We start from the raw sequence: 57671 nt of genomic DNA, 5'->3' as shown, positions 1-57671 counted from the left end.
AGCTACCACATGGCCCGCCCAACCCAAAGCGCATCCCTACAAGCAGCCGAGTACGCCGCAGCCCTCGCCACCATGCCGCAGCCCTCCCTGCCCCCAGTACTCGACATTGAGTACGCCGACGGTGTAGGCCCCGTCGCGATGCAAAACTGGGTCCGAGAATTCCTCAGCGAACTCACCCGCCTCACCGGCCGTACACCCATGATCTACACCTACCGCTACTTCTGGGAAAACGAAGTCGGCAACACCACCGAATTCAACAACTACCCACTCTGGATGGCCGCGTACCAGTCGCAGCCCCCGACCGTCCTACCCGGCGGCTGGGACTACATGACCTTCTGGCAGCGCACCAACGACCTCCAGGTCTCCGGAATGCCAACCGTCACGGACGCCAACCTATTCAACGGCACTAAGTCCGACCTCGACGGCTTCGCAGCAGGAATGAATGTCAACCTCGGCCAATTGCTGACCCCCGGAATTGACCTGGGCCGCACCACTGCACAGCTCGAAGCCCTCGGAAACAAAAACCCCGAACTAGTTGGCGCGATCCTCGCACTGGGCGCTGGCATTGTGGCAGTCTCCACCGTCATGACCGTCGCCCAAAACAACGGCATCGACGTCGGCATGGCTAAGCAGATCGCAGAACAGGCAGAAACACTGGCTAAAGCTGGTCAGCTGCCCACAGGCGACCTGCAGACGATGCTGGCGGTCGGCGACTACACAATCGGCGACCTGCTGATCCTGCTGAAGAACGCTTTGAAGGTTGCCCGCGAAGCTGGACTGATCTAAGAAGCTCATCTGATCTGACGTAGCCGCAGCGAACTGGAGAGCCCGTCACTCCTTGGGAATATGTCCCGGGGGTGGCGGGCTTTGTCAGTGATTCACATACAAGGGTATCTGCGGTGGGGTTGGCTGCCGTAGTTCACTACACTCGCCTGCCCGGGTTGGGCAGGCTCATAATCGTTCACCCCGCCACCATCCTCACCAGATTTCTTGTTAGTGAATCGCTTACAAAGGTGTGGGGTAGCGGTTGCGTTGGTGCGGTGGTGTGGTCCGCATCATGGGCAAGGATCAGTCCGCCTTGTCAGCAAATCACTAACAAAAACCGGCAGGCCCCGCCCCACAGCCTCGCAGCAAACAAGACTGCAGCAGCACAAAACCTACCGGCCACACACGACCCAACGGCCGCAGCAAACTAATCGTCGTCGGACGTCTTCATCGGACCCGGGGTCCACAACCCAGACCGCGTCACCAACTCCGTATCAACCTTCGCTTCCTTCGGATCCTTCCCAAGGCTATTCTTACGCAGCTCATAGCGCTCCAAGGAACCCCAGTCGCGCTGCCAGTCATTACGCAAGTAGGAAGGCACTTCGATGGAGTAGTTGATCGCTTCCGCTACACCCATGATGCCGCCACCGTTGTAGTCCTGCCAGGGGCTCAACGTAATCTTGCCGGGGCGGTCCGGGGAGATACGGAACTGCGGCACATTAGTCACACCCGCGTAGTGCCCGAACGGGGTTTGGCAGGGGAACTGCAGCGCAACCGACCAGTCCAACAGCGACGGTGTATCGCCAACGAAGTCGTTCAGGCTGGACAGGGTCGGAACGCGCGGCGGCGTGAACGCAACCCACTGGTCCGGATCCAGGCTGGTGTCTTCTACGACGATGCGAACCGCATTCGCTTCCGGTGCAATTCGATCAAGCGGCACCCGCAGGTTACGCCACGACGGCTCCGGGCCAATATCGATCGGTTCAATCTCACCCAAGGGTTTGGTTTTGCCATTTTCGGTGACACCGTATTCGACAACCAGTTTCTGCCCGTCTTGTAGGACCCCGTTGATGTCGTGGTGCTTGATGCGGCCCGCTGCTGAAACAACGAGTAGCGGCTTGTCCTCACTGCGCTCCGGCAGTTCGTACCACTGGGTGGTGGTTTCTGCCGGGTATTGCAGGCCTTCGGTGTAGCTACCGACGACAGGAACTTGCGTGTAGTCCAGGCCGAATGGCAGGCGGGCCTTGGAGCCGTTGATGCCTTCCTCCCATCGGAAGCCGCCGCTGAGGCCGGATGCTTGGCCGGCGGTGGTGCCGCTGTTGGTGTCTTCTTCGGTGGAACCTGCGATTGATCCCGCACTTTGGGTGGAGGTGTCTACGCCTTCGGAGTCGATGTAGGTGGGGATGTTGTTGGGTTTGAAGTTTCGGGAATCGTCGGTGGTGAGGGATTGCCCGAGGTCTCCACTGGTGGGCTGAAGGAAGGAGTCGTTGGTGTTGGTTTCCACCAGGGCGTCTTCCGCGAGGCCGCATTGCTGGCCAGCGAATGTGCGCAGGTTGCCCAGGCCGATGGAGTAGGCGGGGTATTGCGAAATGAACGCCTTGCCGAGGCTGAGCAAAGAGAACGCCAGGACGAGGGCGGAGACGACTGCGATCGGTGCGGTGATGATGCCGCGGGTCAGTCGCGACGTCGAACGCATCGGAATTTTTGACGTCGCGGGGGCTGGTGTCGCAGTGTTTGTTTCTGCGCCGGTGTGGGGTTCTTTGGAGGAGTTTCGGAGGGTTTGTACCGCCGCAGCGAGCAGGACCATGAGTGCGATGAGCAGCATGGCGGTGGAAGCTTCGATGCCCTTGAACTGGATGCTCTTGTCCCACCAGGGGATGCCGTAGCTGGAGACGTACCACCAGCCGTTGGTGGAGGACAGGGCGATGGCCAGGAGGAATAACAGGGCGCCGATGAAGAGGGTTTGGTTGCGGGCGGATTGTGCGACCATGTGGGCTGCGGCGACTGCTGCGAGGGCGGCGAGTGCTGCGCCGATGCCGGCGTATACACCGAAGTGGTGGGTCCACTTGGTGGGGGTGAACATCATGAAGAACATGGTGCCGAAGAAGACCATCATGAGGCGGTGCGAGGGGCCGGCGGCCGCACCGGGGACTTTGCCGTTGCGGAGGACCGATGCCAGCACGATTCCGAGGCAGGTCAGCATCATTAGGACTGCAAAGCGGCGGGTGAAGGAGCCGTCCACTGTCTGTTGCATGAGGGTTTGGTAGCGGACCCATTCGCTGTACCACGCCAGGGACGGGCCCTTGGCGCCGCGGACTTTGATGGCTTCTAGGACACCGGCGAGGGTTTGGTCGCCGAACACCGCGAGGAGGATGGCGGTTCCCGATGCGAGGAAGGGGGCGAGCATGGCGGCGATGGCGACGCGGCGTCGTGAATTATTTTCTTTGCGCCCTTGGTCGTTGGTGTGTTTACGGGGGGCGCGGCGTTGAACGACGCGGATAAGGGAGGGCAGGCCTGCGAGGAGTGCGGCGACTGCCATGAGGCCGGTGGGGCCGGCGCCGAGGGAGATGGTGGCGATGATGACGCCGACCGCAGCAGGTAGCAAGCGGGAAGTGGCGATGGCGCGTTCGATACTGACCCAGGTCAGCAGCGCGCCGAGGGCGATGACGGGTTCGGGACGGAGGCCGTTGTTGTAGACGATCCAGAAGCCGAGGAAGGACAGCGCGGCGGTCCATTGGGCGACGGCGCGGGTGCTGATTTGCGTGCCGAGGCGGGGCAGGACTTCGCGGGAGATGATGAACCAGGTGATCAGCGCGGCGATCAGCTCCGGTAGGCGCATCCAGATGCTTGCCGTGGATACTTGGGCCATGGCGCCGAGGAGGTCATAGTAGGGCGCGCCGAAGGGGGATTCGGGGACGCCGAACCAGCGGTAGTAGTTGGCCATGTAGGTGGCGTCGTGGGAGACGCGGGCCATGGTCAGCAGGTAGCCATCGTCGGAGGTGTTGGCGCCGAAGATATACCAGTAGCCGAGGACTGCGGCGACGGTGACGTCGATGATGCGGGGCTTGTACCAGTTGGGTGGCAGGATTCGTCGGGAGGAGCGCCCGTCGGTGGTGTCCATCAGGTGGAGGCAGATGAGGGAGATGATGAGGAGGGCGATGCCCCCAAACATGGTGAGGTATTTCCACAGGGTGGGTGAGGAGGTGAAGCGGGAGTTCACTTCGGTGATGGCGTGGAGCCCGTCGGTGGTGACTTGGGTGGGGTCGAGTTCGGTGTAGAAGCCGGTGACTTGTGGGCGGACGTCGCCGTCGATGGTGCCTTGGAATTTGGTGCCGGGGACTTCGGCGGTGGTTTCCGTGGAGGTGGAGCTGATGCTTAAGACCGCATCCTCAGGGAGTTTCTGCAGCTCATCGGCGCTGAGTTCCAGGGGGACTTGGTTGCGGACGATGACGTCGACTCCGCTGTCTGTCGAACGCACGAACAGGCCGCGGGCTGTGGGGTCCTTGGAGTCAGTCGGGAGGGTGCCCAGAACTAGGGATTGGCCTTCGTTTAGCTTGTTGACGTCGCGGAGCGGAATGTCGGCGCTCCAGGTGACGGGCGCGTAGGAGATGAGGGGGGAGGTGAGGGAACCGACCTCCCCTTGCGGCCATGACACTTCTGACTGCACTTGGTTGACAGGCATGAAGGGTGTGAACACAAAGAGGATGAATCCGGCGATGCCGCTGATGATGGCGGCTAGCTGGATTCCCTTTGCTGGCTGCGGAGCTTCTACTGTAGACACGCGGGTAATTCTACAGGTCGCCCTGTGCGGTGCTGGGGACGCTGCGGTGGGGTGGGTGTGATGTGGGTTTTACATGGGGAGTTTGCTGGCGACGACGAAGGGGCCGACTTGTTGTGTGCGCCAGCCTTGGAAGGCTTGGGGGTTGAAGTAGATGCCGCGGAATCGGACGTTGGGGTTGTTGGGGTAGATGTCTTCGGCGAGGTCGTATTTCCAGCCGGTGCTGGAGGTGTCGTCTATTTGGCCCCGGAAGATGAAGACGTCGGGTGCACGCCAAGGGAGGTCGTCGACGGAGCGGTTGAAGTTTTTCGGCGCGGTCCATGATGTGGAGGCAAGGTGCTCCACGGCGTCATTACGCTTGTCGAATTCCCCGAGGGGGTTTGCGTAGTGGGAGGTGAAGGCTTGGAAGCCGCGGTAGGGGTAGTAGGACATGAAGTTTTGCTCGTCGGTGAGGACGACGGTCTCGCCTGGTTTGTAGCCCCAGTCTTTGAGGGTTTTGTCGATGGTGGCGTAGTAGGTGGCGGAGTCGGGGGCGTTTTTGTCGCCGCGTTCGCCGTAGGCGTCGGTGTCGGTGTAGGCCATTTCGATGGCGTGGGAGATGCGGTTGGGGATTTGTTGGGCGTAGCTGAGGCCGGCGATCGCCAGGATTGCGACCATGACGCGGGTCACAGTGGTGGCGGTGGCGGGGCGGGTGACGGCGGGGTAGAAGCGTGGGATTTCGACGAGGCGGAGTTCGGCGAGGGCGAGCATGCCTGCGGTTGCGAGTTGGATGGTGATGATTGCGTCCAGGCGGAAACCGAGGAGTGTTTTGCCTGATAGGGACACGATCATGGAGGTGACGATCCACCCGTAGAACACGATTTGGGCGATCAGCATGGAGCGCACATCCGGATCGGCGATGCGGACGATGAGGTAGGCGAGGCCGAGGAGGCAGAGCAAGCCGACGAGGTTGAACTGCAGCATCGGCATGGGCACTTGGGCGCCGCTTGGGGGCAGGTAGTGCATGGCGGTGGCGCCGGAGTGCGGCTGGCCGCTGAGGATAGCCGTGAGGTAGGGCGCCCACACGGTGGAGGCGATGAGGGCGGAGCCGGCGCCGATGATGAAAAGCCGCAGGAGGGGTTTGATGCTGTGGTCGAAAACGACGGCGAACAGCGCCGCCATGACACAGACGGAGAGCGCGACGACGGCGGTAAACAGGGTGTACATGGCGGCGGACACACCAATGTAGAGGGTGAGGCCGATGAGTGACCAGAGGTTGCCGGTGAGTGCTCGGCGCATCATGACGGTGGCGGCGGGTACACCCATGGTGATGATGGCGGCGTAGGGTTCGTCGGCGCTCATGACGATGGTGATGGAGGTGGTGACGAGGGCGATGCCACTAGCGACGGTGAGGCTACCGCAGATACGCTGCCAGACGGGGACGAGGATGCTGCCCGCGGTGGCGAGGGAGATCAGCGCCCAGGGTTGGAACACTTCCCAACCGGGGATGCCCAGGAGGTTCGCAAGCCGGCCGCCGATCCAGAACCATGCCCCGGGATAGTAGGAGGGCATGTCGATGTAGTTCATGTCGGATAGGTGGCTGGTGTAGCCCATCCAGGTGAGGAATTGGGTGCGGAAACCCTGGTCGACGTTGATGCCGTCGAGGTAGAGGCGGGTGGCTGATAGTGGGATGCCGAGGGTGGTGATCACTAGCGCGGCGGGGGAGAGATAGAGGACTGCATGGCAGAACAATGAGTAGGGGCGGGTGCGGCGTTTGTGCCCGAGTACGGCGCAGCCGCTGGCGACAGCGACGATGATGACGGCACCGGCGGTGGCCAGTGCTTTGGTTTGTTCTGAGTTCGCGAACGCGGGGAAGCTGGTGGTTTTGAGGATTTTCCATGCCAGGAGGGTGAGGATGGCGGCGCCTAGGCCTGCCACGAGGATCCCGAGGAGGGTGCGGGGCATGTCATGACGGTCGAGGTCGTAGTCCTCGCAGACGCTGCGGGCGGGCAGGCGGAGTGGCGTGGAAGGCGTCATGGTGTTTTACTTTACCGCCCCACCAGCGCGGTTTCGTGTACTGGTGGGCGGCGGAACAACCGTGGTTTAGAACGGGAGTTTGCGGAAGATGGGCTTGGGGATGTGCTGGAGGACCATCATCACGTATTGGAAGAGGGGGTGGACCCACACGGTGTCTTTTTTATTAATGACGCCGTCCACTACAGCCTTGGCGACATCCTCACGGTCGACGGTGAGCGGCGCTTCTTCAACATCGGCGCTCATCTTGGTGCGGACTTGGCCGGGGCGGACGAGGAGCACGCGGGCGCCGAACTCGCGGAGGGCTTCGCCGAGTTGTTCGTAGAAGCCGTCGAATCCAGCTTTGGTGGAGCCATAGACGAAGTTGGAGCGGCGAACTTTCACACCGGCGACGGAGCTGAGTGCGACGATGGTGCCGTGGCGTTGGGCTTTCATCTTTTGGCCCAGCAGCACGCCAACGCTGACGCCACCGGTGTAGTTGATTTGTGCGGATGCGACTGCTTTTTCTTGGTTTTGCCACAGTTCTTCGGCATCACCGAGGGTACCGAATGCGACGATCGCGACGTCAACTTCGCCGTGTTCCCATGCGGCATCAATAACCTTTGGGTGTGAGGAGAAGTCGGTGGCGTCGAAGTCGATGACGTTGACAGCGGTGGCACCGGCGGCCTCGATTTTTTTGACCGCGGCGTCGAGGTGACTGGAGGTTTTGCGGGCTGCGAGAGTGACGGTGGCGGAGCCGGAGGAGAGGAATTCTTCGACGATTGCCAGGCCGATGTCTGAAGTTCCGCCCAGCAGGAGGATGTGTTGGGGTTTGCCGACGGCGTTAATCATGAATGGTGTCCTTTTAGATTGTTGACGATCGAATAGCGATTGTGAACGGTTGAACGTCCTGGTCGTTGGTGACCGGCAGGGTTGTAGCCGGTGACCAACGAAGGCCTATACGGGCTGTTTAGAGCTGCAGACGACGCGACATGTCGGAGGCGAAGACGCCGTGGGGGTCGATTGCGTTGCGGGTCTTCAGCCAGCCGTCGAGCTCGGGGTACATTTTGTGGAAGTTTTCCGCGGAGGTGCGGGATTCCTTCGCCAGGTACAGGCGGCCGCCGAATTCCATGACGCGTTTGTCGAGTTCGTCGAGGAATGCGCCAAGGCCGGGTTTGATGGGGAAGTCCACGCAGACGTTCCAGCCGGGCATCGGGAAGGACAAGGGGGCCTTGTTGCCCTCGCCGAACAGCTTGAACACGTTGAGGGCCGAGTAGTGGCCGCTGCGCTGGATATCGCGGATGATCTCCTTGAACGGCTCCACTGCTTCGCGCGGGACAATGAATTGGTACTGGAGGAAGCCCTTGGAGCCGTAGCCGCGGTTCCATTCACCAATGAGGTCGAGGGGTTGATAGAACTGCGTGAGGTTCTGCACCTTGTTTTTGTAAGTGCCGGACTTTAGCCACCACAGTTCACCGACGGCAATCATGGACAGCTTGTTCATGGTGAAGTTCGGGAAGATATCCGGAACCGTGATCAGCTGCGGGGCATTGAACTTGAGGGGCTGTTTCGCCAGCTTCGGTGACAGTTCTTCCAGCTGGGCCAGGGTGGCCAGCGAGCCGCGGGAAATGGCGGCGCGGCCCAGTTTGGGTTCCGGGGAAATGACGTCGAACCACGCGGAGGAGTAGGTGTAGTTCTTCTCGGAACCATCGGAGTGGAATTCGATGGTTGCATCGAGGTTCGGGGTGAGGTCACCGTCTGCGATGAAGTAGGCGGTTTCGGTGCGCGTCATTTTAATTTGTGCACGCAGGATGATGCCGGTCAGTCCCATTCCGCCCACAGTGGCCCAGAAGAGCTCCCCATTGGGATCGTCGGGGGTGCCGTTGGGCTCGAGGTGGAGGACGCGGCCATCAGCGACGAGCAGTTCCATTGATACGACGTGGTTGCCGAAGGAGCCCGCGGAGTGGTGGTTTTTGCCGTGAATGTCCGGGCCGATCGCGCCGCCGATGGTGACCTGGCGGGTGCCGGGCAGTACAGGAACCCACAGCCCGTAGGGCAGTGCGGCCTTCATCAGCTGGTCGAGGGTGACGCCGCCGTCAACGTCCACGATGGCGGTTTCGGTGTCGATGGAGTGAATGACGTTCAGCGGCTGCATGTCGACTACGACGCCGCCGGCATTTTGTGCGGGGTCACCGTAAGAGCGACCCATGCCACGGGCGATGATGCCGCGCTTGAGGTGGTCTGGCTTTTCCGAGTTTTGGTCCGCTACCAGCTTGACGGCCTCGATGATTTTCTCAACGTCGGGGGTGGAGAGCACCTCGGCGGTGGTCGGGGCGGTGCGGCCCCAGCCTGTGAGCTTGCGAGCTTCTGTGTTCAAGCTGCCGTGGGCACCGTGCGAAGCTTCTTGAGCGACGGTGCTGGTCGTGCTTGTGTTGCTAGTCATTGTTTCCCAGGCTACCCGCTTTTTGTCGCTAGTTGGTTGTCGGCGCCTAGGGGCACAGGAGTGTGTTGTGTTGGAGGTTGGGCTTGGTATCAGGTTGGGGAGCTAGGCGGGCGCGTGGATGTGTTCCACGACCCGATTGGGGGTAACAGAAGGGGCGAAAGTTAACTTTTGGGGCGTTTGTTGAAGATTTTGTAGAAATTTTTTATGCCGGTCGACCTGCGAAAACGGAGATTTCTTCAAAATTTTTTCGCTCAGGATGAAACATTTTCAAATTCTGGTCGATAGAGTGAATGAAGGACGGCGCGGCCGGCAAGGGGCCCGCCAACACATGAAAGGACTCGATATGACCGAGGTCATCCACGACATTGCTACTGTTTTCACCAGCCTGTTCGGACACGCTGCATCCATCGCAACCCAGTTCGTTGCAGACGTCACCAAGTTCCTGACCACCTTCTCCAAGTAATTTCCGGACGCTAGTCCAAAGATTTTCCTGAAAGGATTAACATGAACGACCTTCTCAACAACTTCCTGAACATCTTCACCCACCTCGGCAATGGTGTTCTTAACGCTCTCAAGGATCTCATCAACAACGTTGGTGCTGTGTTCACCTCCTCCAAGTAATTTCTTGGACAGGGTGCAAAGCCCTGCATGAAAAGTGCCCCGCTGGGTTTTCCCAGCGGGGCACTTTCGTCTTTATTCTCAGGCGTGCCAAAAAGTGTGCATCTTGGCCTACTGCCGCAGCATTTCCCTAGGTCGCGGTCTTCTAGGTGGCCAAGATGTACACTTTTTGGCACAACCACTTTGTTTAGAGGTCCATGATGGTTCGGATCTCCTCCGGGAGCTCCTCCTGTGAAGAAATCTGCGGTCCCTCATAGGCATTAAGAATCTCATACACGCGCGTCCGGCTGGCACTGTCCAAGATGGGCAGCTCCTGCGCCATCATCATGGTCATCTCGTTACTGAGCGGAGTGTTGGTTTTCTCCGCAGCCATGTGGACCGACTCTTGGGTCTTCTTCTTGAAACCGAACATGTGTAAAACCCTACCGCTTGAAGATGAACAATCGCTGCACAACAAAATTGATGACGGTCGCCGTGCCCTGCGCCAAAATGAATGCAACGCCTGAAGCGATGACGTCAGGCATCATGTCATCGAGTGCGTGGTATCCCAGGGTGTAGCCGCGGACGTTGACGAAGTAGGTCAACGTGTACAGCAGAGCAACCGCTAGGAAGCGCCGCATGGAGGGTTCTGCTTTGAACGTCCAGCGGCGGTTGATCATGTAGGCGGTGATGGTGCCTGCAATAAACCCGATGGTGCGGGCGACGTTGGTTGATGTACCGAAGGCGAACTGGCTGAGCATGGTCAGGCCGAGATCGGGGATGGCCGATAGCGCGCCGGAGATGATGAACTTCAGTCCCTGGGTGGACACCTTGTCGGCGGCCTGTTGGGCGTCGGCTTCGTCCTCGCCGATGAGCAGCGGTGCGGCCGCACCGGTGGCGATCGTCAACTCCAGTTCGTCTTGCATACTGGGCTGCTCAGGTTCATGCAGCCCGTGCTGGAGCGTCTCACCCTGCCTGTGCGCCTGGGTGGGCTCTTGCGCGTCGTCGGGAATGTCTTGTGCCATATCCGCCATCTCTCGTGTGCTCGTTATCGCTGGTAGAGTCCATTGCCGAAGAGGCCGGCTGAACTGTGGCCTAGTGTCCGCCGGGTCGCTCGAAGTGCTCTTTGCGCCCCATCTGGTGCAGCTTCAACCATTGTTTAAAACCGTTGACGTCGCGTCGCTGAACGAGGAAGAACCACGCGAAGCGCGCATATTCTTGCGGTAGCAGACGCCGCATGCCGGGCTGGTTCATGAGGAACCCGCGGTTGCGGTAGGTGAAGAAGCGTTTGCCTTCGTTGTCTGGGTATTGAGTGTGCATCCGGCCGCCCAGGATCGGTTTAAACTCTTCCGAGCCGTCCGGGTGCAGGTAAGCGGCAGACAGGCAGGTGCCGAATTTCAGGCCGCTGCGGCTCAGTCGCCGGTGGTATTCAACTTCATCGCCACGGATAAACAGGCGGTAGTCGGGCACACCGATGCGTGCCATTGCGTCAGCGGAAATCAGAGCGCCATTAAACAGCGATGCGATGTTCGGCAGAAAGTCCTGCTCTTCGACAGGATGCTTGGGGTCGAATAGCTCACTGCGGTAGCGGCGCCATTCAATACCCCTACGCAGCGGGAACGCTAGCTTATCGGGTTCCGCAAGGTTACACACCACTGGGGAGACCTCGTCCAAACAGTGCCGGGTTGCGCAGTCCATAAGGGTGGCGAGTACCTCGGTGTTTTCGGGGCGGCCGTCGTCATCGGCGCACCACACAGCCTCCGCGCCCAAAGCCAAGGCTTGCAAGAAGCCGTAGGCGAAACCACCTGCACCGCCCAAGTTGGTTGCGGAAGGAAGGTAGACGCCGCGATCCCCCGCGACGTCATTAAGTAAATCGCGAACTGCATCCTCGCACCCATTGTCAACAACAATGACCCACTCGACGGGTCGTGTTTGATTGGCGACGACGTCGAGGGATGCGCGCAGCAGGTCAACGCGCTTGTGGGTGACGATCACCGCAGCGACCCGCGAGTCTGCTTTAAGCATCGGGGGACTCCTGTAGCTTCTCTTTTTCCATGCGGGCCAGAAGGCGTCGAACGTGATCGGCTGCGCCTTTACCCTCGTAGGATTCCACAATGTCATCGACGGCACCGGCTTTACGAATGGTGCCATGGTCCACCCACAGTGCAGAGTCACACAGCTGGGCGAGGAAGTCATTCGAGTGCGATGCAAACACCAAGATTCCGGAGCGTTCCACCAGCTCCTCCAGGCGCTTGCGTGCCTTCGCCATGAACGCGGCGTCAACAGCGCCGATACCCTCATCGAGAAGGAGGATCTCCGGTTCGATCGACGTCACCACACCCAACGCCAAACGGATACGCATACCAGTCGAATACGTGCGCAGAGGCATCGCAAGGTACTCGCCCAGCTCGGAAAACTCCGCAATCTCATCCATCTTCTGCTTCATCTGCTTGCGGGTCTGCCCCAAAAACAGGCCGCGGATGATGATGTTTTCGTACCCGGAGATCTCCGGATCCATTCCCACACCCAGGTCAAACACCGGGGCGACACGACCACGGATATGCGCAGAGCCACGAGTCGGTTCATAAATGCCCGACAGCAACCGCAGCAACGTGGACTTACCAGCACCATTGTGGCCAACAAGTCCGACGCGGTCACCCTCGCGCAAATGCAGGTTGATGTCCTTCAACGCCTCAACGACGACAACATTGTCACTATTGCGACCAATGGCGCCGCCAGCGGCACCCAGGAAGGCCTTCTTCATGGAGCGGGACTTGGCGTCGAAAATGGGAAAATCAACGCACGCGTTATATGTATCGATGGAAACCATGGGTGTTGCCTTCCTAAACCCAGTAGGACACTCGGAAGCGCCACTGCTTCATAGCCAGTAGTGCCAAAAGAAGCCCGCCCACCGTACAACACAACACAACAATCCAGTTGAGGGCGTGAATAGGGGCGCCAATCATCGGTGCACGAACGACCTCCATGTAGTGGTACAGCGGGTTTAGCATCGCGATTTTCGCGCGCTCGCTGACAGCCCCACCCTGCTCCGTGAGAGTCTGGGTGGTCCACACAATCGGGGTGACGTAGAACAGCAGCTGTGTCATAGCCTCCAACAGAGGGGAGACATCGCGGTATCGGGTGGCGATGATGCCGAAGAACATCGTCACCCACACACCGTTAACAATCAGCAGCGCCATCGCAGGGATCGCCAGTAGCAGATCCCAACCCAAAGGCCGGGGGAACACCAACATCAGCACAACCCAAATCACCATGTTGTGCATCAAAAACAGGGCCTGCTTCCACACCAGGCGGTAGCAGTGCACCGACAACGCAGAGGGCAGCTGCTTAATGAGCCCCTCATTGTCGATGAAAATATCCGAGCCCTCTTTGATGCAGCCGGAAATAAAATTCCACATGATCAAACCCACGGTGACGTGCGGCAGGAACTCCGCAACCGGGATTTTAAACAGGACGGAATACAAAAGCCCCAGCGCCAAAGCCATCACGCCCGTCGCAATGGTGATCCACAAGGGGCCAAGGACGGAACGCCGGTAGCGCTGCTTGATGTCTTGCCACCCCAGTTGGAGCCACAGCTCATGCTGGCGGAACCCCTTGACCAGGTCATTGATCGCTGCCGACAGCGTCTTTGACTGGGACGGTGGGGAATCCGCGGCGTCAACACGCGTCATGCGCGCAACGTCGGTTGGGTGGTTGGATGATTGACCTAGCACAGTGAACCACCCTAGCCGCAAAGGTCGCTGCCAGGGGAGAAGCGCAGCCTTTAAACTCCTGTAAAGTGTCCTGCATGCCCTATGATGTTGCCTTCACTCGCGGACTGTACAGCAGTCTGAGCGACGGTTGGATCTACCTCAATGGGCACAGTGCACCGCAGATCCCGGAGAAGGTCAGCTCGGCGGTGGCGACCGCTTTCCGCACCTCAGCGCAGATCGTGGACGTCGAGCCCATCACCGGTTCCCATTCCCGCGCACTGCAGCAGGGCCTGTTGACTGGTTCGCATCATGTGGGGTCTGCGAAAAAGGCGATCGCTGACATGGTGGGGGCGCGGCCCGACTGCGTTTTCCTGGGCCCGAACCGTGAAAGTTTGGTGGCGGGTTTCATTCGTGCGATGCGTCGTCGTGTTGTGCGTCGTGGCGCTGGCGTTGTGCTGGCATCCAGCCTTTCTTCTTCTATGTATGACGTCGCGTTGGACGCTGTCGGCGCGCAGGGTGGGATTGGCGCGCAGGGTGTGCAAGGCCCGGTGGATGTTCGTGTGGCGTTGGCGGATTTGGGCAGCGGCTATGTGGACGAGCAACAGTTCGTTGATCTTGTTGATGGATCGACGCGGCTGGTGTTTATTCCCGCCGCCCACAGCCTTGTGGGGACGGTGACGGATGTGCAGGCGATCGCCGACATTGTGCGTTCGAAGTCCCGTGCGTGGACACTGGTGGATGCGTCAATGCTCGCCCCCTACCGTCCGATCAACATTGAAACGCTGGGTGTGGATGCGCTCGTTGTAGACTGCGCCGCTTTCGGCGGGCCGCAAGTATCCGCCCTGGTCCTGCGGGATACATCCATGTTGAAGCGGTTGGAACCCGTGGGCGGATCACTGGAACATGGCGCACTATCCAGCGGCCTGCTTGGTGGAGTGTCGGCGATGGTCGACCATCTTGCGTCCCTCGGCGGGGAACTCGTGGGCACGAGGCGCCGCCGCCTAGCCGGGGCACTCGAGGCCACCGCCGCCTATGTTGATGAGCTCAACGAACAACTACTGTTCGCCCTGCAGAACCTCAGCCACGTGCATGTCGTCGGTGTCAGTGGTGACGCCGTGGACAGCCCGCCGTCGGCAGGCCGCATCGGCCGCGTCAGCTTCGTCGTACCCGGAGTGGATGCCGACACAGTACACCGACGCCTGCTCAACAACGGTGTCGTGACAGAAGTCAGCCCCACGGACCGACTGCTCGAAGCCATGGGGGCGACGGAAGCCGGCGGTAGCATCAGCATCGGCCTAGCGCCCTACAACACCGCCTCGGACATCACTGCACTGGCCAGGGCACTGGCATCACTGGGCTAGAGCGCCCAACTGGCTGCGCTGGGCCTGGCTGGCTGCCCTACCACTTCAGAACAATTTTCCCGCTCACCTCACCGGACGCGAGCAAACGGTGAGCCTCCGCGGCGTCATCAAACGGCAACACAGTATTGACCTGGTGGCGGATCGTCCCATCCGCATACATCGGCCACAACACACCCATGGTCTCGTGCACTATACGTGCCTTATCCTCCACGTCGCGGGCGCGCAAAGCCGTCGCGGAAATGGTGCCCCGCTTGGCCAACAACTTGCCAATATTCAATTCGCCCTTCACCCCACCCTGCATGCCGATGATCACCATATGACCATCCTTCGCTAGAGCCGTGATGTTCCTATCCAGGTACTTTGCACCAATGATGTCCAAAATGACGTCGGCGCGGCCCTTGAGTTCCTCGGCGAAATCCTGCTCGCGGTAATTAATGGCGATGTCAGCGCCGGCGTCGCGGCACAACTGCAGCTTTTCCTCGGAACCGGCGGTCACCGCAACATTCAACCCGAGGGCCTTGCACACCTGAATCGCACACAAACCGATTCCGCCAGCACCGCCGTGGATCAGAACCAACTGGCCCGCGCGAATCTTCGCAAGCATCCCCAAGTTGGACCACACCGTGCACGCAACCTCGACGATCCCCGCAGCCTGCTCAAAACTGAAACCCTCGGGAAGCGGAAGGATCTGCCCCTCTGGCACTGCAACACGCTCCGCATAGCCCCCGCCCGCGAGCAAACAACAGACCTCATCGCCCTCGGAAAAGCTAGTGTCACCAGGATCAACGATGACGCCGGAGCACTCCAGGCCCATGATCTCGCTCGCGCCGGGCGGTGGGGGATAGTGGCCGGCTGCCTGCAAAAGGTCACCACGGTTGACACCCGCCGCCTTGACCTGGACGAGGGCTTCGCCCGGGGCGAGCTGGGGGTCGGTAACCTCGGAGACGTGGAGGGAAGTCTTGTCACTTGGGTCGCGTAATGTGATGGCCTTCATGCTGCCCCAGGGTAGCAAAAACCCCAGATGGTAGACCACCTGGGGTTTTGCTTAACGCGGAGATGAAGGGATTTGAACCCCTGGTCCGTTTCACGGGACGCTCGCTTTCAAGGCGAGTGCATTCGGCCGCTCTGCCACATCTCCATGAGCCGCATTCGGCGCCACATCATGGTAACCGAGTTCCACTCAAAATGTTAACCCAGTCGCCCACCAGCACCAGCCACACCCCGAGCAGCCAGCTGTGAACAGCTTAGTGCGCAGGTTGGGTACTTGCCGCCATGGCGATCGGCGCGTTTTTCTCTGGTGCCATGGCCCGCCACGTGGCCGCTGCGGTAGGGGCGGCGTCAACAGTCGTCATTGGGCTAGTTGCGGAAAGCGCGGCGCTGAAGGCAGAGTAGACGTCTGGACGTGGCCCGTCGATTTGGGAGCACTTTAGCGTTTAGGTAAGGTGGCTAGCGGTAGCGTGTCCGAGCGGCCGAAGGTGCTCGCCTCGAAAGCGAGTGTTGGGTAACCCCCAACCGCGGGTTCAAATCCCGCCGCTACCGCCAAAAGCCCCCTCACCAAAACACAAGGTGAGGGGGCCTTTTTATGGGAAGCCCGTGCATGGCGTGCAAGTGGTCCAGCAGTTGTCGCGCGGGTGTGCACAAATATCGGGTGGGGTGGCCGTCCGCGATCGGTGAACTGGGGAAAAAGACGGTGAGGTGCTCGCCCACCCGAAATTTGTGCATGTTTTCCAACCAACCCACGGCCAACCCCACCGCAGCCTACACCCGCGAATGCAGAAGCCCCAGGCGAACACTAGTCTGCCTGGGGCTTCAACCCCTCAACGGGGCGGGAAGATTAGTCCTTCTTGAAGGCGCCGAGAACCTTGTCGACGCTCTCCTTGAGACGCTCGCCGGCCTCGTCGAACTTCTCCTTCAGATCAGCCTTGACCTGGTCGGACTTGCCCTCTGCTTCAAGCTTCTCGTTGCCGACAGCCTCGCCGATGCCTTCCTTCAGCTTGCCGCCGAGCTCTTCAGCCTTGTTCTCAAAAGCGCTCATGGTGTGCTCCTAATCTGTGCGATATCTGTGTTAGCCAGTGCCGCGGACGGCTGCTGGCTTTTGTGGGTGACGAAAGGAGATAGGGGGTGAGGCTACTTGGCCTCGGGCTGTTCGCCGGCGGTGTCGCCAGCCTTGTCGCCCAGTTTGCTGTCGAGTAGTTCGTCAGCTTTGTTCAACCCTGCTTCAACAGCGCTTTTGGCTTTTTCTGCCATGTCGCCGTCGAGTTTGGAGTCGATAACTTTGTCTGCGACTTCTTCGACTTTGCCTTTCAGTCCATCAGTTACGTTGCGGATCTGATCGCCGAAACCCATGTGCACTCCTATCGTCATGAGGCCACCGTCATAAACGCGGGGCCAGCACTGGCTAAACTACCTGAAGTCAGCGCAAATTGCTGAAGAACTCTTCCATTAAGTGTGCGCATGGTTGCTCCAGCACACCCCCACGGACTGCGGTGAACCCGGGCAACACCGGGTCCCGCAGCACGTCAATCACCGAGCCGCACGCCCCGGTTTTCGGCTCGTATGCCCCAAACACCACAGTCTGGATTCGTGCCGCAGCGATAGCGCCGGCGCACATCGCACAAGGTTCTAGGGTGACTGCTAGCGTGCAGCCCTCCAAGCGCCAACCATCACCAATGACGCCGACCGCATCCCTGATTGCGAGTATCTCGGCGTGGGCGGTGGGGTCCCCGTTGGTTTCCTTGCGGTTGTGTGCGTGAGCGATCTCGACCCCCGCGGCGTCATAAATTACTGCGCCGACGGGAACATCTGCCGGCGGTGTGTTTTGTGCGACGTCAATGGCGCGGCGGAGCATGGTTTCGTCGCGTGCGACCCATGAGGGAGGAGGCAGGGCACTCATGTGTGCCATGCTAGTAGGCGTGATGAGTATGCGACCTGTCTGCATTATTGGCCTCGGTTTGATTGGTGGTTCTTTGCTGCGTGACCTCCACGCTAAGGGCTGGTCGGTGTTTGGTTTTAACCGTTCACCTTCCGCGGTGAAGCAGGCGTGTGATGAGGGCTTTGACGCGTCGAGCTGCCTGGAGGATACGCTGCAGCGCGCAGAACGTGAGGGGGCGTTGATTGTGTTGGCGACCCCGATGCCAGCGATCCCGAGCATGTTGGATGCGGTGGGGGAGCATGCGCCGTCTTGTGGGATCACGGATGTGGTGAGCGTGAAGGCGGAGGTGTATGACCTGGTGCGTGAGCGTGGGCTGCAGGACCGTTATGTTGGTGGTCACCCGATGGCGGGGACGGCGAACTCTGGGTGGGAGGCCGCGCATGAGGGCCTGTTTCAGGGGGCGGCGTGGGTGGTGACGTTCGACCAGGCTGCGGAGGATCCTGAAGGTGTGAGTGAGCAATGGGTCGGACTGTGGCGTGATGTGGCGACGGTGGCGTCTGCGGTGGGGGCGGAGGTGATTCCTGCGCGCGTGGGGGTTCATGACGCCGCGGTGGCCCGGATTTCGCACTTGCCGCACGTGTTGGCGGAGGCCCTGGCGATCGTTGGGGACAACGGTGGTGCGTTGGCGTTGTCGCTGGCTGCGGGTAGTTTCCGTGATGGTACTCGGGTGGCGGGTACGGTGCCTTCGTTGGTGCGTGCGATGTGCGAAACCAACAATGTGGCTTTGTTGGCGGCGTTGGACGAGACGATTGATTTGCTGGTGGATGCGCGTGCGAATCTTGCGGGCGAGGAGTCCAGTGTCGAGGAGTTGGTGGATGCTGGGTATCGCTCGCGGGTGCGTTACGAGGCTCGTGCGGGTGAGGCGCGTGGTGGGGCTTCTGCGGGCGGGAGTAATCGTCCGGTGTTGCGGGTGAAGCCCGGGGCGCCGAAGTGGGTCAGCCAGTTGGAGCAGGCTGAGGCGTTGGGCGCCCGGGTGGACGTGTTCTAAGCACGTGTTTCGGGCGCGCGCAGGCACGCGTACTTTAGGTCAGTGAGTCCCAGGCCGCCAGGAAGCGGTCCATTTCTTCTTCATTGGTGACTGTGATGCGTACGCCTTCGGGAAACGCACGGACGATGACGTTGCGTTCGGTGAGTGCTTGTGCGGTTGCTAGAGCATCGCCGCCGGTGAGGCTTTCGGCGGGGACCCAGACGAAGTTGGATTGGCTGGGTGCCGCGCCGATGGCTGTGCTGACGCGTTCGCGTTGGGTGATGACGTCGCGGGTGCGTTCAAGCAGTTCACTGCGGGCCTCCAGGGAGGCGATGGCTGCGGCTTGTGCGACGGTGCTGACTTCGAAGGGGGCTTGGACTTTGCGCATGGCGGCGATGATGTGGGGGTTGCCGAAGGCGTAGCCGACGCGTAGTCCTGCGAGTCCGTAGGCTTTGGAGAAGGTCCGTAGGCCGATCAGGTTGGGGTAGCGTTTGACCAGTTCAGCGGCGTCGGGGGTGCTGGGGGCGGTGTTGTATTCGAAGTAGGCTTCGTCGAGTGCGACAACGATGTGGCTGGGCACTTTGGCCATGAATGCGTCGAATTCTTCGGCGGTGACGACTGTGCCGGTGGGGTTGTTGGGGTTGCAGACGAAGATGAGTCGGGTGGTGTCGGTGATGGCGGCGGCCATGGCGTCGAGGTCGTTGCGCAGGTCGTCGGTTAGGGGGATTTGTACGGGGTTGGCGCCGGTGACGCGGGCGAAGATGGGGTAGGCCTCGAAGCTGCGCCAGGGGAAGATGACGTCTTCGCCGTCTTGGCAGGTGATGGTGACGAGCTGTTGGCATAGGGTGGAGCTGCCGCAGCCGACGGTGACGTGGTCGATGGTGGTGTCTAGGTGGTCGGCGAGGGCTTCGCGCAGTTCGGTTGCGGCCATGTCGGGGTAGCGGTTGATTGTTGACGCCGCGTCGGTGATCGCTGTAAGCGTGGATGGTAGGGGGCCGAAGGCGACTTCGTTGGAGGATAGTTTGAGTGCGTCGGGCATGCGTTTGCCGGGGACGTAGTCGGGCAGTTGTGACAGGTCGGGGCGGAGGTGGGGTTGGGCGTTCATGTCGGCTAGTTTAGCGTTTTTTTGGTGTGGGTTTTGCTCGCTTGTGTGGTGTTCGCTATGCTGTCTAGAGCTTGCGTAAGCTTGCGTGGAGGCGTGCCAGAGCGGCCGAATGGGACTCACTGCTAATGAGTTGTCCTTAGAAATAGGGACCGGAGGTTCAAATCCTCTCGCCTCCGCAGTTTCCCGCGTTACTGTCGTGGGGAACTTTGCGCCCGTAGCTCAACGGATAGAGCATCTGACTACGGATCAGAAGGTTAGGGGTTCGAATCCCTTCGGGCGCACGTTTGGGAGATCTCCCGCATCCATTAGGGTGTGGGAGATTTTTTGTGTGCGCATTGTCTGCATTCGTGGGGGCCGGGGGTAGTTGTAGGGGGTCTGAAACGGAAAGTAATGGGTGATTGCCCGCACCCTGCTTCACGGCTGGGTGGCATGTGTAGGCTTCACGGCTGGGTGGCATGTGTAGCCGCCAAGAAACGCCTGGTAATGGTGGGATTTGCGGTAGTTGCTTGATCGGGGTACACTTACTCCTCGTTGCTAAAGCAGCATGCGCCCGTAGCTCAACGGATAGAGCATCTGACTACGGATCAGAAGGTTGGGGGTTCGAATCCCTCCGGGCGCACAGATGATAAAGCCGGATTAGTGTTAAAAACACTAATCCGGCTTTTGTTATAGGGTCTATTTTTTATCCCTCGCTGCACCACGGGTATGTCCCGTGGGCGTGAACCCCAGTTTGAAGGAAGGAACACTCCGTGGGCCGATTCCTCTACGCACTCGGCCGGTGGTCGTTTCGTCACCGGTGGATTGTTGTCGTTACGTGGTTGGTGGCGGCGACTGCCCTGGGGGCGTCTTCTGCAACGTTGAACAAAGGCTTCAACGATGTGTTTGAGATCCCCGGCACCCCCAGTGAGGCCGCCGCGGCGTCACTAATGAAGAACTTCCCGGATCAGCCGAACCCCTTGGAGGCTGCGGGTGTCACCGTGGTGTTTGCGGCTCCGGAGGGCCACACGCTGAGTGAACAGCCTTACGCCGGTGCGGTGGAATCAGTGGTGCAGCAACTGGATGCGACGGTGCCGGGCATTATTGATCGGCAGCGTTTCGGCAACCCCCTGACGCTCGACGGGCAGCTGCGCGAGATGGTGCTTGAGCAGTCTGTGAGCGCCGGGCTGCCGGAGGAAACCGCACGTAAAGACGCGAATAATATCTCGCTGATCACCCAGGATGGGCGCATTGCCTATACCTCTTTTGCATTGGATGTTCCGGCGCCGGCGGACGTGACCGATGAGCAGCGCGCCACGATCACAGCGGCGATGGACACCGGGCGCGAACAGGGCCTGCAGGTGGAGGCCGGTGGTGCTGGATTCGGGGATCCGTTGGTGATCAAGACGACCTCGGAGGCTATCGGCATGGCTGCGGCGCTGCTCGTGCTGCTCGCGACCTTCGGGTCGGCGTTGGCGGCGGGTATCCCGCTTGTGACGGCTTTGCTGGGGATCGGCCTGGGCACGACGGGTATTTTGTTGGCGACGCATTGGGTGCCGCTGAATAACACGACGCCCACCCTGGCGGTCATGCTGGGGTTGGCTGTCGGTATCGACTACGCACTGTTCATCTTGTCCCGCTACCGCTCGGAGTTACGCAACCCACAGCAGACCCGCGAGCAGGCGGCAGCCCGCAGCGTCGCTACGGCTGGTTCGGCAGTGGTGTTCGCCGGCCTGACTGTCATTATCGCCCTGGTGGCGCTGGCGATCGTCAACATTCCCTTCCTTAGTTTCATGGGTTTTGCTGCGGCCTTTACCGTGGGTGCCGCGGTATTGGTGGCGCTGACGTTGGTGCCCGCCCTGTTGTCGTTGAGCGGCCGGCGATTGTTTAGTCGGACGCGTTCCGAGGCACTTCGCGCCAGCTCCAGCTCTTCTGACCTCCAGGAGGATGATGACGTCGCCTCGGTTGCGGCAGAAAGCCCCGCGACGTCATCACTTAAAAAGGGTCGCGAGCAGCTGTCGACCCGTTTTTTCCGCAGATGGATCCGGGTGGTGACGAAGTTCCCGGCGATCACCATTGCTCTAGTGATTCTTGGTTTGGGCGCGCTGACGGGGCCGGCGCTGGATCTGCAGCTGTCCCTGCCGAACGACACCCTGTCCAACCGCGACACCACCCAACGCAAGTCCGCGGATCTACTGGCAGAGGGCTTTGGGGAGGGCATCAACGCACCATTTTTGATTGTGGTTGACGCCCACGACGTTGATGTTGATGCCCCCGTGCTGTCCGGCATTGCCCAAGGTGACCGGTCGAAAGCTATCGGCGCTGCCTATGCCTATACGGTGCAGCAGCTCAGCGTGAACCCGGGCGTCAAACACGTCCAGATCATCGGAGCCAGTGCCGACGGTTCGGCCGCTCAGATGCTGCTCACCCCGCGCACCGGCCCGAGCGACCCCAAAACGACCGCGCTACTGGGCGCACTGCGCAGCCAGGACGCAGCCATTGAGTCCGCAACCGGAGTCGACGTAGGCATCACCGGGCTGGCGCCGATCCAGCAAGATGTCACCACCCGCCTGTACAACGCCCTGCCAACCTACCTGGCCGTTGTGGTGGGGCTGGCGCTGGTGCTGCTGCTGATCGTGTTCCGTTCCATTGCGGTGCCGGTGATGGCCAGCGTCGGGTTCCTGCTGTCCGTCGGCGCAGCGTTCGGCGCCACCGTGCTGGTGTGGCAGAAAGGCCTGTGGGGGTTGGTGAACACCCCGGGCCCACTGATCAGCTTCATGCCGATCTTCCTCATTGGCGTGACCTTCGGCTTGGCAATGGACTACCAGGTGTTCCTGGTGACCCGCATGCGGGAACATTTTGAACGCGACGGGGATGCTGACGCCGCGGTGGAAGATGGCTTCATCACTGGCGTGCCGGTGGTCACAGCTGCCGCACTCATCATGATTGCGGTGTTTGTGGCGTTTATCGACCAACCCCTACCGTTCATCAAGATCTTCGGATTCGCCCTGGGCGCTGGCGTGTTGTTCGACGCGTTCTTCGTGCGCATGGCATTCATTCCCGCGGCAATGACCTTGCTTGGCCGCGGCACATGGTGGCTGCCCAAGGCGTTGAACCGCATACTGCCGCGCGTCGACATTGACTAGGACATTGTTTAGGGCGCTGGCCCCCGCGACGTCATTAAACAATAGGGGAACACAGCGGAACACTGTGCGGCCGCGGCAAACCCACAACAAGCAGTTGGATAGGATGAAAACCCATGAGCACCTTTGAGCTGCGCAACACCCTCGACGGCAGCGCCCACGGCCGCACCGGAACCATCCACACCCCCCACGGGGACATCCAGACACCCGCATTCATCCCCGTGGCAACCAAAGCGACCGTGAAAACACTCACACCCGAACAGATCCGCCAATGCGGCGCGCAAGCCATTTTGTCCAACGCCTACCACCTCTACCTGCAGCCTGGACCGGACATTGTTGATGAGGCCGGCGGCGTCGCCACCTTCGAAAACTGGCACGGACCCACCTACACCGACTCCGGCGGATTCCAGGTGATGAGCCTCGGCGTCGGGTTTAAAAAAGTCCTGGCGATGGACACCTCCGGCCTGAAAGAAACCGACATCAAGGCCCGCGGCAAAGACCGCATGGCGCACGTCGACGAAGACGGCGTGGATTTCCGCAGCGTGATTGACGGTTCCAAGCATCGCTTCACCCCCGAGGTCTCTATCCAGATCCAGCATCAACTGGGCGCGGACATCATGTTCGCCTTCGATGAGCTCACCACCCTTGTTGACACCCGCGAGTACCAGGAATCCTCCGTGGAGCGCACCCACCGCTGGGCCAGGCGCTGCCTCGAGGAACACAACCGGCAGACCCAACTGCGCGCAGACAAACCACTGCAGGCACTGTGGGGTGTGGTCCAGGGTGCCCAGTATGAAGACTTGCGCAGGCAAGCCACCCGTGGGCTAGTGAGCCTGTCGGACGAATTCGAAGCCGAAGGCATGCGGGGATTCGGCGGCTACGGCATCGGCGGCGCCCTGGAGAAAGAAAACCTTGGCACGATCGTGCAGTGGGTATGCGATGAACTGCCCGTAGATAAGCCGCGTCACCTGTTGGGCATTTCAGAGCCCGATGACTTGTTCACCGCAGTTGAAGCCGGGGCAGATACATTCGACTGTGTTGCCCCGACCCGTCTGGGCCGCCGCGGAGGGGTTTACACCCTTGATGGGCGGATGAACTTGAAGGGCGCGCGCTTCAAGCGGGACTTCACCCCGATTGATGAAGAACTCGGCGGATACGTGTCAGAAAACTACACCCGCGCCTACATCCACCACCTGCTGAAAGCTAAGGAGTTTCTGGCGGGCACCCTGTGCACGATGCACAACCTGTTCTTCATGCTCAAGCTGGTGGACGACATCCGCGCCAGCATCGACGGTGGCTACTACTACGAGTTCCGCGACGAGTTTATGGGGCGCTACTACGCAGGCAAAAAATAGCACCGTAGCGAAGGATAAAATTGGCGCGGTCGCGGCGAAGATTCTTCCAATTCCATGTGTTGTTTGTCATGGCTCTATGGTGCATCGCCGCGAGCAATGCGCGCATCGGGGTTTGCCCGGATTTAGCCCTGATCTACAACCCCGAGGGGCACCCTAGTCAGTAGTTTTCGTGAGTCTTCACCCAGCGGATCACCGCGTAGGTGACCGGCATGATCGCAACCTCTACCGCCGTCTTCCACAGGAAGCCAACGATGGTGTAGTTGATGGTGTCGCCGACGGTCGTGATGCCGATGACCGGTGCAGCGATCAGACAGAACACCAGCGTGTCGCCAAATTCACCCACCACCGTAGAGCCAAGCAAACGTGCCCACAAGGTTTTTTCACCCGTGCGCTCCTTAATCTTCACCAACGCCCACGAGTTCAGCAGCTGGCCAACCAGGTAGCCCATCAGCGAGGCGGCAACGATGCGGGGCACAAGCCCGAGGATTGCCGCGAATTCATTTTGTTGTTCATAAAAGTCAGCTTGAGGCAGCGCGATAGCAATGTAGAAGGAAAACACCGCGATAAGCATCGCAGCAAACCCCGTCCAGATGGCACGGCGGGTAGCGCGGAAACCGTAGCACTCTGCCAGGACGTCACCGATGACATAAGCCAAGGGGAACAGGAAGAACGCCCCGTCGGTGATGATGGGGCCGAACATAACACCTTTAGTGGCGGTGATATTCGAGATGATGAACACCGCTACAAACAATGCGAGCAGGATCGGGTAGTAGGACTTTTGGACTTGGATAAAACGGGCGTTACCGGACGACACCGCAGTGTCGCCCCGCCCAGATGCGAGTTTAGGCATGCACAGTATGGTGCCATAAACTTCCTAATTATGTCGGCAGGACGCTACGCCCCGAGCCCCAGCGGGGACCTACATTTCGGAAACCTTCGCACGGCGTTGCTCGCCTGGCTGTTCGCGAGACAAACCGGTCGCGAGTTCATCATGCGGATCGAAGACGTCGACTCGCAGCGTTCTTCAGCCGAATCTGCCGCCCGACAGTTGGATGACCTGGCCTCCTTGGGGCTGGATTGGGACGGGCAACCGGTGGTTCAAAGCTCCCGCCACGAGGCCTACCAAGCGGCATTATCACAGCTAGAGACCTACGAATGCTTCTGTTCGCGCCGGGACATCCTGGAAGCCTCAGGTGCGGCCCACGTGCTGCCGGGCTGTTATCCAGGTACCTGTCGTGAGCTGACTGAACAGGAGCGGGAGTCGCGGCGTCAACAATTTGCTGAACAAGGGCGCGTGCCTGCCGTGCGATTGCGCAGTGACGTCGAGGAGTTCGAGGTTGTCGATTATTACAACGGCCGCTACGTGGGGCCGGTGGATGACTTTGTTCTTCGGCGAGGGGACTGGGCCTACAACCTGGCGGTCGTTGTTGATGACGCCGCGGGAGGGATCGACCAGGTTGTGCGCGGGGACGATCTGCTGAGCTCTGCGCCGAGGCAGGCGTACTTGGCGTCGCTGTTGGGTTATGCGGTGCCCGAATATGTGCATGTGCCGCTGGTTGTTAACGCGGAAGGAAAGCGTTTAGCCAAGCGCGATGGGGCGGTGACGTTGCGGCAGATGCTCGAGCAGGGCCTGACTGTGGAGGACGTTGTGGAGCAGTTGGCTGGGTCGATTGGGGTGCCCGGTGCGCGTACGGCTGCGGAGATATTGGAGCGCTTTGACCCTCAGCTTTTACCCCGCGATGCTTACGTGTGGATGCAGCTTTGACGCAAAGGCGGCCAACAAAATCGCGGCAGTGTCTCGTTGCGTGAAACAGCACAAGTCCCGCAACGACCGCGACGCCGAGGCGAGGCGGCTGCTCGCACTAGTGGGACTAGAAGGCGAGGTAGTTACCCGAACTCCGATGCACTTATCAGGTGGTGTATCTGATCGTTAGCGGGATGGGGTTCGGATACGAGAAAACCCCCTAGCTGTGAGGCTAGGAGGTTTCATTTGGCGGAGGATAGGGGATTTGAACCCCTGAGGGATTGCTCCCAACACGCGTTCCAGGCGTGCGACATAGGCCGCTAGTCGAATCCTCCACGTGAACTAAAACGTTCAGACCAAAACCATACACACCCCCGTGCCACAAAGCAAAACCCCTGCGGTGCCCTAGCTGCACTAGACGCGACGCCGCCCCTCCGCTACACTGTTTGATGATCTCGCGTGGCGTTATCTCATGAACTCCCCCAGGGCAGGAATGCAGCAAGGGTCAGTGGGCTCTGTCGGGTACGCGAGGTCCTTTATTTTTATGGGGGGTCGGGGAATGTGCACATTTTCGTAATCCGTCGCGTTCATACTTAGGATGCACTAGACTGGCCTGCGTACGTGGCGCCAAAAACGCCAGGCATGCCAAGCAAGCACAGCACCCCAAGTAGGAAGGCGGCACAAGTCGATGTCAGCATCGCTCACAAGCATGAACCCGGAGGAGCTCGCCCAGTTCACCGCTGAGATCAAGGCCAAATACGAGGAATTCAAAGCACAGAACCTCTCCCTTGACCTCACCCGCGGCAAGCCCAGCTCAGAACAACTGGACTTCTCCGATGACTTGCTGGCACTGCCGGGCAAAGGTAACTTCACCGCCTCCGACGGAACCGACTGCCGCAACTACGGTGGGCTCACCGGTATCAAAGACATTCGCGAGATCTACGCAGAGCTGATGAATTGCGACATTAACAATGTTTACTGCGGCGACGCATCGTCGCTGAACATTGAGTTCGACCTCATCTCCTTCGCCTACATGTTCGGCACCCAGGATTCACCCCGCCCCTGGAAGGACGAGGCAAGCGTCAAGTGGATCTGCCCCGTACCCGGCTACGACCGCCACCACACCATCACCGAGCACTTCGGCTTCGAAATGGTTACCGTTCCGATGCTCGAGTACGGCCCAGACATGGACGCCGTGCGTGAACTCGTCAAAGACCCGACGGTCAAGGGCATGTGGAACGTCCCCACCTTCGGCAACCCCACCGGCGTGAGCTACAGCGAAGACGTCTGCCGCCAGCTCGCCGAAATGGAAACGGCAGCACCGGACTTCCGGATGCTGTGGGACAACGCCTACGCAGTGCACACCCTGACCGACGAGTTCCCCCCGGTCCACGATGTTCTCGCCATGTCGGAGGCCGCCGGTAACCCCAACCGCTTCTGGGTATTCACCTCCACCTCGAAGATCACCTTCGCGGGCTCGGGCGTGTCCTTCTTTATCTCCTCCAAGGCCAACCTGGATTGGTACGCCAAGCACGCAAACGTCCGCGGCATCGGCCCCAACAAGATCAACCAGTTGGCACACGCCAAGTTCTTCGGCGACGCCGAGGGCGTGCGCGCAATCATGCGCAAGCATGCGGGTTCCTTGGCGCCGAAGTTCAACCGTGTTCTCGACATTCTCGATGAGCGCCTGGGTGGGCGCGACGTCGCAACCTGGACCAAGCCGGAGGGCGGCTACTTCATCTCCCTCGATGTCGTTGATGGCACCGCCTCCCGCGTCGTTGAGTTGGCGAAGGAAGCCGGCATTGCCCTGACTGGCGCTGGCTCCACCTTCCCCCTCAAGCAGGATCCCAACGACCGCAACATCCGACTCGCCCCCTCCCTGCCCCCGGTAAAGGAGCTCGAGATCGCTATGGATGGTGTCGCAACGTGCGTTCTGTTGGCCGCCGCTGAAAAGCTCGCCAACTAGGACCCGCGGCGCGGGCGAAACGCAGCGCATTGCTAGTCCACGCTAGTCCACTTACGATGGCGAACACGAGGGTGAGTAACTCAAGGTGAACTGGGAAGAGACCGCCTACTGGGTTGATGGGTTGCTGCCTGGCACCCCATCAATCGAGGTCCGCAGCGGATTCCACATCGGAATCACCACGACTGCTGCGCAGGATAATGACGCCGCGACCGCAGCGGCATCACCTGCCTCCGGGCAGCAACCTCCCGCGGGCGACACCATCGCCGTCACCCTTGATTTTTCAAACATCGACACCGGGCTGGAACACGAAGGACGGGACGTGCGCTGCGAACTGCTCGCGGTCGCCCACCAACCCGACATACGCAGCCACCTGGTCACAGTCGCCAGCCGACTCCGCGACACCGCTCCCCATGAGCCTGCTCAACCCGGAACGCTCCTGCCTCACGCGCTGCCCGCGACGTCAACACCCCATGTGCTCCTTGTGGTGCCATGGGTATGGGACGGGCCCGTGCCCCAACTCGATGAACCGGAGCGACTGACGCTCATGCTGCAAGTGCTCCCCCTGACACAAGCCGAATACGACTACGCCATCACTTACGGTGTGCCCGCGCTGCAAGAAAGCATCGCGCAGCAGGGCATCGACATCCTTGACCTTGCCCGCGGCAACGGCTAATAGCCCTCGGCAGCTGGGTACCCCAGCCGTCAGCCAGGCCTGCGGGGATAGCCCACAACGGCTAAGGTAGGGGAGTGGCTTTATACCGTAAATACCGCCCGGCATCCTTCGGGGAAGTTGTCGGCCAGGAGCATGTAACCACCCCACTATCCGCAGCGCTCGATAGTGGGCGAATCAACCACGCCTACCTGTTCTCCGGCCCGCGCGGCTGCGGCAAAACATCCTCAGCCCGCATCATGGCGCGCTCCCTGAACTGCGTCGACGGGCCAACCTCAACCCCCTGCGGCAAGTGCCCCTCCTGCGTGTCGCTCGCCCCGGGCGGCCCCGGCAACCTGGACGTCACCGAATTGGACGCCGCCAGCCACCGCGGCGTCGACGACATGCGTGACCTACGCGACCGGGCGTTCTATGCGCCGGCGGACTCCCGCTACCGCGTTTTCATCATCGACGAGGCGCACATGATCACCAACGAAGGCTTCAACGCCCTGCTGAAGATCGTGGAGGAACCACCAGAGCACCTCATCTTTATCTTCGCCACCACGGAGCCGGACAAGGTCATCCCTACCATCCGCTCTCGCACCCACCACTACCCATTCCGCCTGCTCACCCCGCCCGATATGCGTGGTCTATTGCAGCGCACGTGCGAGGCCGAAGGCGTGCGCGTCGATGATGCCGTCTTCCCCCTCATCATTCGCGCAGGCGGCGGTTCCCCCCGTGACTCCCTGTCCATCCTGGACCAGCTGCTTGCCGGCGCTGGCGAGGAAGGACTGAGCTACGAGATGGCCGTCCCACTGCTCGGTGTCACTGACTTTTCGCTTATTGACGCCGCGGTTGCTGCACTGTCCGCACGCGATTACGCAGGCATGTTCGGCGCCATCAATGACGTCATCAACGCAGGCCACGACCCCCGACGCTTCGCCACAGACCTACTGGATCGCCTGCGGGATTTGATGGTGCTGCAGGTCGTACCAGATGCAGTTGCCGCAGGGCTGATCGACGTGCCCGAAGACTACGTACCAACCCTCCAGCAACAAGCCCAAGCGTTCGCGCCGGGCACTTTGTCATGGTTGGCTGGCGAGCTCAACTCCGGCATCGATGATTTGAAGGGCGCGACCTCTCCGCGCTTATTGCTGGAAGTGCTGTTTGCAAAGATGCTCGCTGGTAAGAGCGCGGCGGTCGCTGCTGTGGGCAATGCGGCGGGCGCCGCTGGAGCTACAGCTCAGGCGGCAACCACGCCTGCGTCTGGGGCATCTGCACCCGGTGGCTCAGCCACTGGTGCTGCTGGAGCTGGGCCGGGTGCCATCCCCGATAACATGCCTGGGGCCGCCATCCTCCGACGCCGCATGGGGCTGGCTGAGCCTGCACAGCAAGAACAACCTGCCCAGAAACAACCGCCGGCTAAGCCTGCACCCGAGCGCATGCCAGCCGAGAAGCAGGCGGAGCAAGTGCAGCCTGAGCAGTCGCAGTCTGCAGAAGACCTGCTTCAGACGCTGAACACCAAGTGGGCACACATCCGCTCACTGATCAGCAACAAAAATGCTGTCGCCGGCATCCTTCTGGCAGAGGCAAAAATTGTTGGAATCAATGGCGACACGGTGCTGATCGGGAATAACACTGGTGCCCTGGTGCAACGCCTCAACGCCCCCAGCAACAATGACGTGATCGCCGAGGTCGTCTCTGCAGAACTCGGGCAGCAAGTCAGCGTCGAATGCGTGGTGGGCACCCACCCCCGGCAGGCGGGCGGGGATAGCGCCCCCCAGCCCGCCGCCCAACCCGCGCGCACGCAACAATCGCCACAGGCAGAACAACCAGCAGAGAAGCCGGCCGAAAAGTCCGAAGAAAAGCCGGAAGAAAAACCATCAGGGGGGCAAACAACTGCTGCCCAGTGGGCGGCACCCGTGGCAAAACCCTCCAAGGCTGAGCAGCCAGAGGCACAAGACAACCTGCCCCGCTGGAAACAAGCCGCCGCCCGCGGCAACGCCAAACTACGTAACCAACAAACCTTCGGCGACGGTGTCCCCCTGCCACCCGAACCAGACGACCCCTACGGCTACCCGCCGGATGAATCCATGCCCGGTGGATTCAATACCCCCGCACAGCCGAAAGCAGCCGCCAGCAACCCGCAGGTCGAAGCACAACCGAACCCCCGCGACGTCAACACCCCACAACCCGACGCCGCGCCCAACGACGCACCCACACAGCCACACACCAACCCCGCGGACCCCAGGGACAGTGAGGAAGAAGAACTCATCAGGGAAGCACAAGGCACCGGCAGCTACGACCGGCGCGACGCAAAAGCAGTCGCCATGGACCTACTCGCCCAAGAACTAGGCGCCCGCCCGCTCTAAGCGAACAACCGTGACGCCACAGCGGGCAGGCCGCTAGACTGGCCGACGAATCAACAAAAACCTCAACAAGGAGACACAATGACACAACCCGACATGAGCCAACTGATCGAACAAGCCCAGCAGATGCAGGCCCAACTGCAGGCAGCACAGCAGGAAATCCTCAACTCCAGCGTCGAAGGTGAAGCCGGCAACGGCCTCGTCAAGGTCACCATGCACGGCAACGGCACCATCAGCGACGTACGCATCGACCCCCAGGTCGTCGACCCCGAAGACGTCGAGACCCTCCAGGACCTCATCACCGGCGCACTCCAGGACGCACACACCAAGGTGTCCAAGCTCGCCGAGGAAAAGATGGGCCCCCTGTCCCAGGGCTTCGGCAACGACGCACTCGGCGGACTGTTCTAACCCACCCTTGACGGGGAATGCGCTAGTACGGTCCTGCGCCTTGCCCACAACTTAAACCCCGCAGCCAGGGAACTGAACTAAAGAATCAGCCCGCTTGCGGGGTTTTCCCTTGTAATCCTGCGTAACGGGTACACTAGGCACTCGTGTTTGAAGGACCACTGCAGGATCTCATCGACGAACTCTCCCGACTGCCCGGCGTCGGGCCCAAAAGCGCCCAACGCATCGCATTTCACATCCTGCACCAGGAACCCGAAGACGTCGACCGCCTCATCGCCGCACTTGGCGCAATCCAAACTGGCGTGCAATTCTGCCGCATCTGCTGCAACATTTCCCGCCAATCCGTCTGCCGCATCTGCGCCGACAGTGGCCGCGACCGCAGCCTCATCTGCGTTGTTGAAGAACCCAAAGACATTCAAGTCATCGAACGCACAGGGGAGTTTTCCGGCCGCTACCACGTGCTTGGCGGCGCACTCGACCCACTGGCTGGTGTCGGGCCCAAAGACCTCTCCATCAATGTGTTGCTGCAGCGTATCGGCGGTGTTCTCAAAGATCGCGAGCTGGCCGACTCCACCCCGGAATCCCCACTATATGATGACGCCCCGGAGGTCACCGAAGTAATCATCGCCACCGACCCCAACACGGAAGGCGAAGCAACGGCGTCGTACTTGGCGCGGTTGCTGAAGGATTTCCCAGGGTTGACGGTATCGCGTTTGGCTTCCGGAATGCCGCTGGGCGGTGACCTAGAGTTCGTCGACGAGCTGACGCTGTCGAGGGCGCTGAGCGGCCGCCACGTCCTCTAGCCCCGCCAAGCCCAGCGACTACAGCAACCGCGCTGAGGGGCAGTGGGCTAGCGCAGGCGCTCCTTGCGCAGCTGATCAACACAGTCAATATCCAACGGTGCCAACTCGTCGACAGCAACCCCCATCGCGCGAGCAAGCAGCAGATCCGCCAACTCGGGGTTGCGGGCAAGCGCAGGGCCATGCATATAGGTTGCGATGATGCTGCCCTGCACCGCACCCTCTACCCCAACATCCTCGGGGCTACGCGAACCATGGGCGTCACAATTGCCGACGCCGCGGGTCAACCTACCCAGCGGTGACGCATCCGACCCCAAAATGGTCGCGCCCATGTGGTTTTCAAAACCCGTCAGCGGCGCCGTCAAACCATCAATGAGTGGTGTTGATGCAACCTCGCCAATGGTGCGTTTACCCAAAGAGGAGGTCGTGGCGTCAATCAACCCCAGCCCATCAACTATGCGCCCTGCGGCGCGGAAATTAGTTCCAAGCACCTGCAGTCCAGCACAGATCGCCAGGATTGGGCGCCCAGCCTCGGATGCGCGCTTCAAACCACCGTCAGCAGCCAAGTGTTGTGCCGCCAAAATTTGGGCAGTGTCTTCGCCACCACCCACGGTGTAGATGTCTAAGGACTCTGGTATCGCATCACCGTAGCGCAGCTGCTTGACTTCCGCGTCGATGCCACGCATCCGCGCACGCTGACGCAACACCAGGGCATTGCCATCGTCGCCATAGGTGCCCAACACGTCCGGTAGGACCAGTCCGATGGTTAACATTTAGCCCTCCTCGGCGGTACGTGCGGATGCTTTTGCAAGGTCGCGCTTCAAATCGCGGAACGCAGTGTAGTTCGCGAGCACCTCGACCCGACCGGGCGGGCACGCACGGATCGCATCAAGCGTGTTCTTCACCAATTCATGCTCGATCGACGCATAGGTCAAACGCACCGCAAGATCAGTGCCGCGCTCGCCGGCAGCAACCACCGCGACGTCATCAAAATCTTCGAACTTTACATCCCACAACCAGGACAAGTCCTCCCCATCAGCCACCTGACCATTGACGGCAATGACCAGGCCATCGGCGCTACGATCAACCATCGACAGTGCCTCCTGCCAGCCAGCCGGGTTTTTCGCAAGCAGCATGTGCACCTGGCGGCCCTCAAACTCAATGGTGGAGTAACGACCCGCGACCTCCTTGACCTGGCTCACGGCGTCAACAGCCTTCTGCGTATCCGCGCCACCAGTGACCGCTGCCGCCACAGCCTGCGCCGCATTACCGCGGTTAGCATTACCAGGAAGCTGCAGTGACAAGGAGAAACGCCCCTGAGGGGTCACAAGGTCCTCGCCCTCCAACCAATAATCGGGTGCAGGACGGCGGAACTGATGCCCATCCGCCAGGGGCTTAGTCGCACACCAATCCACACCATCCTCCGAACGCACAATGTGACTCTCGGTGCGGGGGCACGAGGTGGAATCCCCCGTCCAACCAGCGCCAGCAGCAACCCACACAACATTGGGATGATCGAATGCAACCGAGGTCACCATGACGTCGTCACAGTTGGCGACCACAGTCATCTCCGGGCGTGCCTGTAGACATTCGCGCAAGCGCCGCTCGATAGTGTTGATCTCTCCAACGCGGTCCAGCTGATCACGCGAGAGATTCAACAGCACCAAACAATCTGCATCAAGCTTGTCCGCGGCGGCAGGAACATGCAGTTCATCGACCTCCAGCACCACACGCTCCGCACCGCGACCCTCCAACAGTGCGGAGATGATGCCGGCGTCCATATTGTCCCCGCCCTCATTGCTGCACACAGGGGAAGTGGTGCGCATGGCAGCGGTCAGCATGCGGGTCGTCGTGGACTTCCCGTTCGTGCCAGTCACGATCGATACCGGCCGGCCAGCGGCAAGATTCTCCATCAGGCTGGGGTCAATAAACCCCGCCACTAGTCCACCAATCATGCCGCCGGCACCACGACCCGTAGCTCGTGAGGCAACGGTTGCGGCTTTCGCAGCAGTGACCGCGACGGCGGTCCTAGCGCGCTGAATAGACTTGCTCTTCATTGCTTACAGTGTAGTACCGGGGGCCACATCTTCCACGAGCGACATGAACTCCGCGTCACTGACCAGGGGGATCCCCTTGCGGTCGCCGTGCATTGCCTTACCCGTTAGGTTGTCCCGCTGATTACACACCACAGCGGAGGTCTGCCGCGTGAGCTTTTCCGAATACGCCAACCCAGTGCGAGCCACCGCCTCGATGATGACATTCGGGTCCATCTCGATCTGCGGCGACACAACAATCTCCATACCCTGCACCAGCCGGTCGCGCAGCACACCCGGATTGATAAATGGTCGCGGTGCGTTCGCGGCGTCAATACGCACAATCGACCGCTGTAAACCAAAGCGATCCCCTTGGATCTCCTTCGGCGTGCGTTCCGCGAGCTCACCTTTGCGCAGCTTGCTGAACATTTCCCACACCAATTCGGTGGATTCGCGGGATACGGCGGCCTCCGGCATCATCGCCCTGCTTATTGACGCCGTGGGATCGACGTCCAGCCCAAGCGTGCGGGCGCAACCACGGATGCGGGTGTCCTCCAGGTACACCCCTTGGCGGCGCAGCGTAGATAAGGTGTCCACAATCCGCGTCGGGCGGGGCAGGCGGGTGAAGTTACGGCGCTGCTGGCCCTTGCGGCCGCGCCCCTTCGACCCCTTGGAATGTCGACGCTCCAGCCGCATGACCGCCCGGGTCTCAGACACAATGAAACCCCAGGTCCGAGGCGCATTATGCATAATGACAGTGCGGCCATCCAAGAAGCGCCCAATCGTGCGAGTCAGACTGGAATAACGGGGGGCCTGCGCAATATCGTCCTCAGTCAACCCATGCAGATGCTTCGGCCCGATGTCAGTGCCGGGATCAAACACACAATGGAATTCATTGACGACGTCGCCGGCCTCAGTGCGGGTTTGAATGTCCAAGGACACCAGGCGCGACGTCGAAGGGTGAATACCCGAGGACTGGATGCTCACGACTGCGTACGGTGCCTCCTCAGGGGGAGCAGGGCGATCGAAGCGCGGGGGAGTGACGTCTTTACGACGGTATGTTGCCGACTCTTGCAGCTGCTGCACGTACTGGGTGTACTGAGGGTAGGAACCCGGCTCTGGCACATGGCGCTTGGACTGCTGATGCTGATGGCGCTGCTCGCGCGGCGCATTGGACTTACTCGGTTTTGGTCCGCTGGAACCAGTAGTACGGGGTTGGGTGCCTGCACTGTCAGCTGGGCCACGCCGCCTACTACTGTGGCGACGCCCCCTGCGCTGATTAGAGCCACCACGAGAGTTACCCAAGTTGGCCGCATTGGGCGTGCCATCTGAGCCTGTGTTGGTACTGTCGCCGCGCGCATTCGGTCGCTGCGACGCCCCGCTGTCGTCAGCGCTCTGCGGTGCCGCCTGAAACTGCGGGCGGGACTGCGCTGGGCGCTGCTGCTGTTTGCCCTTCTCAGCGCTTTGATTAGTGTTTTGGTTTGCGTTGTGTGCCTGCGAGGACCGGCCGCGGCGAGAACGCGACCGACGGCGCCGTGAACGCGAAGACCGCCCCGAACCCTCCTGCGGGTTTCGGCGGCTGTCTTCGCTGGGGGAATTCTCGCTAGTCATTGCGCTTCAGTATAGCGCCTGCGGTTAACCCTCGACGTCTACATCAGCATCCGTCAACAACGTTCAAGGCACACACTCCGGGCCCAGGCTACAAACAGACGAGTTTAGACAGAGGCGTTGAGCTTGACATGCTCCGGAGTGAGCTCATCCAACTTATTGACGCCCAACAGCTTGCATGTGCGGGTCATCTCGTCACGCATGATCTCCAAAGTGCGATCCACACCCTCCTTGCCGCCAGCCATCAAACCGTACAGGTAAGCCCGACCAATGAAGCAGAAATCAGCACCATGGGCAACCGCCGCCAACACATCAGCACCCGACATGATGCCCGTGTCCAAACCAAGCACCATATCCGGCAGAGCCTCACGCACCTGCGGAAGCAAATGAAGAGGCACCGGCGCACGGTCCAACTGGCGGCCACCATGGTTCGACACCACCAAACCATCAGCACCATGGTCGGCACAACGCCGCGCGTCCTCCACGGTCTGCAAGCCCTTCACCACCAAGTTGCCCTTCCACAAATCCCGGATCCAATCCAGGTCATCAAAAGTCAACGTCGGGTCGAACATGCTATCCGCCAAAGACGCCACCGTTCCAGAATGGCGAGACAAAGAAGCAAAACTCAGCGGCTCGTGCGTGAGGAAGTTAAACCACCATTCCGGACGGTACGCGGCGTCAACAACCGTCTTCGCCGTCAACTGAGGCGGAATAGTCATGCCATTACGCACATCCCGCAAACGAGCACCAGCCACGGCAGTGTCCACCGTCACGACTAGCGTTGAAAAACCAGCATCCGCAGCCCGCTGCACCAGCTCCTTGCTGCGCTCACGTTCACGCCACAGATACAACTGGAACCAGCGCTCACCCTCCGGAGCATGCGCCGCGACGTCCTCCATCGAAGCCGTACCCATCGTGGACAAGGTGTAGGCGATGCCGGCATCAGCCGCCGCAGCACTGCCACCATATTCACCCTCGGAATGCATCATCCGAGTGAAGCCCGTCGGAGCAATCGCCAAAGGCATCGACCACTCGCGGCCGAAAATAGTCGTGCTCAAATCCGCATCAGCGACGTTACGCAGCACACCCGGCTGGAACTCGATCTCGCGAAACGCGCGCCGGGCCTTGTTGATCGAAATCTCGTCCTCAGCAGCACCATCGACATAATCAAACGGCGCAGTAGGCGTGCGGCGCTTAGCGATCGCCCGCAAGTCCCACACGTTCGCGGCTTTAGACAGGCGACGTTCCTTGAAATCGAGCGTCGGCTTAGCGAACTGCATCAGAGGCGCAAGGTCGCTGTACTTCGGTACGCGGCGCTTCAGGGCCGGGGGAGTGGGGCGCGAAGGGGACATAACGTGTGCCTTTCTACGGCTGGTGCGGGTGGGGCCCGTTGGGCCTTGTCGTGATTTCACAAGTGTAGGACTGTGTTCGTTTTAGGGGGAACCTTACCCCCCCTAGATGGGGCGAGTGGTCCTCGCGGCGGTGCAGGTTGCCTCATTCGCCGTTCTTTCGCCGCTCCATGGGATACAGAAAACCGGCAGATTTGCCCTTTGTGCGACGGCCACCTGGGAAAATAAACCGCCGGAAGCAAAATCTGCCGGTTTTTTTGTACGACTTCTCTATGTGCAATGGGTGCAGCGCCCATCGTGGGCGCTGCGCTGATTAGCTCAGGGCGCGATTGACTGCGCTAGTAACTGCCTTCAGGGAAGCGTAGGTAATGGAGCCGGCGATACCGACGCCCCAGAACTTCGACCCATTGACGTCCGCCAGTACATAGGCCGCAGCCTCTGCATCGTCACCGGCGGAGCGAGCGTGCTGGGTGTACTCCTGCACCTCGACGTCAATCCCGACGCTTTCCAGGGCGTTCGCGTAGGCAGCGACTGGGCCGTTGCCGCGGCCCTCGATCTTCATGGCCTCGCCGCGCAGCACGATATCGACCGTGATGCGGGCCTCGTCGCGTTCGGTAGACGCGGCGTCAATAGCTACGCTGACCTGCTCCAAGGGGGTGGTGGCGTCCAGGTATTCGGTGGCAAAAATGTCCCACATCTGCTTGGATGCGACTTCGCCGCCCTCGGCGTCGGTGACGGCCTGCACCACCGAGGAGAACTCGACCTGCATGGGGCGGGGGAGGTCGATGCCGTGGTCGGTCTTCATGATGTAAGCGACGCCGCCCTTGCCGGATTGGCTGTTGACGCGGATGACGGCCTCGTAGTTGCGGCCGACGTCCTTGGGGTCGATCGGCAGGTAGGGGACTTCCCACTGTTCGCCGCGCAGCTGTTCCCATGCAACGCTGCTGTGGGTTCCGCCTGGGGTGACTTTGGCTGCCATGGCGTCGAGGCCCTTGTTGACGGCGTCTTGGTGGGAGCCGGAGAACGCGGTGAATACCAGGTCGCCGCCGTAGGGGTGGCGCTCAGGAACGCGCAGTTGGTTGCAGTATTCGACGGTGCGGCGGATCTGGTCGATGTCGGAGAAGTCGATTTGCGGGTCGACGCCTTGGGTCAGCATGTTCAGGCCCAGGGTGACCAGGCAGACGTTGCCGGTGCGCTCGCCGTTGCCGAACAGGCAGCCTTCGATGCGGTCGGCGCCGGCCATGTAGCCCAGCTCGGCTGCTGCGACGCCGGTGCCGCGGTCGTTGTGGGGGTGCAGGGACAGGATGATGGAGTCGCGGCGGTTCAGGTTGCAGCTCATCCACTCGATGGAGTCGGCGTAGACGTTGGGGGTGATCATCTCCACTGTGGAGGGCAGGTTGATGATGATGGGGTTGTCGGGTGTGGGGTCCATGACCTCGACGACGGCGTCGCAGACTTCTTTGGCGTAGGCCAGTTCGGTGCCGGTGTAGGACTCGGGGGAGTATTCCCAGCGCCAGTTGGTGCCGGGGTAGTCCTTGGCGATTTTTTTGATCAGCTCGGCGGCGTCGGTGGCCAGTTTTTTGATAGCTTCTTTGTCTTTGCGGAAGACAACGCGGCGCTGCAGGATAGACGTTGAATTGTAGAAGTGCACGATCACGTTTTTGGCGCCTTCGCAGGCTTCGAAGGTGCGGCGGATCAGGTGTTCGCGTGCTTGGACGAGTACTTGGATGGTGACGTCGTCGGGGATGCGGTCGCCTTCAATGATTTCGCGTACAAAGTCGAAATCGGTTTGGGAGGCGGAGGGGAAGCCGACTTCGATCTCTTTGTAGCCCATTTTGACCAGCAGGTCGAACATGCGTCGTTTGCGTTCGGGCGACATAGGGTCGATCAGTGCTTGGTTGCCGTCGCGCAGGTCAACGGCGCACCATTGGGGTGCGTGGGTGATTTTTTTGTCGGGCCAGGTGCGGTCGGGCAGGCGGATGTCTTCGACTTCTTGGGCGAAGGGTTGGTAGCGGTCGACGGGCATGGAGGAGTTGCGTTGTTTGTTCCATGCGGGTTGGCCGGGTGCGCGGTCGCCGGTTGGGGTGGTGATTTCTGCGGGGGCGGTGAAGAAGGTGTCGTTTGCCATGGGGCTTTCCTTTTCTTTGGTGCCGCGGGGTGTGCGGCTGTGTGGAAGTGTTGCGGGGTGCTGCCGGCAAGCGAGAGTGTCCGCGGCGGTCCGGCTGTTAACCTTGGTGTCCGCCGCGGCGCGTAAGTAGCCCGTTGATTTGCCCACGCGTGTGCCCGTGTGGGCTGGGGTGGGGTGCTGTAAACATGTGACCGACCATACCACTGTGTGGGATGGTCTTTCCAAAATGGGGGTGATGACGTCGCGTTGTGTTGCGGCGGGCTGGGAGGTTGTAGCGGTCCGAGGCCTGGTTCGCGTGTACGGCGTTGCCCTTTATTCTACTGTTTCCTGCAGTGACCCTAAGAGGGTCGAGCGCTCTGATACTTGTGGGGTTTAAGCGTCGGTGCTTTGTGCAGGTGAAGCCTCGCTGTCAGAACCTGTGGCTTCTGCATCTTCTTCGGCGGTTGTTTCGGCACCTTTAATAGACAGTGCGATGGCGGCTGCGAACATTGCGATGAGAGCAGCGCCCATCCAGAGGTATTGGATGCCTTCGATTTGGAATTTCTCGCCGAGGATGAGGTAGCCGAGGGTGAATGCGACGATGGGTTCGCCGATGGTCATCGCTGGCAGGGACTGTTTGAGGTTGCCGGCGTTGAAGGAAAATTGCTGCATGACGGTTCCGACGGTCGCGGAGAACACGAGCATGTAGGGCTCCCAGTTGAGCACCAGGCCCAGTGGACCGTAGTGGAGGAAGATGTCCACCACAGCCTTGGACAGTACGGCGACATAGCCGAAGATTCCGCCAGTGATGACGCCCAGCAGCAGTGCTTTATATTTTTGGGGTCCGCGCTTGGCGATGTAGTCCAGTAGTAAGAAGCCTGCGATGCCGATGATAAGTGCGAGGATCCACCTGTTCAGTGGCGGGTGGGTGAGCCCTGCGGCCGGTTTACCCATGATGACCAGGATGGCGACGGCGGCAGTCAGTACACCGGACCAGAACATCTCTCCGAAACCGATGCGGCGTCGTGCGTAGTGTGCTTCGAGAGGGAAGGTCAGCATCAGTTTGAGCACCAGGATTGGTTGCACGATGAGCACGGTGCCGAAGCCGAAGGCGACTGCTTGGAGACCGTAGGCGATGAGTGCTGTGGATGTTCCTGCCCACCACATGGGTTGCCGCAGGGCAGCGACGAATGCTTCGCGACTGTCCCCTGGGGCGTCTTGGGCGATGCGGTGTCGCACGACGGTACCCCAGGCAATGGTCATTGCCGAGGCGAACGCGAAGAGCACCGCTAGGTAGGAGTTATGCACCCGAAAAACCCTAGTAGATTGGTACGGGATTTGCGTAGATGTTAGCATTTCCTGGAGTGGAATGTCGCGGTCTCGTGCTCTTTTCTGATCTCTTTTACCTGCTGTTTAGTTGTTTTTGTGTGCCATGTTCGGTGTAGGAAGATGTGATTAATGACGTCGCGTTCGACTGTCGGTCCCCAGTTGTTTGCGGTGTCGGTGGGTTTGGTGCCGTTGGGGTTGGCGTTTGGCGTGTTGATTGCGCGGTCGGGGTTTGCTTGGTGGTGGGCGCCGTTGTTTTCTGTCCTCATTTATGCGGGTTCGATGGAGTTTTTGGGTGTGGGTTTGGTTGTGGGTGGGGTGAGCGTTGCGGGTGCTGCGCTGACGTCGTTGATGGTGAATTTTCGCCATATCTTTTATGGCTTGACGTATCCGCGGGAGGTGGTGCGGGGGAGGTTGGCCCGGGCGTATGTGACGTACTCGTTGACAGATGAGACGTATGCGATTGTGTCGGCGGTTCGGGCTGTGGGACCGGTGGCTGATCCCGCTCGGGCTACTGATTGTTCCTTCAATCCAGCCGACTCGCATGGGCTTGCTGAGCAGAGTTCCACTCAGGGTTTGTTGCAACTGTCAGGCCGTGAGTTGTTGGTGGTGCATGTGGTGTGCCAGTCCGTGTGGGTTGTGTCGGGTATTGTGGGCGCGGTGGCGTCGTATGTGGTGCCGGAGGGTGTGCATGGCGTGGAGTTCGCGTTGACCGCGCTGTTTATTGTTTTGGCGTTGGAGTCATTGCCGCCCGGCCGTTGGTGGTTGCCGGTAGGAGCGGCTGCGCTAGTGGGGGTTGTGGCTTCTGTTGTGGTGCCTGGTCGGATGTTGGCTGCGGCGTTGAGTGCGTATTGGTTGTTGCTGTTGGGGGCATATGTTCTTGGGGGTTCGTCTCGTGTGGGGCGTTAATTCTCCTGGTGCGTGGGGCTTGCCGCAGGGGATTACTCCGGCATATGCGTTGTCGGTGTTGCTGGCTGTGGGCGGGGTGACTGTGTTGTTGCGTTGGCTACCTTTTGTGGCAGCGCGTATGGTGGCGCGCTCGGGTTTCGCGCGGGTGTTGCGTTTGTTTATGCCGGTGGGGGTGATGGTCGTGCTGGTGGTTTATTGTGTGCGTGGTGTGCTCGATGATGCCGTAACGGCTGGGGGTGGGCGCGGTTATGTTGCGGTTGTTGCGGCTGTGATGGTGACCGTTGGAGTGCATTGGTGGCGGCGCTCCGCGGCGTCATCAATTCTGGTGGGGACTGTTTGTTATGTGCTTTTGGCTAGCTTGTGGCTGTAGGTGGGTTGTGGTGCGGTAGCATTAGCGGGAAGTAAGATACCTGTCTTCTGAAAGGTGGAATCCTCGTGGCACTGATTGTGCAAAAGTATGGCGGTTCGTCGCTGGAGTCTCCGGAGCGTATCCGCAGCGTTGCCGAACGAATTGTTGCCACGAAGAAGCGCGGGCACGATGTTGTGGTGGTGTGCTCGGCTATGGGGGACACGACTGATGAGCTGCTCGACCTTGCTGCCGCTGTGAACCCGGTTCCGCCGGCTCGTGAGATGGACATGCTGCTGACTGCTGGCGAGCGCATTTCGAATGCTTTGGTTGCCATGGCGATCGAATCTTATGGTGCGAAGGCACAGTCATTCACTGGTTCGCAGGCGGGTGTTCTTACAACGGAACGTCACGGTAACGCGCGCATTGTGGATGTCACTCCGGAGCGTGTCCGTGAGGCTCTCGATGAGGGCAAAATTTGTTTGGTGGCCGGTTTCCAGGGTGTCAACAAGGACACCCGCGACGTCACAACCCTAGGCCGCGGTGGTTCGGATACTACTGCTGTTGCCTTGGCGGCTGCGCTGAAAGCTGATGTGTGCGAGATTTACTCGGATGTTGATGGTGTGTACACCGCTGATCCGCGTATTGTGCCGAACGCTCAGAAGCTTGAAAAGATCTCCTTTGAGGAGATGCTGGAGCTCGCAGCTGTGGGTTCCAAGATTTTGGTGCTTCGAAGCGTGGAGTATGCGCGCGCTTTTGATGTGCCGATTCGTGTTCGTTCTTCGTACAGCAATGACCCCGGCACGTTGGTTGCCGGTTCGATGGAGGAGATCCCCGTGGAAGAAGCAACCCTGGTTGGCGTAGCCACCGATACGTCTGAGGCAAAGGTGACCGTTCTGGGTATTCCGGACACGGTGGGGGAGGCTGCGAAGTTTTTCCGTGTTCTTGCGGACAATGAGATCAACATCGATATGGTGTTGCAGAATGTGTCTTCGTTGGAGGACAACCGCACGGATATTACGTTTACGTGCCCGCGTGCTGATGGGCCGCGTGCGATGGAGTTGCTGAAGCGCTTGCAGTCGGAGGGCACGTGCGAGAACTTGCTGTATGACGATCAGATTGGCAAGGTGTCGCTGATTGGTGCGGGCATGAAGTCCCACCCGGGGGTTACTGCGGTGTTCTGTGAGGCTTTGCGTGATGCGGGTGTGAACATTGAGTTGATTTCGACTTCTGAGATCCGCATTTCTGTGATCTTGCGTGAGGCGGATGTGAAGACTGCTGCGAAGGCTCTGCATGATGCCTTCGAATTGGGTGGCGAGGAAGAGGCCACTGTTTACGCTGGTACAGGCCGTTAAAGGGAGCTTGTTGTTATGACTACTGTCGCTGTTGTTGGTGCTACCGGCCAGGTGGGTCGCGTGATGCGTACCTTGCTGGAGGAGCGTAATTTTCCGGTGGATACGGTGCGTTTCTTTGCTTCCCCGCGTTCTGCTGGGCAGTCGTTGTCTTTCCGCGGCGAGGACATTGTTGTTGAGGATGTGACGGCTCAGACTGTTGAGTCTTTGCAGGGTATTGACGTCGCGGTGTTTTCTGCTGGCGGTGCGGCTTCGCGTGAGTACGCGCCGTTGTTTGCGCAGGCTGGTGCCCGTGTGGTGGATAATTCTTCGGCGTGGCGTAAGGATCCTGAGGTTCCTTTGGTTGTGTCGGAGGTGAACCCGGAGGCTCTGAATGAGGTTCCGAAGGGCATTATTGCGAATCCGAACTGCACGACGATGGCTGCGATGCCTGTGTTGAAGCCGCTTCATGACGCCGCGGGGCTTGTTCGTCTGCATGTGTCTAGCTACCAGGCGGTTTCTGGTTCTGGTTTGGCTGGTGTGGAGACGTTGGCGAAGCAGGTTGCGGAGATCGGTGATCGTAATGTGGAGCTGACGCATGATGGTTCTGTCATGCGCGAGACCGTGGCGGATTCTGAGTTCGGTCCTTATGTTGCTCCGATTGCGTTTAATGCTTTGCCGTTTGCTGGCAATTTGGTTGATGATGGGTCTTTGGAGACTGATGAGGAGCAGAAGCTTCGTAATGAGTCTCGGAAGATTCTTGGTTTGCCGGATTTGAAGGTTGCTGGCACTTGTGTGCGTGTGCCTGTGTTTACTGGGCATACGTTGACGATTCATGCTGAGTTTGAGCGTGCGATTACCCCTGAGCAGGCCGTTGCGGTTCTTAATGACGCCGCGGGGGTTGAGGTTGTGGATGTTCCGACGCCGTTGGATGCTGCGGGGAAGGACCCGTCATTGGTGGGTCGTATTCGTCAGGATCAGTCGGTGGATGACAACAAGGGTTTGGTGCTTGTTGTTTCTGGTGACAATCTGCGCAAGGGTGCTGCGTTGAATACGATTCAGATTGCTGAGTTGTTGGTGCGCTAGTTTTTGTGCGCTGGGGGTGGAAAAAGGGTGGTCGCGGTGTTTTTCGTCGACCGCCCTTTTTGTGTTGTTGGCTAGCCGGTGTGGGCGCATTGGTGTGCTCCTTTCACTGCGTGTGGTTTTCTTGTGCCACCGTGTGTACCACAGTGTTGACAATTGCAGCGCTTACTTTGTTGAAGTAGTTGCGCAGTAGGGGTCTGGGGTGTAGTCTAATGACGGCGTTGAGCTGGAATTTTACTGAAATCCTGTGGATATGTCCCCTTTTATGGAAATTTCCTGTCATCAGTGCTAGCGTGACCAGAGAAGTTTGTCCAATTTTTTTAGGAGTTTATTATGCGGCGTTCTTTTGCTGCTGTAGCGGCTGCGTCCGCTTTCGCTTTGAGTGTGCATGCTGCACCTGCTTTCGCTGAAGAGGCTCAGCAGTCGGTTCCCGCTGAGGCTGCACCGGCACCTGCTGAAGACAAGCAGCCGGCAGCGGACGGCGCTAAGGCTGCACCGGCACCTGCTGAAGACAAGCAGCCGGCAGCGGACGGTGCTAAGGCTGCACCGGGTAAAGAAGCTGAAGGTGAAAAAGAGGGCGAAAAGCCTGCTCTGAACATCGGCGATAACGGCTACGTTCAGCCCGAAAACGGTTTCACCCGTGGCGAGGTCGTTAAGACCGAAGAGAAATTCACCAACGACAAGGGTTGCAACAACTGCACCCGCACCACCGAGACCATCAGCAATAAGGTCAACCTCGAGGGTGCTGCAGTATTCAACATGGATCTGAAGGACTACTCCAACAACGGCTTCACCAAGAAGGTCTGGAATCCCAACAACCACCCGAACTTCAACCCTGAGGGTGACAAGAACCCCGAGGGCGCTGGTCCCGGCAACGTTGAGATGCAGCATTACCTACTCGGCAAGAGCATCATCGCTTGGCGCCCGGTGTTCGCTACCGACTACCCGATGAGCACCGCTGAGATCACTATCGATCTTCCGGATGAAGGCTACGTGGCTTCTGACGCTACCAGCTGGTACGTCGACCGTTACCTGCCTGCTGTCGGTGGTAAGCAACAGCCTTACAAGAACAAGATGGTTCCTTCCGAGGTAACTGTGGTGGGCAAGAAAGCTACCGTCAAGTTCGCTTCCCCGATCGACGCTTACAGTGGTTGGGCTGGTGTCTTCACCAAGGACTACGGTGAGAAGGGCTTCGACAAGATCAAGAACGCCAACAAAGAGGCGACCATGAAGGTCACCGGCGAGTGGGACGTCGAGAAGATCAAGAAGATGACGGAAGAGGCTAAGAAGGACGGCAAGACCCTCTACGGCAACCCCATCGCTTTCAAAGATGGCTCCCTCGAGAAGGTCACCGAGACCTGCGATTGCCCTCCGGAAGAAGATCCCGGTAACCCCGGTCACAAGCCCAGCAACCCCTCTGGTTCCTCTGACGTGCCCGGTTGGTTGATCCCCATTGCTGCTATTCCGCTGATCCCGGCTCTGGTTGGTTCCTCCACTGGTTCCTCCACCCCGGCTCCTGCAGCTCCTGTTGCAGAGGCTCCGGCTGCTGAAGCTCCCGTGAAGGGCATTGAGAAGGGTGTTGCAAAGCAGCAGGCTCCCGCCGCTTCCGAGAAGCGCGTGCTTGCTAACACCGGTGCTGACGTTGCTGGCCTCGCTGGCTTCGGCGCTGCACTGATGGCCGCTGGCGCTTTCGTCGCTGGTCGCCGCCGCAAGTAACATCACAACTTAGTCGGGCCCCGCGGGGCCCGACGGGTTAAATAACGCCCGCCGCACTGTTTAGTGCTGGCGGGCGTTATGCGTTTTTTGATGCGCTGTTTTTTAGATGACGCGCAGTCCGGGCGAGTCTTCGCCGCTGTTGGTTTCGGTGGAGGCTGCGATGATGTCGGCGCGGGCGCGGGCGACGCGGGACCGGATAGTTCCTACGCGAACGCCGGCGATTTTCGCGGCCTCTTCGTAGCTAAATCCCAATACTTGGGTGAGGATCAATGCTTCACGCCGCTCTTCTGGCAGCTCGTCGATGAGCAATCGGGCGTCGACCCACTCGGACCAAGAATTAGACGTCGGGGTGGTAGCTTGTGCGTCTTCGTATTCGGTTGCGGACTTCAGCGGTCGGGCTCGATCGTGGCGGATGCTATCTACCCATGTGCGGCGCGCAAGGGAAAGGATCCATGTGCGGGCGCTGGAGCGTGCGGCGAAGCGGGGCAGTGCCCCTAGGACGCGCAAGAAGGTTTCTTGGGTGAGGTCATCGGCAGTGTCGGGGCTGCTGAGGTGCGCGAGCAAACGCCAGACGTCTTTGTGTGTGGCACTGATGAATTCATCGAGGGCCTGACGGTCACCACGGCCGGCTTTGAGCGCTAGCTGGGTGACGTAGGCGTCGGTTTCTACGTCGGCATAGGTCACGGTGTTCTACTTTAGCAGGGGGTGCTTTTGCCTAGTGACTTTCCAGGGTAGTGCGTAGGGTGTGACAAGCTGTCGTGTGCGCTGGCTGAGTGGTGCGTGCCCGATCATAGGTAATTATTAATAGGTTTCCAATTGATTGGCTCGAAATGGTTTGCGGCTTTTCCTATAGAGGTGTATCTTATGAATTGTTAGAAATTCATAGGGCCAACTTAAGCAGAGTGCTTAAGTGATGCAGAGGACCAGCCCCCGCTGCAACACCGGCCCGGGAGCATAACTCCCACACTTCGTATAAAAGGAGCAACGCATGACCAACCAGTCTGCATCCAACAACATGCCCAACGTTGACGACATCGTCAGCCGCGGCCAGTGCCCCGTCGCCCACGGCGCTGCCACCTCTCTCGCTGGCGCTCCTGTTGCCAGCGAGAACCACTCCATCACCACCGGCCAGCAGGGAAGCGTCGCACTGCACGACTTCCACCTGATCGAAAAGCTCGCCCACTTCAACCGTGAGCGTGTCCCGGAGCGTGTCGTCCACGCTAAGGGCTCCGGCGCTTTCGGCGAGCTGACCGTCACCGAGGATATGTCCCCGTACACCTGCGCGGCACTGTTCCAGAAGGGCACCGTCACCCCGATGCTCGCCCGCTTCTCCACCGTCGCCGGTGAGCAGGGCTCTCCCGATGCATGGCGTGACGTCCGCGGTTTCTCTCTGAAGTTCTACACCTCTGAGGGGAACTACGACATCGTCGGCAACAACACCCCCGTGTTCTTCATCCGTGACGGCATCAAGTTCCCCGACTTCATTCACTCCCAGAAGCGCCTCCCGGGTTCCGGCCTGCGTGATGCGAACATGCAGTGGGATTTCTGGACCCGCACTCCTGAGTCCGCACACCAGGTCACTTACCTCATGGGCGACCGCGGCATCCCGAAGGACTTCCGCCACATGGACGGCTTCGGTTCCCACACCTACCAGTGGATTAACGAAGCTGGCGAGCGTTTCTGGGTGAAGTACCACTTCAAGACCCGTCAGGGCTGGGAAACCCTCACCGATGCTGAGGCGACCGAGCTTGCAGGTCAGGACGCCGATTCCTCCCGCACCGACCTGTACGAAGCTATCGAGCGCGGCGACTTCCCCGTCTGGGATGTCAAGGTGCAGATCATGCCGGTCGACGAGGCAGAAGGCTACCGCTACAACCCCTTCGATCTGACGAAGACTTGGTCGCACAAGGATTACCCGTTGATCCACGTTGGTCATTTCGAGTTGAACCGCAACCCGCAGAATTTCTTCGCTCAGATCGAGCAGGCTGCGTTTGCGCCTTCTAACTTGGTTCGCGGTATCGGGTTCTCCCCGGATAAGATGCTGATCGCTCGTGGTTTCGCTTACGCTGATGCGCATCGTTACCGCGTGGGTGCGAATTCCGAGCAGTTGCCGGTGAATGCTCCGGTGTGCCCTGTGAATTCCTACTCGCAGGATGGTGCGATGACGTACTCTTTCCAGGCTCCGACTCAGCCGGTGTACTCGCCTAATGGTGAGGGCCGCGACAATGGTGCTTTGGATCCTGAGGGTTCTTCCGGTTCCGGTGTGACTGTTGGTGTTGCTGGCGATCTGGGCCTGTGGGACACCCACGGTACTGACTTCACTCGTGGTGCTTACGTGCAGCATGCCGAGGATGATGATTTCATCCAGGCTGGCATCCTTGTGCGCGAGGTGCTTGATGACGCCGCGCGCGAACGCTTGGCGGGCAACATTGCGCGTGCCATGGGTGGTGTGAACGAGCGTGTTGAGCAGCAGTGCTACGAGTACTGGACCAACGTTGACGCTGACCTTGGTGCTCGCGTGAAGGAGCTTTTCCAGGCAGCTAAGTAAGGCCGTCTAAGGGGTCAAAAAGGGCGGGCATGTTTCTTGAAGTCGAGAAACATGCCCGCCCTTTCGTCGGCATTATGCCTACATGACACTGATTATGTTGTGTGCTGCTCCTGTTCGGTGTTGTAGATGGAGCGACCAACATAGAAGTTCGACACGCTAGCCACCACAAGCAGGCCCATAACAGCTAAAACCACGCGAACAAGATTGTGCCAGTCAAACCCGCCCACAGCGGTGTCCTGGACAAACACCCCGATGACCGCCAGTGGCAACGCAACATAGCTCAGAACGCTCATCACATTGACCTTGGACAAAGCATCCGGGGCTCGCACTACAGCGATAGCCGTAACGACTGCGGCCACAGCCGCAGCAACAAACAACACGGCAGCAACAACACTAAGCATTAGCGGCGCCCCCTAGACAGCATCCGGGCCAACGACACTGTAGACAGGCCACCAAGCAACGCCGCCAGCACAGCAACTTCGAAGACAATAGAGACGTCAGCAAACACGCTCCACACCAGGAACACGCCGACCATCCCGTAGAAAATCAGATCGGACATCACAATCCGAACCGCAGCACTGCGGGTGCGCACAACAATCACCAAACCGACCCCAATACACAACGCGAACGCTGCAATTCCGGCGCACGAAACCCAACCAAACCAAGTCGGTACAGACTCAAAATTCAACACCTTAAGCCCCTTCCACCGCAGGCCACAGCCTACGTTCCATATCGGCCAAACCGTCCAAAACTTCCTGCTCATCCGCACCAAAAACGGCCTGCACCAGCAAGTATTCCGGAACCCCCGCGGCGTCATCAATCACACCAATGCTCATGGTGCCGGGAGTCATCGTGATCGACGTCGAAAACGCCGTCACCAACGCATCAGAGGTCACCCGCAGCGGATAGCGCACCACCGCAGGATGCATCTGAGACTGCGGCCGAAGAGCATCAACAGCGATCGACCACGCACCAGCAAACACCTGGCCAATCAGCCACAACGAATACACAACCCAATGGGCAAACAATCGCATCCTAATGCCCCTCTCCGACTGCATCAGCAGGATCGCCCAACACAGCGTGCTGGTAACTATCCACATCAACCAACTGGGCGGAAGCATGATCCACTGCAGCAAACAACGGGCCAACCGCAACGAACATAGCCAAGGACACAGCCGCCATAGCAGCAGCCGGGGCCAGACGCGGCAACGTCACCACAAGGCCCGGCGGAGTGCGTTCCGCATCCGTATCCTTGCCCCAGAACACCTCACGCCACAGGCGCAGCATCGAAAACAGCGCACCAAGCGACGCAACAATAATCACCCCAATGGCAACCCACGCCTGGGTATCACCCGAGCGCGCAATCTCCATCACGGCGAAAACCTTCGCCCACACACCGGAAAACGGCGGCAAACCAACGATCGAAAACGCGCCCATCACAAACACGGCAGCGACCAAAGGATCACGCCGCGCCAGACCAGACAACTGGTGCAGACGCCCCGTGCCGTAGGTTTCCTCGATCGCACCGGTCGTCAACACCAACGCGCCGATAGTAACCATGTGGTGCAGCATGTAGAACAAACCAGCGGCCAGCGCCGACTTCGGATCGGAGGCAACAAAAGCCAACATGATCACGATGAATGGCATGCCGCCCACCATCTGATAGGCAACCACACGGCGCATCGTGTACTCGCCCAAACCAGCGAAAGAACCGACCATCATCGACGCGATCGTGAAGATCATAATCAGGTCCGACCAGCGAGTATCCAGACCGAACACCACCGTGAAGATGCGGAACAGTGCGTACACCGCAACCTTTGTGTGCAGGCCGGAAAACAGCGCCATGACAGCCGGAGACGTCCCGGGGTACGTGCGGGGCAGCCAGGTGTGAACAGGGAACACACCGGCCTTCACAACCAGCGCGATCACCACCAAACCCATCGCCACAACAACAGGCTTGTCACCACGCGCCGCGCCGGCTAGCACCGCAATGTTCGCCGACCCATAGGTGGCGTACACCAAGCTCACACCAATCAGCAGCACAGTCGACGTCGCCAGGTTCACCAACACGAACATCCTGCCGCCCGCCAGACGCGACCACGTGCCCGTCATAGCAATCAGGCCGTAAGAGGGCAGCAGCATCACTTCGATAAACACAAACAGGTTGAACAAATCACCCGTCATCAACGCGCCGTTGACACCCGCCGTCAGCATCAGCGCCAACGCCGGATAGAACCGAGCGCGGGTTTCCCCCACAACAGTGGCGAACCAGTTAGCCGTTAGCGCCACCAATGACGTCGCGACAATCATCAACGCAGTCACACCATCGGCGACAAACGGGATGGCGACACCACCCGTGTACAGGCCAACGTTATGGGCCAACGGGGCATCATAGGTGGCGGAATACAGCCACAGGCCAGCAACAATGCCGAGCGCCGGCACCGCGAAGTGCAGCACATCGCGTGCCACCCCACGGACAATCACAGCCAGCGCAGCAGCAACCAAAGGAACCGCCACAAACAGCGGCAGCATCGAGGCAGCATCCAAGGCCGCGCCGTGGGAAGCGCCTGCTGCAGCAAACATCTGCGTCATCATCTACTGCTCAGCTCCTTGAGTGCCCTGAGCGCCATGAGTGTCTTGAACGCTACTGCTCGCACCATCGTGTTGCTTCTGCTGTTGCTTCTCGTGCCGCTGCCGCTCAGCCTCATGCACAGCATGCACACGGCGTCCACGACGACTAGTCGGAGAAATAGGGGAGGCCTTACGCGCACGCGAATCCAAAGAAGACTCATGCTCAGGGTCCTCCGCACTACGCGTATCATCCGAGCGGCCCAACGCCGCCAAAGCCAACATGAATGCCGTCGTCGCCATCGTGATCACAATTGCCGTCAGCACGAAAGCCTGGGGCAGAGGGTCCGCGGCGTCATCAATAGATGTGCGCCCAGCGAAAGGCTCACCGCGCCATGCGCCGATACCCGCAGCCAAAATAATCAAGTTGGTCGCATGGCTAATCAAACCCATGCCAATAACAATGCGGACCATTCCGCGCTGGAGCGCCAAGTAGACACCGCCAGCCATCAACACAGCAATAGTCAAGGCGATAATCATCGGCGATCATCCTCTTTCTGTTCGCCGGGTGGGGCAACCGTCTGCGCGCTAGCCCCACCATTCGTAGCGTTGGGGGTCGTAGCGCTGGGGATGAAGCGGGCGCCAACCACCGAATGCACCGGCGAGGTTTGAGCCTCACGCTCCGCGCGGGCCTGTTTGTGAACATCCGACGCAGGCAGTGGATTCGACGTGCTGCGAATGAAAGGCAGCAGCACCTTGTCCACGCCCGGGCGCCGAGTCCCACCCAAAGCATTGATAGCCAACGTGACCATTCCGAGTACCGCGAGGAACACACCGACGTCAAAAATCATGGAGGTCGTCACGTGCTCGCCAGCGATATGTCCGTGGATCGGGAAGAGGAAGGACCCCTTCAACAAACCAAGGAACCCAGAGCCAAGGGCAGTCAACATGCCCACACCAGTCAGGATGAACGGCAGGTTGGGGCGAACAATCCGACGGTCAGCAGGCTTAGACAAGTAAGCCAACATGATCGCACCGCTGGCCACCAGAGCAGCAATAAAGCCACCACCAGGGGCATTGTGGCCACGCATGAAGATGACAAAGCTCAACACGAGCAGCACCGGCGACAGCACCTTCAACACTGTGCGCAGCGGGATTGAGTTGCTGAGCTCCATACCGAAGGGCGCGGGAGTGTCCTCATCCCGACTATGGCGGGGGATCGAGCCGACCACCGCGGCGATCACCACACCAGCCATGCCCAACACGCTGAGCTCACCCATGGTATCCAGCGCACGGAACTCAACCAGGATCGTGTTGACAACGTTATTGCCGCCCGAAATGCCGGGGGCTTCCTGCAGGTACCACATCGCCAAATCCGGCCGACCGTGGCGACCCACCAGCGTGTACACGCCGATGAACGTCACGATACCAACCAACACCGCCAAGGTGCCAGCGGAAAACTTCTTGGTGTTGCCCGTCTGTAGGAAATCCGTGGGCTGGAAGCGGACAACCATCATCATCACGACCACAATCAGCAGCTCCACCAGGAACTGCGTGAGGGCAACGTCGGGCGCGCCCAACAGCAAAATCTGCAGGGTCACACCGACGCCTGCGATGCCCAGCAACACCACAGCCAACAGACGATTGTGGGTGCGCACCAGCGCCAGCACGCTCACGACCACGATGATCAGCGGCAGTACATCCATCGGCTGGTCAATCCCCGGAACACGCGGCGCAAGCTCGATACCCGTCGAGCCGGGGCTCAGCAGCACCCCACCGGCGAGATAGAGGATCAGCAGCAGCGGGTAGGTCAAGTGACGTGAAGGGCTGAGGGAATCCGCCATTGACGCCGCAAAACGACCCCACTTTTGTGAACGGTTGTAGAGCTTATTGAGCAGATCGTTACCGGTTGTCGGGAAGAAGTTCTTCGGGGTGATCCACTCAAACAGTGCGTGACGGTAAGCCACCATCACTAGCGCCACGCACATAGCTACCGCGGAAATCAGGAAGGGCAACGTGATGCCATGCCACAGTGCCAAATGCAGGTGGGCCGGATGCGCCGTGGGGGCCGCGGCCGCCACCAAGGAATCGATGGGGGAGTCCAGACGGGATAGGAAAAAGACGATGGGTAATGACGCCACGCCGGGCAACGCGGCAGGCAGCCACAGGCGCACAGGTGCTTCGCGTACCTCCGACATGTCACGGCGACCGTCGACAAACGCGCCGAACACCAGCCGGGTGGAGTAGGTCATGGTGAAAACAGCGCCACTGAACGCGGCGATAAGCAAAACGATTACACCGCCGTTAGCTAACGGTGCACCGGTGAAGGCCTCCAGCATGGCTTCCTTGGACACGAAGCCAAACATCGGTGGAATAGCCGCCATCGACAAAGCGCCGATGACCACAGCTGTGAATGTGAAGGGCAGCTGCTTGTACATTTTTCCTAGGCGGCGCACGTCACGGCTATGTGCTTGGTGGTCAATCACGCCAATCAGCATGAACAGCGAAGACTTGAACATGGCGTGCGCCAGGGTGTGCACCGCAGCAGCCGCCAAAGCGAAAGGGGTTCCAACACCAATGGTGGCAACAATCCAACCAAGGTGGGACACCGTCGAATAAGCAGTGAGCTTTTTCAGGTCGGTCTTTTGAATAGCGAATAGCGAGGCCATCACGGCAGTGGACATGCCAACGCCGATCAACAGAACATTCCACACATGGTTGTCATGGAACACTGCGGAGAAACGAAGCAGCACGTACACACCGGCCTTCACCACCGCAGCAGCATGCAGAAACGCCGACACGGGGGTGGCCGCAGCCATCGCCTCAGGCAACCAGAAGTGAAAGGGCAACTGGGCAGACTTCGTAAACGCCGCCACAGCAAACAACACAGCCAAGGCGGTCGCCATGCCTGGCCGCTCTACCCAAAACTCCGACTGCAAAATCTCATGCAAATCAGTGGTGCCAGCTGCTGTAGCGGTGATCGCAGTGGCGGCCAAAAGGGACAAACCGCCGGTGAACGTCAACACCAACGTGCGGATAGCTCCCGCTTCGCCACCGGAACCAGCGCGCGCGATCAAGAAGAAGGAGCCAATAGAGACAAACTCCCAAGCGATAAACAGCACCACAATGTCATTAGCCAGCACCAGCAACAACACAGCCAGCATGAACGCCGACATGATCACATAAAAACTCGTATTCGAGTCCTTATGGTGCAAATAGCTCGCCGAATAGATGAACACCACCGCGCCCACACACAGCGCAAGCATCGCGAAGAACACGCTGAGCGCATCGCCACGGAACGCGACGTCAATATGCTGACCAGGTGCGGGGAAATCCCGCACCCACCTGGCCGACCATTCGACCGCCCCCGAACCATCCCCGCCAACTGCAAAAACGGTGGGGAATGTGCCCGCCAACACGCCGGCTGCGGCAACATACATCAGTCCCAAAGGTACACCCGCTGCGCGGTCCATAACCCGGACCAGCACAGGGGAGCACACAACAGCTAAAGCTGCTATGCCAAGAACAATCATCAAAGACACGGGGCTTTTCCACCTACGATCGTCACATTTTCACCGTTTTCCAACGTTACCAGTGTTTAGTCCCGCGCTTGCCCGGTGCGCCTATCAATAAGGCAGCCGCAAAACCCCTACATTCATCAAGCATGAGGCTAAAGTCGCGCACCCCCCAGATACTTCTCGCGCTCGCAGCCGTGGCCACCGTCGCCTGCGGCGCAACCTATACTGCGACGACCGACACCGGCATCGCATCCACCTGGACCGGGCCCGAAGAACCCGAAGGGGCCCCCAGTGCGCAGATTGACGCCACCACAGCCCAAGCTCTCACCGAAGCTCGCCGCGCGGCGGGCGAAGCCGCAGCCCAAGCAGGGTTCCTCGACACCGGCGTCCAAGAGCTCAAGGGCGGCATCGGGCAACTCAGTAGCCGATCCGGCGAGATCATCGACGGTGCCGCACAACTGCACGACGGCGCAGAACAGCTCAACCAGGGGCTCATCCAACTCCAAGCCGGCACGGGGCAGCTCGGCAACGGAGCCACCCAAGTCGCCGACGGAGTCGCCCAAGCCGTTGAACAGGTGCAAGCAGTAGCCGTCATTCAGTCCCAAGTCCTGGGCGCCATGGACCAAGCGGACAAAGAACTCGCCCGCTCACAAGACCCCGACATCGTCAACCTCCGCGGCCAGCTCAAGGAATTGCGCACCCAAGCCGAACAATTCGGCATCGACGGCGAACTCGCCGACAAACTCGACCAGCTGCGCAGTGGTTCCCGCGAAGTCGCTAACCAACTCGCGGTCCCCGGCTACGGCTACCACGACGGAATCTACAAAGCAGCACAAGGCGCAAAGCAACTATCCGAAGCCACCGGTGAACTAGACAGCGTGGCCAAGCAAGCCACCGATGGCATCGGCCAACTCGACCAGGGCGCCACAAAAATCGCCGACATGTCCGCAAAAAACCAAGACGCCGTCGCAGGCGTCCAACGCGCACTCCCACGCACCAGCGCAACCCCCGCGGCGTCAACAAGCGGAAACAACACTGATGACGCCGCCCCTGCCGAACGCGGCAGCCTGCCCCCACTGTATGCAGTACTCATTGCGGCAGCCACGCTGCTTGGCGCAACGCTGACCCGCATCAACGCGAAGAAGGATTGGTGGCAGGTTCTTGCGATTTCTACAACCGCTACCGTCACCTACGCCATCTTGGCAGGCACGGCGACAGCCGCTGGGGTCGTGCAGGCCTGGATTCTGCTGACCGTTGCAGCCTATGGGGCGACAGCAGGCACCCAGTGGGCGCGCCGGGCACTGGGACCAGCAGTCGGAATGCCGCTGATTTTTGCTACTGTCGCAGTTCAAATTGGTGTCGTGACCTGGGCGTGGAAGCAGTCCACTGCGGTAGAGCTTGGCCGCGGGTGGGAAATTGTCAACGCTTTGATGCCGGTGAACTACCCGGCGTTGGGCTTGAGCACACTGGGCAATAATGGTCTGGTCGCGCCGATGCTCCTGTCCCTTGCGGTGGTTGGTGTGCTGGCGGTGTGCACCGTGGTCGGCAACGGCCTGTCGCAGCGCGCAGCCCTGCCGGAATCAGAACTGGAATCAGAAGAGGCCTAGGGGCGCAAAAACATACCTGGGTATGACGATGCGTAGGGCTTGCTGTCGGTAGCATGAGCGCCGTGGCAGCCGCAGCTGAGCGTCGGGGTCATTGTGTTGGTTGCGCCTATATCTCTATGCGACGTGTGAAAACTAGTGCAATCGTTGTGTTGATGGCCGTGATGCAGCTCGTGTTCATTGTGTGCGCCCTGGCTCTAGGCTTTGTGTTGGGGTGCCAGGACAGCTGGCGGCAGGCATGGTTTTGCCGCTCATACTGGCAGTAGTCCCGGGGATTGCTGTGGTGGCGTGGCAGTCGTTGCTATCGATGCTTATCAGGTCTTTTACCGCGCCCATTGGTATTGCGCTTGTTGCATCCGTTCTCTCTATCGGTGTTTTGGTTGGGGGTGCGACGGCTGCCACCTACGGTCTTGCACCCGCTATGTTGACCAGCGTCATGTGGATGGGAAACACGGCGAGCGCGAATGCGCAGAACCTCACGTGGGGGTCATTCATCCCCTATGCCGTTGCCGCCCTGTTTTCCACTGTCATAGCTTTCGTAGTTGCTGCTGTGTTTTTGAATAGGACGGACGTTCGGTCATAGGGCGGCTCGAGCTATTCGTAGTGGGTCCACATGCGCAATACGTGCACCACCTGCTCGTCGGGGAAGACCTCGTAGACCAGCCTATGCTGGATGTTTATTCGGCGTGAGTAGCAACCGCTAAGGTCACCCACCAGTTTTTCGTAACGGGGTGGTGTCGCGAATGGATCTTCGCCGAGCAACTCGAGCAGTGCCTGTGCCTTGCGCTTAAGGCCCGACGCTGCGAGCTTTTTCGCGTCCTTTTGCGCTAAGCGGGAGAAGACCACGCGCCACGTGCTCACCAGTCGAGCTCCTCGGAGCCGGCTTCGATCCCCTCGCTGCGAGCGGTCTGGATTGACTGAGTCATTCCAGGGATAGAGCTCAAGTGGATGGTTTCTTGGATCGCTCGCCAGTCGTCTTCCCCGACCAGCACGGCATTGCCCCGAGCACCGGTGATTGTGATTGGTTCAGCATCAGCATTGACTTGGTCAATGAGCCGATATAGCTGAGAGCGAGCATTAGTGGCGGCGATGGCAGTCATACCTAGAGCGTACGTTATTACGTACGTGTCTGCAATGGTGAGACGATCAGTAGCGCCATATCGACAAGGGCGTTGCCACACTCAGTTCATGCGCTGGTAAAACCCCAAACCCGACCCTCACTATCCCGGATGCGTGGTAGTAATCGATACCCTGTACCACGGGCTCATTGCCCTGTACGCATGTACGCGATACTGGACCCTACACGGTGAAAGAAGACTTGAACTTCCTAGCCAGGCCCAGTGGCGTGCCATAAGGTGTGGCCGAACCCAAAAAAGGGGGCGGTCACGTGCATCCCACTGATAGCTACCAACCAGCGGTGCTCAGGCCAACAGTTTAATGGCTCTTCCGTTTTTAGAGTGCGTTGATCTTCCCCTGCAGCTGTCCGGAGTGGATCAAGCACCGCAAGATGTAGTGGTTGAGATTCCTGAAGCCCAGGGCGATCCCGCGCAGGTGCTCGAGCCTGC

General features: G+C 59.9%; 50 protein-coding genes, 6 tRNA genes and 1 other RNA gene (1 of these 57 running past the window's edge). 25 read left to right on the top strand and 32 right to left on the bottom strand.

The window, feature by feature from the left end; genetic code table 11:
• Positions 1–786 carry the 3' portion of a glycoside hydrolase family 25 protein gene (locus L1C91_RS07625; RefSeq protein WP_234858738.1) on the top strand. 288 nt of this gene lie to the left of the window's left edge, so 786 of the gene's 1074 nt are visible here — the last part of the coding sequence; the start codon falls outside the window, past its left edge; the stop codon is at positions 784–786.
• Between the two features lie 406 nt (positions 787–1192).
• On the opposite strand, the gene L1C91_RS07620 is transcribed toward L1C91_RS07625, so the two are convergent.
• From L1C91_RS07620 to L1C91_RS07605, 4 genes are all read right to left on the bottom strand, one after another.
• The gene (locus tag L1C91_RS07620; RefSeq protein WP_234858737.1) at positions 1193–4546 is read right to left on the bottom strand and encodes an arabinosyltransferase domain-containing protein; all 3354 of its coding nucleotides are present in this window, start codon (positions 4544–4546) and stop codon (positions 1193–1195) included.
• Between the two features lie 69 nt (positions 4547–4615).
• Positions 4616–6559 (bottom strand): galactan 5-O-arabinofuranosyltransferase, encoded by a 1944-nt coding sequence (locus L1C91_RS07615; RefSeq protein ID WP_234858736.1) that lies wholly within the window; start codon positions 6557–6559, stop codon positions 4616–4618.
• Positions 6560–6625: 66 nt separating this feature from the next.
• Entirely contained in the window at positions 6626–7387 is a 762-nt protein-coding gene (locus L1C91_RS07610; RefSeq protein WP_020975390.1) for a decaprenylphospho-beta-D-erythro-pentofuranosid-2-ulose 2-reductase, read from the bottom strand.
• Between the two features lie 118 nt (positions 7388–7505).
• Positions 7506–8978 (bottom strand): FAD-binding oxidoreductase, encoded by a 1473-nt coding sequence (locus L1C91_RS07605; RefSeq protein WP_234858735.1) that lies wholly within the window; start codon positions 8976–8978, stop codon positions 7506–7508.
• Positions 8979–9306: 328 nt separating this feature from the next.
• Here L1C91_RS07605 and L1C91_RS09425 point away from each other — a divergent pair, with 328 nt between their 5' ends.
• A complete protein-coding gene (locus tag L1C91_RS09425; protein ID WP_268836591.1) occupies positions 9307–9441 on the top strand; it encodes a hypothetical protein in 135 nt (44 codons plus the stop codon).
• Between the two features lie 342 nt (positions 9442–9783).
• Here L1C91_RS09425 and L1C91_RS07600 read toward each other — a convergent pair whose 3' ends face one another.
• The 5 genes from L1C91_RS07600 to wzm all read right to left on the bottom strand — a co-directional run bounded on the left by L1C91_RS07600 (position 9784) and on the right by wzm (position 13267).
• Positions 9784–10008: a hypothetical protein gene (locus tag L1C91_RS07600; protein ID WP_046204267.1), complete on the bottom strand. Its 225-nt coding sequence runs from the start codon at positions 10006–10008 to the stop codon at positions 9784–9786.
• A 10-nt stretch (positions 10009–10018) separates the two neighbouring features.
• The gene (locus tag L1C91_RS07595; RefSeq protein WP_419178728.1) at positions 10019–10501 is read right to left on the bottom strand and encodes a GtrA family protein; all 483 of its coding nucleotides are present in this window, start codon (positions 10499–10501) and stop codon (positions 10019–10021) included.
• 169 nt (positions 10502–10670) lie between these two features.
• Entirely contained in the window at positions 10671–11600 is a 930-nt protein-coding gene (gene glfT1 / locus L1C91_RS07590; protein ID WP_234858734.1) for a galactofuranosyltransferase GlfT1, read from the bottom strand.
• Positions 11593–12405 carry a galactan export ABC transporter ATP-binding subunit Wzt/RfbE gene (gene wzt, locus L1C91_RS07585; protein WP_234858733.1) on the bottom strand — a complete coding sequence of 271 codons (813 nt, stop codon included), beginning with the start codon at positions 12403–12405 and terminating at the stop codon, positions 11593–11595. The genes glfT1 and wzt overlap by 8 nt, the downstream gene beginning before the upstream one ends.
• A 13-nt stretch (positions 12406–12418) precedes the next feature.
• Positions 12419–13267 (bottom strand): galactan export ABC transporter permease subunit Wzm/RfbD, encoded by an 849-nt coding sequence (gene wzm / locus L1C91_RS07580; RefSeq protein ID WP_234858821.1) that lies wholly within the window; start codon positions 13265–13267, stop codon positions 12419–12421.
• Between the two features lie 116 nt (positions 13268–13383).
• Between wzm and L1C91_RS07575 the strand changes: the two genes are divergently transcribed.
• Positions 13384–14649, top strand: coding sequence for an aminotransferase class V-fold PLP-dependent enzyme (locus L1C91_RS07575; RefSeq protein ID WP_234858732.1), 1266 nt, complete (start codon positions 13384–13386; stop codon positions 14647–14649).
• 37 nt (positions 14650–14686) lie between these two features.
• On the opposite strand, the gene L1C91_RS07570 is transcribed toward L1C91_RS07575, so the two are convergent.
• The gene (locus L1C91_RS07570; RefSeq protein WP_234858731.1) at positions 14687–15643 is read right to left on the bottom strand and encodes an NAD(P)H-quinone oxidoreductase; all 957 of its coding nucleotides are present in this window, start codon (positions 15641–15643) and stop codon (positions 14687–14689) included.
• A 57-nt stretch (positions 15644–15700) separates the two neighbouring features.
• A tRNA-Ser gene (locus L1C91_RS07565) sits at positions 15701–15787 on the bottom strand.
• A gap of 313 nt (positions 15788–16100) precedes the next feature.
• Between L1C91_RS07565 and L1C91_RS07560 the strand changes: the two genes are divergently transcribed.
• Positions 16101–16191, top strand: a tRNA-Ser gene (locus L1C91_RS07560).
• A 292-nt stretch (positions 16192–16483) separates the two neighbouring features.
• Here the strand turns inward: L1C91_RS07560 and L1C91_RS07555 are convergent.
• From L1C91_RS07555 to L1C91_RS07545, 3 genes are all read right to left on the bottom strand, one after another.
• Positions 16484–16684, bottom strand: coding sequence for a CsbD family protein (locus L1C91_RS07555; RefSeq protein WP_234858730.1), 201 nt, complete (start codon positions 16682–16684; stop codon positions 16484–16486).
• 92 nt (positions 16685–16776) lie between these two features.
• The gene (locus L1C91_RS07550) at positions 16777–16995 is read right to left on the bottom strand and encodes a hypothetical protein (RefSeq protein WP_234858729.1); all 219 of its coding nucleotides are present in this window, start codon (positions 16993–16995) and stop codon (positions 16777–16779) included.
• Positions 16996–17062: 67 nt separating this feature from the next.
• A complete protein-coding gene (locus tag L1C91_RS07545) occupies positions 17063–17542 on the bottom strand; it encodes a nucleoside deaminase (protein WP_234858728.1) in 480 nt (159 codons plus the stop codon).
• 22 nt (positions 17543–17564) lie between these two features.
• Between L1C91_RS07545 and L1C91_RS07540 the strand changes: the two genes are divergently transcribed.
• Positions 17565–18569: a prephenate dehydrogenase gene (locus tag L1C91_RS07540; RefSeq protein ID WP_419178725.1), complete on the top strand. Its 1005-nt coding sequence runs from the start codon at positions 17565–17567 to the stop codon at positions 18567–18569.
• Positions 18570–18603: 34 nt separating this feature from the next.
• On the opposite strand, the gene hisC is transcribed toward L1C91_RS07540, so the two are convergent.
• Entirely contained in the window at positions 18604–19653 is a 1050-nt protein-coding gene (gene hisC, locus L1C91_RS07535; protein ID WP_234858727.1) for a histidinol-phosphate transaminase, read from the bottom strand.
• Between the two features lie 87 nt (positions 19654–19740).
• Here hisC and L1C91_RS07530 point away from each other — a divergent pair.
• The 5 genes from L1C91_RS07530 to tgt all read left to right on the top strand — a co-directional run bounded on the left by L1C91_RS07530 (position 19741) and on the right by tgt (position 24127).
• Positions 19741–19829: transfer RNA gene (locus tag L1C91_RS07530), tRNA-Ser, on the top strand.
• Positions 19830–19861: 32 nt separating this feature from the next.
• Positions 19862–19934, top strand: a tRNA-Arg gene (locus L1C91_RS07525).
• A 265-nt stretch (positions 19935–20199) separates the two neighbouring features.
• Positions 20200–20272, top strand: a tRNA-Arg gene (locus L1C91_RS07520).
• Between the two features lie 130 nt (positions 20273–20402).
• Positions 20403–22775 (top strand): MMPL family transporter, encoded by a 2373-nt coding sequence (locus L1C91_RS07515; RefSeq protein WP_234858726.1) that lies wholly within the window; start codon positions 20403–20405, stop codon positions 22773–22775.
• Positions 22776–22888: 113 nt separating this feature from the next.
• Complete coding sequence (gene tgt / locus L1C91_RS07510; protein WP_020975408.1) at positions 22889–24127, top strand: tRNA guanosine(34) transglycosylase Tgt; 1239 nt, start codon at positions 22889–22891, stop codon at positions 24125–24127.
• A 157-nt stretch (positions 24128–24284) separates the two neighbouring features.
• Here tgt and L1C91_RS07505 read toward each other — a convergent pair whose 3' ends face one another.
• The gene (locus tag L1C91_RS07505; RefSeq protein WP_234858725.1) at positions 24285–24977 is read right to left on the bottom strand and encodes a queuosine precursor transporter; all 693 of its coding nucleotides are present in this window, start codon (positions 24975–24977) and stop codon (positions 24285–24287) included.
• A 30-nt stretch (positions 24978–25007) separates the two neighbouring features.
• Here L1C91_RS07505 and gluQRS point away from each other — a divergent pair, with 30 nt between their 5' ends.
• Entirely contained in the window at positions 25008–25892 is an 885-nt protein-coding gene (gene gluQRS / locus L1C91_RS07500; RefSeq protein ID WP_234858724.1) for a tRNA glutamyl-Q(34) synthetase GluQRS, read from the top strand.
• Positions 25893–26118: 226 nt separating this feature from the next.
• On the opposite strand, the gene L1C91_RS07495 is transcribed toward gluQRS, so the two are convergent.
• Positions 26119–26206 (bottom strand) — tRNA-Ser (locus tag L1C91_RS07495).
• Between the two features lie 111 nt (positions 26207–26317).
• Here L1C91_RS07495 and ffs point away from each other — a divergent pair.
• From ffs to recR, 6 genes are all read left to right on the top strand, one after another.
• An RNA gene (gene ffs / locus L1C91_RS07490) (signal recognition particle sRNA small type) lies at positions 26318–26413 on the top strand.
• A 146-nt stretch (positions 26414–26559) separates the two neighbouring features.
• Positions 26560–27837, top strand: coding sequence for an aminotransferase class I/II-fold pyridoxal phosphate-dependent enzyme (locus L1C91_RS07485; RefSeq protein WP_234858723.1), 1278 nt, complete (start codon positions 26560–26562; stop codon positions 27835–27837).
• A gap of 85 nt (positions 27838–27922) precedes the next feature.
• On the top strand, positions 27923–28510 hold the full coding sequence (locus L1C91_RS07480; RefSeq protein ID WP_234858722.1) for a suppressor of fused domain protein: 588 nt from the start codon (positions 27923–27925) through the stop codon (positions 28508–28510).
• A 74-nt stretch (positions 28511–28584) separates the two neighbouring features.
• Positions 28585–30858 carry a DNA polymerase III subunit gamma and tau gene (locus L1C91_RS07475; RefSeq protein WP_234858721.1) on the top strand — a complete coding sequence of 758 codons (2274 nt, stop codon included), beginning with the start codon at positions 28585–28587 and terminating at the stop codon, positions 30856–30858.
• Positions 30859–30936: 78 nt separating this feature from the next.
• Positions 30937–31263, top strand: a complete 327-nt coding sequence (locus L1C91_RS07470) for a YbaB/EbfC family nucleoid-associated protein (protein WP_234858720.1) — start codon at positions 30937–30939, stop codon at positions 31261–31263.
• 143 nt (positions 31264–31406) lie between these two features.
• On the top strand, positions 31407–32063 hold the full coding sequence (gene recR / locus L1C91_RS07465) for a recombination mediator RecR (RefSeq protein ID WP_234858719.1): 657 nt from the start codon (positions 31407–31409) through the stop codon (positions 32061–32063).
• A gap of 47 nt (positions 32064–32110) precedes the next feature.
• Here recR and L1C91_RS07460 read toward each other — a convergent pair whose 3' ends face one another.
• The 6 genes from L1C91_RS07460 to L1C91_RS07435 form a co-directional block, all read right to left on the bottom strand.
• Complete coding sequence (locus L1C91_RS07460) at positions 32111–32833, bottom strand: type 1 glutamine amidotransferase (protein ID WP_234858718.1); 723 nt, start codon at positions 32831–32833, stop codon at positions 32111–32113.
• Positions 32834–34117: a MurT ligase domain-containing protein gene (locus L1C91_RS07455; protein ID WP_234858717.1), complete on the bottom strand. Its 1284-nt coding sequence runs from the start codon at positions 34115–34117 to the stop codon at positions 32834–32836.
• Positions 34118–34120: 3 nt separating this feature from the next.
• Positions 34121–35704 (bottom strand): DNA polymerase III subunit epsilon, encoded by a 1584-nt coding sequence (locus L1C91_RS07450; RefSeq protein WP_234858716.1) that lies wholly within the window; start codon positions 35702–35704, stop codon positions 34121–34123.
• 104 nt (positions 35705–35808) lie between these two features.
• Positions 35809–37053 (bottom strand): alpha-hydroxy acid oxidase, encoded by a 1245-nt coding sequence (locus L1C91_RS07445; RefSeq protein ID WP_234858715.1) that lies wholly within the window; start codon positions 37051–37053, stop codon positions 35809–35811.
• Positions 37054–37363: 310 nt separating this feature from the next.
• Positions 37364–39178, bottom strand: coding sequence for a 2-isopropylmalate synthase (gene leuA / locus L1C91_RS07440; RefSeq protein ID WP_234858714.1), 1815 nt, complete (start codon positions 39176–39178; stop codon positions 37364–37366).
• 372 nt (positions 39179–39550) lie between these two features.
• On the bottom strand, positions 39551–40465 hold the full coding sequence (locus L1C91_RS07435) for a DMT family transporter (protein WP_234858713.1): 915 nt from the start codon (positions 40463–40465) through the stop codon (positions 39551–39553).
• A gap of 150 nt (positions 40466–40615) precedes the next feature.
• On the opposite strand from L1C91_RS07435, the gene L1C91_RS07430 reads away from it, so the two are divergent.
• The 5 genes from L1C91_RS07430 to L1C91_RS07410 all read left to right on the top strand — a co-directional run bounded on the left by L1C91_RS07430 (position 40616) and on the right by L1C91_RS07410 (position 45868).
• Positions 40616–41392 (top strand): AzlC family ABC transporter permease, encoded by a 777-nt coding sequence (locus tag L1C91_RS07430; protein ID WP_234858712.1) that lies wholly within the window; start codon positions 40616–40618, stop codon positions 41390–41392.
• Positions 41379–41762: an AzlD domain-containing protein gene (locus L1C91_RS07425; RefSeq protein ID WP_234858711.1), complete on the top strand. Its 384-nt coding sequence runs from the start codon at positions 41379–41381 to the stop codon at positions 41760–41762. The genes L1C91_RS07430 and L1C91_RS07425 overlap by 14 nt, the downstream gene beginning before the upstream one ends.
• Before the next feature lie 65 nt (positions 41763–41827).
• Entirely contained in the window at positions 41828–43093 is a 1266-nt protein-coding gene (locus L1C91_RS07420) for an aspartate kinase (protein WP_234858710.1), read from the top strand.
• Between the two features lie 15 nt (positions 43094–43108).
• A complete protein-coding gene (locus L1C91_RS07415) occupies positions 43109–44155 on the top strand; it encodes an aspartate-semialdehyde dehydrogenase (protein WP_234858709.1) in 1047 nt (348 codons plus the stop codon).
• A gap of 330 nt (positions 44156–44485) precedes the next feature.
• Positions 44486–45868: an LPXTG cell wall anchor domain-containing protein gene (locus L1C91_RS07410; protein ID WP_234858708.1), complete on the top strand. Its 1383-nt coding sequence runs from the start codon at positions 44486–44488 to the stop codon at positions 45866–45868.
• A 102-nt stretch (positions 45869–45970) separates the two neighbouring features.
• On the opposite strand, the gene L1C91_RS07405 is transcribed toward L1C91_RS07410, so the two are convergent.
• Positions 45971–46552 (bottom strand): RNA polymerase sigma factor, encoded by a 582-nt coding sequence (locus tag L1C91_RS07405; protein ID WP_234858707.1) that lies wholly within the window; start codon positions 46550–46552, stop codon positions 45971–45973.
• Positions 46553–46856: 304 nt separating this feature from the next.
• Between L1C91_RS07405 and L1C91_RS07400 the strand changes: the two genes are divergently transcribed.
• On the top strand, positions 46857–48416 hold the full coding sequence (locus L1C91_RS07400) for a catalase (RefSeq protein WP_328219671.1): 1560 nt from the start codon (positions 46857–46859) through the stop codon (positions 48414–48416).
• Between the two features lie 92 nt (positions 48417–48508).
• On the opposite strand, the gene L1C91_RS07395 is transcribed toward L1C91_RS07400, so the two are convergent.
• The 6 genes from L1C91_RS07395 to L1C91_RS07370 are packed head-to-tail and all read right to left on the bottom strand — an operon-like array spanning position 48509 to position 54526.
• Entirely contained in the window at positions 48509–48817 is a 309-nt protein-coding gene (locus tag L1C91_RS07395; RefSeq protein WP_234858706.1) for a monovalent cation/H(+) antiporter subunit G, read from the bottom strand.
• Positions 48817–49107 carry a monovalent cation/H+ antiporter complex subunit F gene (locus L1C91_RS07390; protein ID WP_234858705.1) on the bottom strand — a complete coding sequence of 97 codons (291 nt, stop codon included), beginning with the start codon at positions 49105–49107 and terminating at the stop codon, positions 48817–48819. The genes L1C91_RS07395 and L1C91_RS07390 overlap by 1 nt, the downstream gene beginning before the upstream one ends.
• A 1-nt stretch (position 49108) precedes the next feature.
• Positions 49109–49516 carry a monovalent cation/H+ antiporter subunit E gene (locus L1C91_RS07385; RefSeq protein ID WP_082091695.1) on the bottom strand — a complete coding sequence of 136 codons (408 nt, stop codon included), beginning with the start codon at positions 49514–49516 and terminating at the stop codon, positions 49109–49111.
• Positions 49452–51008 (bottom strand): monovalent cation/H+ antiporter subunit D family protein, encoded by a 1557-nt coding sequence (locus L1C91_RS07380; RefSeq protein ID WP_234858818.1) that lies wholly within the window; start codon positions 51006–51008, stop codon positions 49452–49454. The genes L1C91_RS07385 and L1C91_RS07380 overlap by 65 nt, the downstream gene beginning before the upstream one ends.
• 3 nt (positions 51009–51011) lie before the next feature.
• On the bottom strand, positions 51012–51524 hold the full coding sequence (locus L1C91_RS07375; RefSeq protein WP_234858704.1) for a cation:proton antiporter subunit C: 513 nt from the start codon (positions 51522–51524) through the stop codon (positions 51012–51014).
• Positions 51521–54526, bottom strand: a complete 3006-nt coding sequence (locus L1C91_RS07370; protein WP_234858703.1) for a DUF4040 family protein — start codon at positions 54524–54526, stop codon at positions 51521–51523. Before L1C91_RS07370 ends, L1C91_RS07375 begins: the two co-directional genes overlap by 4 nt.
• A 122-nt stretch (positions 54527–54648) precedes the next feature.
• Here L1C91_RS07370 and L1C91_RS07365 point away from each other — a divergent pair, with 122 nt between their 5' ends.
• A complete protein-coding gene (locus L1C91_RS07365; protein ID WP_234858702.1) occupies positions 54649–56109 on the top strand; it encodes a hypothetical protein in 1461 nt (486 codons plus the stop codon).
• Positions 56110–56320: 211 nt separating this feature from the next.
• Positions 56321–56689, top strand: coding sequence for a hypothetical protein (locus L1C91_RS07360; protein WP_234858701.1), 369 nt, complete (start codon positions 56321–56323; stop codon positions 56687–56689).
• A gap of 11 nt (positions 56690–56700) precedes the next feature.
• On the opposite strand, the gene L1C91_RS07355 is transcribed toward L1C91_RS07360, so the two are convergent.
• Together L1C91_RS07355 and L1C91_RS07350 are read right to left on the bottom strand one after the other, a co-directional pair.
• The gene (locus L1C91_RS07355; RefSeq protein ID WP_234858700.1) at positions 56701–56967 is read right to left on the bottom strand and encodes a Txe/YoeB family addiction module toxin; all 267 of its coding nucleotides are present in this window, start codon (positions 56965–56967) and stop codon (positions 56701–56703) included.
• Positions 56964–57206, bottom strand: coding sequence for a type II toxin-antitoxin system Phd/YefM family antitoxin (locus tag L1C91_RS07350; RefSeq protein WP_234858699.1), 243 nt, complete (start codon positions 57204–57206; stop codon positions 56964–56966). Before L1C91_RS07350 ends, L1C91_RS07355 begins: the two co-directional genes overlap by 4 nt.
• Positions 57207–57671: the final 465 nt, after the last annotated feature.

The sequence above is a fragment of the Corynebacterium argentoratense genome (genome assembly GCF_021491455.1).
Classification (GTDB): Bacteria; Actinomycetota; Actinomycetes; order Mycobacteriales; family Mycobacteriaceae; genus Corynebacterium; species Corynebacterium argentoratense_A.
Note: the sequence above shows the minus strand (reverse complement) of the source record. Positions and strands in the feature narration are given on the sequence as shown.

What these genes read in the sequence shown, in the direction of transcription:
- L1C91_RS07615 (WP_234858736.1), bottom strand. Translation starts at nt 6,559, where the DNA reads ATGACGCCTTCCACGCCACTCCGCCTGCCCGCCCGCAGCGTCTGCGAG.
- L1C91_RS07610 (WP_020975390.1), bottom strand. Translation starts at nt 7,387, where the DNA reads ATGATTAACGCCGTCGGCAAACCCCAACACATCCTCCTGCTGGGCGGA.
- L1C91_RS07605 (WP_234858735.1), bottom strand. Translation starts at nt 8,978, where the DNA reads ATGACTAGCAACACAAGCACGACCAGCACCGTCGCTCAAGAAGCTTCG.
- L1C91_RS09425 (WP_268836591.1), top strand. Translation starts at nt 9,307, where the DNA reads ATGAAAGGACTCGATATGACCGAGGTCATCCACGACATTGCTACTGTT.
- L1C91_RS07600 (WP_046204267.1), bottom strand. Translation starts at nt 10,008, where the DNA reads ATGTTCGGTTTCAAGAAGAAGACCCAAGAGTCGGTCCACATGGCTGCG.
- L1C91_RS07595 (WP_419178728.1), bottom strand. Translation starts at nt 10,501, where the DNA reads ATGCAAGACGAACTGGAGTTGACGATCGCCACCGGTGCGGCCGCACCG.
- glfT1 (WP_234858734.1), bottom strand. Translation starts at nt 11,600, where the DNA reads ATGCTTAAAGCAGACTCGCGGGTCGCTGCGGTGATCGTCACCCACAAG.
- wzt (WP_234858733.1), bottom strand. Translation starts at nt 12,405, where the DNA reads ATGGTTTCCATCGATACATATAACGCGTGCGTTGATTTTCCCATTTTC.
- wzm (WP_234858821.1), bottom strand. Translation starts at nt 13,267, where the DNA reads ATGACGCGTGTTGACGCCGCGGATTCCCCACCGTCCCAGTCAAAGACG.
- L1C91_RS07575 (WP_234858732.1), top strand. Translation starts at nt 13,384, where the DNA reads ATGCCCTATGATGTTGCCTTCACTCGCGGACTGTACAGCAGTCTGAGC.
- L1C91_RS07570 (WP_234858731.1), bottom strand. Translation starts at nt 15,643, where the DNA reads ATGAAGGCCATCACATTACGCGACCCAAGTGACAAGACTTCCCTCCAC.
- L1C91_RS07555 (WP_234858730.1), bottom strand. Translation starts at nt 16,684, where the DNA reads ATGAGCGCTTTTGAGAACAAGGCTGAAGAGCTCGGCGGCAAGCTGAAG.
- L1C91_RS07550 (WP_234858729.1), bottom strand. Translation starts at nt 16,995, where the DNA reads ATGGGTTTCGGCGATCAGATCCGCAACGTAACTGATGGACTGAAAGGC.
- L1C91_RS07545 (WP_234858728.1), bottom strand. Translation starts at nt 17,542, where the DNA reads ATGAGTGCCCTGCCTCCTCCCTCATGGGTCGCACGCGACGAAACCATG.
- L1C91_RS07540 (WP_419178725.1), top strand. Translation starts at nt 17,565, where the DNA reads ATGAGTATGCGACCTGTCTGCATTATTGGCCTCGGTTTGATTGGTGGT.
- hisC (WP_234858727.1), bottom strand. Translation starts at nt 19,653, where the DNA reads ATGAACGCCCAACCCCACCTCCGCCCCGACCTGTCACAACTGCCCGAC.
- tgt (WP_020975408.1), top strand. Translation starts at nt 22,889, where the DNA reads ATGAGCACCTTTGAGCTGCGCAACACCCTCGACGGCAGCGCCCACGGC.
- L1C91_RS07505 (WP_234858725.1), bottom strand. Translation starts at nt 24,977, where the DNA reads ATGCCTAAACTCGCATCTGGGCGGGGCGACACTGCGGTGTCGTCCGGT.
- gluQRS (WP_234858724.1), top strand. Translation starts at nt 25,008, where the DNA reads ATGTCGGCAGGACGCTACGCCCCGAGCCCCAGCGGGGACCTACATTTC.
- L1C91_RS07485 (WP_234858723.1), top strand. Translation starts at nt 26,560, where the DNA reads ATGTCAGCATCGCTCACAAGCATGAACCCGGAGGAGCTCGCCCAGTTC.
- L1C91_RS07470 (WP_234858720.1), top strand. Translation starts at nt 30,937, where the DNA reads ATGACACAACCCGACATGAGCCAACTGATCGAACAAGCCCAGCAGATG.
- L1C91_RS07460 (WP_234858718.1), bottom strand. Translation starts at nt 32,833, where the DNA reads ATGTTAACCATCGGACTGGTCCTACCGGACGTGTTGGGCACCTATGGC.
- L1C91_RS07455 (WP_234858717.1), bottom strand. Translation starts at nt 34,117, where the DNA reads ATGAAGAGCAAGTCTATTCAGCGCGCTAGGACCGCCGTCGCGGTCACT.
- L1C91_RS07450 (WP_234858716.1), bottom strand. Translation starts at nt 35,704, where the DNA reads ATGACTAGCGAGAATTCCCCCAGCGAAGACAGCCGCCGAAACCCGCAG.
- L1C91_RS07445 (WP_234858715.1), bottom strand. Translation starts at nt 37,053, where the DNA reads ATGTCCCCTTCGCGCCCCACTCCCCCGGCCCTGAAGCGCCGCGTACCG.
- leuA (WP_234858714.1), bottom strand. Translation starts at nt 39,178, where the DNA reads ATGGCAAACGACACCTTCTTCACCGCCCCCGCAGAAATCACCACCCCA.
- L1C91_RS07430 (WP_234858712.1), top strand. Translation starts at nt 40,616, where the DNA reads ATGACGTCGCGTTCGACTGTCGGTCCCCAGTTGTTTGCGGTGTCGGTG.
- L1C91_RS07415 (WP_234858709.1), top strand. Translation starts at nt 43,109, where the DNA reads ATGACTACTGTCGCTGTTGTTGGTGCTACCGGCCAGGTGGGTCGCGTG.
- L1C91_RS07410 (WP_234858708.1), top strand. Translation starts at nt 44,486, where the DNA reads ATGCGGCGTTCTTTTGCTGCTGTAGCGGCTGCGTCCGCTTTCGCTTTG.
- L1C91_RS07400 (WP_328219671.1), top strand. Translation starts at nt 46,857, where the DNA reads ATGACCAACCAGTCTGCATCCAACAACATGCCCAACGTTGACGACATC.
- L1C91_RS07395 (WP_234858706.1), bottom strand. Translation starts at nt 48,817, where the DNA reads ATGCTTAGTGTTGTTGCTGCCGTGTTGTTTGTTGCTGCGGCTGTGGCC.
- L1C91_RS07385 (WP_082091695.1), bottom strand. Translation starts at nt 49,516, where the DNA reads ATGTGGATAGTTACCAGCACGCTGTGTTGGGCGATCCTGCTGATGCAG.
- L1C91_RS07380 (WP_234858818.1), bottom strand. Translation starts at nt 51,008, where the DNA reads ATGACGCAGATGTTTGCTGCAGCAGGCGCTTCCCACGGCGCGGCCTTG.
- L1C91_RS07375 (WP_234858704.1), bottom strand. Translation starts at nt 51,524, where the DNA reads ATGATTATCGCCTTGACTATTGCTGTGTTGATGGCTGGCGGTGTCTAC.
- L1C91_RS07365 (WP_234858702.1), top strand. Translation starts at nt 54,649, where the DNA reads ATGAGGCTAAAGTCGCGCACCCCCCAGATACTTCTCGCGCTCGCAGCC.
- L1C91_RS07350 (WP_234858699.1), bottom strand. Translation starts at nt 57,206, where the DNA reads ATGACTGCCATCGCCGCCACTAATGCTCGCTCTCAGCTATATCGGCTC.